This window comes from Methylosinus sp. R-45379, from assembly GCF_001644125.1.
GTDB lineage: Bacteria > Pseudomonadota > Alphaproteobacteria > Rhizobiales > Beijerinckiaceae > Methylosinus.
The window spans coordinates 1-57,671 of sequence record NZ_LUUM01000253.1; the positions used below are offsets into that span (position 1 = coordinate 1).

General features: G+C 63.3%; 34 protein-coding genes and 3 pseudogenes (1 of these 37 running past the window's edge). 20 read left to right on the plus strand and 17 right to left on the minus strand.

Annotated elements, in window-relative coordinates:
• Positions 1–62: 62 nt before the first annotated feature.
• From A1351_RS12490 to A1351_RS12520, 7 genes are all read left to right on the plus strand, one after another.
• Positions 63–9,269 carry a LamG-like jellyroll fold domain-containing protein gene (locus A1351_RS12490; RefSeq protein ID WP_210178256.1) on the plus strand — a complete coding sequence of 3,069 codons (9,207 nt, stop codon included), beginning with the start codon at positions 63–65 and terminating at the stop codon, positions 9,267–9,269.
• 117 nt (positions 9,270–9,386) lie between these two features.
• Positions 9,387–9,707 (plus strand): DUF3467 domain-containing protein, encoded by a 321-nt coding sequence (locus A1351_RS12495; RefSeq protein WP_024881766.1) that lies wholly within the window; start codon positions 9,387–9,389, stop codon positions 9,705–9,707.
• Between the two features lie 29 nt (positions 9,708–9,736).
• Complete coding sequence (locus A1351_RS12500) at positions 9,737–11,626, plus strand: efflux RND transporter periplasmic adaptor subunit (RefSeq protein WP_051592417.1); 1,890 nt, start codon at positions 9,737–9,739, stop codon at positions 11,624–11,626.
• A gap of 9 nt (positions 11,627–11,635) precedes the next feature.
• Positions 11,636–13,783 carry a PqqD family protein gene (locus tag A1351_RS12505; protein WP_024881768.1) on the plus strand — a complete coding sequence of 716 codons (2,148 nt, stop codon included), beginning with the start codon at positions 11,636–11,638 and terminating at the stop codon, positions 13,781–13,783.
• A 73-nt stretch (positions 13,784–13,856) separates the two neighbouring features.
• Positions 13,857–15,773, plus strand: coding sequence for a prepilin peptidase (locus tag A1351_RS12510; protein WP_245291648.1), 1,917 nt, complete (start codon positions 13,857–13,859; stop codon positions 15,771–15,773).
• A gap of 7 nt (positions 15,774–15,780) precedes the next feature.
• Positions 15,781–16,623 (plus strand): efflux RND transporter periplasmic adaptor subunit, encoded by an 843-nt coding sequence (locus A1351_RS12515; RefSeq protein WP_064033144.1) that lies wholly within the window; start codon positions 15,781–15,783, stop codon positions 16,621–16,623.
• Positions 16,620–18,050, plus strand: a complete 1,431-nt coding sequence (locus A1351_RS12520) for a TolC family outer membrane protein (protein WP_083967305.1) — start codon at positions 16,620–16,622, stop codon at positions 18,048–18,050. Before A1351_RS12515 ends, A1351_RS12520 begins: the two co-directional genes overlap by 4 nt.
• An 87-nt stretch (positions 18,051–18,137) precedes the next feature.
• On the opposite strand, the gene A1351_RS12525 is transcribed toward A1351_RS12520, so the two are convergent.
• The 3 genes from A1351_RS12525 to A1351_RS12535 form a co-directional block, all read right to left on the minus strand.
• A complete protein-coding gene (locus A1351_RS12525; RefSeq protein ID WP_157096294.1) occupies positions 18,138–24,851 on the minus strand; it encodes a filamentous hemagglutinin N-terminal domain-containing protein in 6,714 nt (2,237 codons plus the stop codon).
• A gap of 375 nt (positions 24,852–25,226) precedes the next feature.
• Positions 25,227–25,763, minus strand: coding sequence for an RES family NAD+ phosphorylase (locus tag A1351_RS12530; RefSeq protein ID WP_024881773.1), 537 nt, complete (start codon positions 25,761–25,763; stop codon positions 25,227–25,229).
• Positions 25,764–25,852: 89 nt separating this feature from the next.
• On the minus strand, positions 25,853–26,479 hold the full coding sequence (locus A1351_RS12535) for a helix-turn-helix domain-containing protein (RefSeq protein WP_036310054.1): 627 nt from the start codon (positions 26,477–26,479) through the stop codon (positions 25,853–25,855).
• A 254-nt stretch (positions 26,480–26,733) separates the two neighbouring features.
• On the opposite strand from A1351_RS12535, the gene A1351_RS12540 reads away from it, so the two are divergent.
• The 3 genes and pseudogenes from A1351_RS12540 to A1351_RS12550 all read left to right on the plus strand — a co-directional run.
• Positions 26,734–27,813, plus strand: coding sequence for a bifunctional nicotinamide-nucleotide adenylyltransferase/Nudix hydroxylase (locus tag A1351_RS12540; RefSeq protein WP_024881775.1), 1,080 nt, complete (start codon positions 26,734–26,736; stop codon positions 27,811–27,813).
• Positions 27,814–27,873: 60 nt separating this feature from the next.
• On the plus strand, positions 27,874–29,256 hold the full coding sequence (locus A1351_RS12545; protein WP_064033145.1) for a nicotinate phosphoribosyltransferase: 1,383 nt from the start codon (positions 27,874–27,876) through the stop codon (positions 29,254–29,256).
• 61 nt (positions 29,257–29,317) lie between these two features.
• Positions 29,318–29,552: pseudogene (locus A1351_RS12550) on the plus strand (transposase); the annotation flags it as partial.
• 260 nt (positions 29,553–29,812) lie between these two features.
• Here A1351_RS12550 and A1351_RS12555 read toward each other — a convergent pair.
• The 4 genes from A1351_RS12555 to A1351_RS12570 form a co-directional block, all read right to left on the minus strand.
• Entirely contained in the window at positions 29,813–30,028 is a 216-nt protein-coding gene (locus A1351_RS12555) for a hypothetical protein (protein ID WP_024881777.1), read from the minus strand.
• The gene (locus tag A1351_RS12560) at positions 30,015–31,988 is read right to left on the minus strand and encodes a carbohydrate porin (protein WP_371441482.1); all 1,974 of its coding nucleotides are present in this window, start codon (positions 31,986–31,988) and stop codon (positions 30,015–30,017) included. Before A1351_RS12560 ends, A1351_RS12555 begins: the two co-directional genes overlap by 14 nt.
• 341 nt (positions 31,989–32,329) lie before the next feature.
• Positions 32,330–35,575: an efflux RND transporter permease subunit gene (locus tag A1351_RS12565; protein WP_371441485.1), complete on the minus strand. Its 3,246-nt coding sequence runs from the start codon at positions 35,573–35,575 to the stop codon at positions 32,330–32,332.
• 31 nt (positions 35,576–35,606) lie between these two features.
• Positions 35,607–36,605: an efflux RND transporter periplasmic adaptor subunit gene (locus A1351_RS12570; RefSeq protein WP_245275738.1), complete on the minus strand. Its 999-nt coding sequence runs from the start codon at positions 36,603–36,605 to the stop codon at positions 35,607–35,609.
• A 509-nt stretch (positions 36,606–37,114) separates the two neighbouring features.
• On the opposite strand from A1351_RS12570, the gene A1351_RS12575 reads away from it, so the two are divergent.
• The 9 genes from A1351_RS12575 (at position 37,115) to A1351_RS26200 (ending at position 48,584) form a co-directional block, all read left to right on the plus strand.
• The gene (locus A1351_RS12575; protein ID WP_245267469.1) at positions 37,115–38,662 is read left to right on the plus strand and encodes an efflux transporter outer membrane subunit; all 1,548 of its coding nucleotides are present in this window, start codon (positions 37,115–37,117) and stop codon (positions 38,660–38,662) included.
• Positions 38,663–39,034: 372 nt separating this feature from the next.
• Positions 39,035–39,649 (plus strand): response regulator transcription factor, encoded by a 615-nt coding sequence (locus A1351_RS12580; protein WP_024881782.1) that lies wholly within the window; start codon positions 39,035–39,037, stop codon positions 39,647–39,649.
• A gap of 4 nt (positions 39,650–39,653) precedes the next feature.
• Complete coding sequence (locus A1351_RS12585; protein ID WP_024881783.1) at positions 39,654–41,207, plus strand: HAMP domain-containing histidine kinase; 1,554 nt, start codon at positions 39,654–39,656, stop codon at positions 41,205–41,207.
• Between the two features lie 247 nt (positions 41,208–41,454).
• Positions 41,455–42,438, plus strand: coding sequence for an HlyD family secretion protein (locus A1351_RS12590; protein WP_064033147.1), 984 nt, complete (start codon positions 41,455–41,457; stop codon positions 42,436–42,438).
• Complete coding sequence (gene rbbA / locus A1351_RS12595) at positions 42,435–45,194, plus strand: ribosome-associated ATPase/putative transporter RbbA (RefSeq protein ID WP_024881785.1); 2,760 nt, start codon at positions 42,435–42,437, stop codon at positions 45,192–45,194. The genes A1351_RS12590 and rbbA overlap by 4 nt, the downstream gene beginning before the upstream one ends.
• A 6-nt stretch (positions 45,195–45,200) precedes the next feature.
• The gene (locus A1351_RS12600) at positions 45,201–46,328 is read left to right on the plus strand and encodes an ABC transporter permease (protein WP_024881786.1); all 1,128 of its coding nucleotides are present in this window, start codon (positions 45,201–45,203) and stop codon (positions 46,326–46,328) included.
• Positions 46,325–47,719 (plus strand): TolC family protein, encoded by a 1,395-nt coding sequence (locus A1351_RS12605; RefSeq protein WP_064033148.1) that lies wholly within the window; start codon positions 46,325–46,327, stop codon positions 47,717–47,719. Before A1351_RS12600 ends, A1351_RS12605 begins: the two co-directional genes overlap by 4 nt.
• A 341-nt stretch (positions 47,720–48,060) precedes the next feature.
• Entirely contained in the window at positions 48,061–48,477 is a 417-nt protein-coding gene (locus tag A1351_RS12615; protein ID WP_371441483.1) for a nitroreductase family protein, read from the plus strand.
• The gene (locus A1351_RS26200) at positions 48,444–48,584 is read left to right on the plus strand and encodes a hypothetical protein (protein ID WP_371441484.1); all 141 of its coding nucleotides are present in this window, start codon (positions 48,444–48,446) and stop codon (positions 48,582–48,584) included. Before A1351_RS12615 ends, A1351_RS26200 begins: the two co-directional genes overlap by 34 nt.
• Positions 48,585–48,805: 221 nt before the next feature.
• On the opposite strand, the pseudogene A1351_RS12620 reads toward A1351_RS26200, so the two are convergent.
• From A1351_RS12620 to A1351_RS12665, 10 genes and pseudogenes are all read right to left on the minus strand, one after another.
• Positions 48,806–49,056 (minus strand): annotated as a pseudogene (locus A1351_RS12620) (transposase); the annotation flags it as partial.
• Between the two features lie 81 nt (positions 49,057–49,137).
• Positions 49,138–49,542 (minus strand): annotated as a pseudogene (locus A1351_RS25850) (transposase); the annotation flags it as partial.
• 13 nt (positions 49,543–49,555) lie between these two features.
• Positions 49,556–49,855, minus strand: coding sequence for an Lrp/AsnC ligand binding domain-containing protein (locus A1351_RS12630; RefSeq protein WP_024881790.1), 300 nt, complete (start codon positions 49,853–49,855; stop codon positions 49,556–49,558).
• A gap of 72 nt (positions 49,856–49,927) precedes the next feature.
• The gene (locus tag A1351_RS12635) at positions 49,928–50,407 is read right to left on the minus strand and encodes a hypothetical protein (protein ID WP_024881791.1); all 480 of its coding nucleotides are present in this window, start codon (positions 50,405–50,407) and stop codon (positions 49,928–49,930) included.
• Entirely contained in the window at positions 50,404–51,630 is a 1,227-nt protein-coding gene (locus tag A1351_RS12640; RefSeq protein ID WP_064033150.1) for an FAD-dependent monooxygenase, read from the minus strand. Before A1351_RS12640 ends, A1351_RS12635 begins: the two co-directional genes overlap by 4 nt.
• Positions 51,631–51,671: 41 nt before the next feature.
• The gene (locus A1351_RS12645) at positions 51,672–53,033 is read right to left on the minus strand and encodes an aldehyde dehydrogenase family protein (protein ID WP_024881793.1); all 1,362 of its coding nucleotides are present in this window, start codon (positions 53,031–53,033) and stop codon (positions 51,672–51,674) included.
• Between the two features lie 89 nt (positions 53,034–53,122).
• A complete protein-coding gene (locus tag A1351_RS12650; protein WP_024881794.1) occupies positions 53,123–53,860 on the minus strand; it encodes an SDR family oxidoreductase in 738 nt (245 codons plus the stop codon).
• Positions 53,857–55,530, minus strand: coding sequence for a class I adenylate-forming enzyme family protein (locus A1351_RS12655; protein ID WP_166671885.1), 1,674 nt, complete (start codon positions 55,528–55,530; stop codon positions 53,857–53,859). The genes A1351_RS12650 and A1351_RS12655 overlap by 4 nt, the downstream gene beginning before the upstream one ends.
• A gap of 73 nt (positions 55,531–55,603) precedes the next feature.
• Complete coding sequence (locus tag A1351_RS12660; RefSeq protein WP_024881796.1) at positions 55,604–56,038, minus strand: GNAT family N-acetyltransferase; 435 nt, start codon at positions 56,036–56,038, stop codon at positions 55,604–55,606.
• Positions 56,035–56,496, minus strand: coding sequence for a carboxymuconolactone decarboxylase family protein (locus A1351_RS12665; RefSeq protein ID WP_024881797.1), 462 nt, complete (start codon positions 56,494–56,496; stop codon positions 56,035–56,037). Before A1351_RS12665 ends, A1351_RS12660 begins: the two co-directional genes overlap by 4 nt.
• A 70-nt stretch (positions 56,497–56,566) precedes the next feature.
• Here A1351_RS12665 and A1351_RS12670 point away from each other — a divergent pair, with 70 nt between their 5' ends.
• On the plus strand, positions 56,567–57,671 hold the 5' portion of the coding sequence (locus A1351_RS12670; RefSeq protein WP_198022819.1) for a PLP-dependent aminotransferase family protein. It continues 404 nt past the right edge of the window; only the first 1,105 of its 1,509 coding nucleotides appear in the window; the start codon lies at positions 56,567–56,569; the stop codon falls past the right edge of the window.

Consider the following 57,671-nt stretch of genomic DNA (forward strand, 5'->3'; position numbering starts at 1 on the left):
GCGGCGGCGGCGGCGATGGCGGCGGCGGCGGCGGAGTCGGCGGCTACGGCGCCGCGGGCGGCATGGGCGGCGCGGGCGGCGGCGCCTTCCAGCTGGTCGCGCAAGGTCAGATCCGCGTCGGCAATAGCGACGCCTTCGCGGCGGTCGGCGGCGCGGGCGCGACCGGCGGCGTCGGCCAGAACCCCGATCCGAATTACGGACCGACGTCGAGCGGAAGCGGCGGCGGCGACGATTCCGACGCCCATCACGGCGGCAATGGCGGCTCCGGCGGCGCGGGCGGCCCGGGCGGCGACGGCGGCGATGGCGCCGGCGGCTCCGGCGGCGCGATCAAGCTCTACGCCAGCGATCTCACCTCGGGCGGCGCGACGCTGAAGACCTCCGTCACGACCTCGGGCGGCGTCGGCGGCGGAAGCGCGCCAAAGGGCGGCGAGGGACGCTTCATTCTGGGCAGCAACACCTCGCTCACATTCTCGAGCGGCGGCGCGGTGTCCGGCAATGGCGGCCAGTCGGCCTTTGCGGCGACCGATCCGAATGTCGAGCATTTCACCGGCCCGCGTCAGTCGAACTCTTATATCGCGGGCGCGCCGCAGACGCCGACCATCGTCGGCCTCGCGGGCGGCGCGGACATATATGGCGTCGTCTCTGGGCTCGACGCCGCCTCGATCGACTTCAACACTACGACGCCGCAGCTCGATCACGCGCCTGCGGACGCTCTGCTCGCGGTCATGCTGCTCGACAAGGGCGTCGGCGCGCTGAACCAGGATTACACGGGCTATGATCTGCTGATCGTCGCCAATGTGTCGACGATCAATGTCGCCAATCCGACGCTCAGCATCGACGGCGCCACGGCGCAAGCGCTGAAGACCAATGGCGTCGGCGCCGATCAGGCGCTGACGAGCCTCGCTCCGGGCCAGGTGTGGGCGACGCTGGTTCCGGAAGGCAGCGCGCATAATCATACATTCACGGCGTCGATCGGCGTGAACGCCTCCGGCGCGACGACGCTCACCGGCAATACGCTGTCGCTCGGCGGCAATGTCCAATATCTCTCCATTGCGCGCCCCTCCGCGCCGACCGTCGCGCAGCTCACCGGCTTCGACGCCATAGCGGCCGATCCGGGCGCCAATCACATCTTCGGCGTCTCGACCGCGACCAGCTCGCTCGTCGTCGTGAACGCGGACGATGGATCGCAGCGCCAATTGTTCAAGGAGGCGCAGAACAACGTCTCCGGCCTCTCGAGCGTCTCCAATGTGCTCGTCACTGGAACCGATGGTTTCGTTATCACCGAGAGCGCGACGACCGGCAGGCTCGCGACCTTCAAGCTCGCCTCGGCGACCGGCGATCTTTCCTTCGCGAAATCGCAATCGGATGGCGGCTCCTATTACGACTCGATGCGCTATGACGCCGCCACTCGAGTGCTGACGACGACGGGTTCGGCCGGCCTGCGCAGCTATTCGCTGAACACGACGACCGGCGCGCTCACCTTGATCTCGACCGAGTCCGGCGCGAGCAGCGCCGCGACGGAAACGATCGCGCAGAATGGCTTCACCTATTCGGTGAACGCTTCGACCGGCAGCCTCACTGCGGCGAATGCGACGACCGGCGCCTCTCAGACTCTCGCAGGCGCGACCAATGGACTCGTCGGCGCTTCCGATGTGGCGGTGAGCCCGGACGGCGGCTTCGTCTATGTGACGAGCCAGAGCGGCAATGCGCTCTCCGTCTTTGAGGTCACGAGCTCCACGACGCAGCCGCTCGTCTTCGTCGAGACTCTGCGCAATGGCGCCGATGGCGTGCGCGGGCTCGACGCGCCGACCGACGTCGCCGTCACCGCCGATGGCCAATATGTGCTGGTGACGGCGCGCGGAGCCAATGACATCTCCGTGTTCCAGCGCGATCAGCAGACGGGCGCGCTCGGCTTCGTCCAAGTCGTGCGCGATGCGGTCGGCGGCGTGCGTGGCCTGCTGACTCCCACCTCTCTGATCCTCGGGCCGCAGAACGGCTCCACGCTCACCGCCTATGTCGGCAGCCTCGGCTCGACGACGCAGCAGGGCGGCCTCGCCACATTCAATGTCGATCTCTCGCCCAAGGCGCCGCCGATCGCATTCACGACGGAGCACACGGATATAGAGTCGATCGGCGTCACCACGGGCGTCGGCGACGACACTGTGTCGCTCGTCTCCGCGCCGCCGGCGATCGTCGGCGCGACCAAGGTGAATACGGGCGAAGGCTCCGACCATGTCGTCGTCGCCGATTATCGCGGCGCGACCAGCGTCGATCTCGGCGCCGGCGCGGACAGTCTCGATCTGCGCGTCGTCAACGCCAAGACGGCGGCCGACACGCTCGCCATTCATGGCGGCGCGGACGCCGACGCGATCGATGTGCAGAACACGGGCGCAGGCGCGACGACGACGATCAACGGCGACGCCGGCTCCGATGTGATCACGATCGAGAAGGTGGCCGCCGCGGCGCATACGACAGTCTCCGGCGACGCCGACCCGGACATTGTGCGCGTCTCGCTTCCCAACCTGCCCTCCGACGCGGTGACGACGCTGCATGGCGACGCGCCCGGCGCGCTGCCCGGCGACACGCTGATCGTCGATCCGCAGGATCCGAACGCCTCCATACTCGTCGGCGGAGTCGCCGGCCTGCCGATCCCGCAGACCAATGGCTCGATCAGCCTCGCCGGCAAGGGCGCGGTCGCCTATGACACATTCGAGGGGCTGACGGTTCTGTCGTCGCCGATCGTGTCCTTCTCCGCGCCGAGCTATTCGACCTCGGAAGGTTCGGGCGTGACGCTGACCGCCAATGTGCAGGCGCTGGGCTCGACCAATTCGCTGTCCGGTCCGGTCGCTTTCGACATAGACGGCGACGGACAGTTCGGCGAAGTGATCGGAACGGCTCTCGGCGGCGGCGTCTATCGCGTGACGCTTCCCTGGGATCGCCTCGTCGATCTCGGCCTCGCCGACAATGGCCTCTATACGATCGCGGTGCGCGCGACCAATTCCGACGGTCTCTCCACCACGGCCGTTTCGAAAATCCAGATCGCCGACACGCCGCCGGCGGTCGCCGTTTCCGGAGCGCATTCGGCGACGGTCGGAGCGCCCTTCACCATCGGCTTCACGGCGACCGATCCTTCGCCGATCGATCGCGTTCTCGAATGGCGCGTCGATTGGGGCGATGGTTCGGCCGTCGAGACTTTCGGCGCCGACGCCACGCAGGCGAGCCATGTCTATGCCGCGCCGGGCAATGTCGCGATCCGCGCCACGGCGGTGGACAAGGATACGACTCCGACCGGAGCGACCTCCGCCGCCTATGCGGTGACAGTGGGTGTCACGGCGAATAATATCGATACGGGCGGCCCCTATCGCATCGCGGAGGGCCAGTCGCTCACGCTGACCGCGCAAGCGACCGGCGCGCCGCTCTCCTATGGTTGGGACATCAATAATGATGGGACGATCGACAAGAGCGGCGCGACGGCGAGCTTCTCCTGGAGCGAGCTGACGGCGCTCGGCGTCAATGACAGCGGCGTCTATTCCAATCCGCATGTGATCGTCGGCTATGCGACGATCGGCTCGGCGACGCCGACGACGATCTCCAAGGCGGTCGGCGTGACGGTGGACAATGCGCCGCCGAGCTTCGCCACCTTCGTCAATAGCGGCCCGGTGAGCGAAGGCGCCGCCTCCGCGACAGTGACATTCTCCGGCGTGACCGATCCGTCGCCGGTGGACGCCGCGTCGCTGACCTATCGCTACGACTTCGACAATAATGGAACTTTCGATCTCGTGCAGGGCGCGGGGCCGGCGACGGTTCCCGGCCAATATTTGCGGCAGAGCGGCGCGCTGCTCGTTCATGGCCAGATCGTCGACAAGGATGGCGGCGTCGCCGACGCCTATACGACGATCACGATCAATGAGGTCGCGCCGACGCTGACTGTCGCCGGAGCCGCGACGGCGGATGAAGGCGCCGTGTATAGCCTGTCGCTGTCCGCGACCGATCCGGGCGCCGATAAGATCAAATGGTGGGATGTGAATTGGGGCGATGGCGCGCAGGATCACATTCTGATCGACGCGGCCGCCGCCAATGGCAATGTCGTCGCGACGCATAGCTACGCGGACAATGGCGCCTATACGATCAAGACCGGCGCGACCGACAATGACGGCGCCTATGTCGCCGCCGACAAAAACGTCACCGTGCTCAATGTGGCGCCGACGCTGCAAAATGTCGCCGTCGCGCCGGCCGCGGGGCCGGGGTCGGCCGAGATCGCCGAGAACGCGTTCGCACGGCTGAGTGGCCGCATCGTCGATCCGGGAACGCTCGACAGCTTCCGGCTGAATGTCGCCTGGGGCGATGGGCAGAGCGAGATCGTCGATCTTGCCGCCGGCGCGCTCAATTTCGACGTCGCCCATCGCTATGTTCAGGACGGCGTCTATACGATCACGACCAATATCGTCGACAAGGATCAGGGCGCCAGCGCCCCGACGGTCGTCAGCCTGAAGGTCGATAATGTCGCGCCTGTCGTGGGCGTTCTGACTGTGGTTCCGAGCGCATCGCAAGAGGGCTCCTCCGTCACCGTCTCCGGCGTCTACACAGATGCGGGGCCGCTCGATCTCCATACGGTTGCGATCGATTGGGGCGATGGCTCGAGCTCCGCGAGCGCGGGCGCCGGCGCGACGATTATCGTCGATGCGGTCAATCGCGCCTTCACCGCGACCCATGTCTATCTCGACAATCCGGCCGCCGGCGCGAACTACACGATCTCCGCGATCGTGACCGACGATGCCGGGGCGCCGAGCAATGTCTCGACCGCCGCTGTCATCGTGACGAATGCGGCGCCGATCATCGCCGATCTCACGCTGAACGGCGTCGCCGCGCAAAAGCAGACGATCGGCGGCGCGCTCGCTTCCAGCCTCACCATCGACGAGAATGGGACCGTGACCTTGCTGGGTCGCTTCGCCGACGCCGGCGTCCTCGACACGCATTCGGGCGCTGTGGTCTGGGGCGACGGCGGCGCCTCTGCGCTGACGATCGACGAGGCGAGCCATACATTCACGGCGACGCATCGCTATCTCGACGACAATCCGACGGGAACCGCGGCCGATGATTATCGCATCGATCTGACGCTCTCCGACAAGGATGGCGCCTCGGCGACGATCAGCGCGGCGGTCACTGTGGCGAATGTCGCGCCGGTCTTCACGACCTTCACCAATAATGCGGCGGAGGTCGGCAATGTGCTGCCGGGCGAGCCGGTCGTGCTCACGGGCGTCTTCGCCGATCCGGGAACGCAGGACAGCTATACGCTCATCGTCGATTGGGGCGATGGGACGGCGGCCGAGACGCTCGCCTATGCCGCCGGAACGCGCGACTTCCAGCTGACGCATAATTATCGCGATCCGGGCTTCTGGACGATCTCGGCGCATCTTTCCGATGATGATCTCGGTGTCGCCACCGCGACCACCGAGGCGCGGCTCACCGGCGTCGCTTTGCTCGACGGCGTGCTGCGCATCGCCGGCACGCCACAAGATGACACGGTGATCGTGCGCAAGCCGCTCGAGCCGGTCGCTTATTGGAACTTCAACGAGACCAGCGGTACCGCCGTCGCCGACAGCGCCGGAACGCCGCAGAATGGAACGCTCTATACGGATCGCGCGCCGGACCGCGCCGATCCGGGGCCGTCCGCCGCTTTCGCGCCTTTCGGCGCGGCCAATTCGATCGAGTTCCACGACGACAAGAAGGAATATGTCGCCGTCGCCGACGATGCGGTCTTCAATCTCGCGAGCGGCGCGGTGCAGCTCTGGTTCGACGCCAGTGATCAGGATCATGGCTGGGGCGACACGCAGGTCTTGTTCTCGAAGAGCAAGAGCGGCCTCGGCGCCGGCCAGCTGACGATCGGCGTCGATCATGGGACGCTGTTCGCCGAGCTCGAGGGCGTCGATGCGACCGGGCGGCTGAGTGTCTACCGCGTCGAGGGCTGCGACGACGTCACTTGCGGCGATTGGCACAATGTCGCCTTCACCTTCGGCGAAGCCGGCATGAAGCTCTATCTCGATGGCGCGCTCGTCGGCGAGAACTCCTATACGGGCGGATTGCAGGGCAATCACGAGGCGATCGTCATCGGCGCGTCCAACGCCGACAATCGCAACACCTCCGGCAATCTCTCCAAGCTGACCATCAGCGATCCTTTCTCCGGTCACATAGACGAGGTCTCCGTCTATGGCCGCCAGCTGAGCGATCAGCAGGTGATGGATGCGATGCAGAAGGGCGCGCGCGGCGCCAATGATCCCAATGGCGCGACGATCGAGGTCTATGCGAGCTTCCTGCCGATCATCGGGCAGAATGTGATCAAGACCTTCGCTGCGGCCGATGTGAAATCCATCCTCATCGCCACAGGCGGCGGAAACGACATTGTGACTGTCGATGCGAGCGTCGATGCGCCGCTGACCGTGAAGGCCGGCGACGGCAATGATACGGTTCGCGCGGGCTCGGGTCCGTCGGCGCTGCTCGGCGGCCTCGGCGACGACACGCTGATCGGCGGCGTCGCCAGCGACGTCATTCTGGGCGGCGACGGCGCCGATTACATCGTCGGCGGCGGCGGCGACGATCTCATAGACGGCGGCGAAGGAATCGACACGGTCTCCATGCCGATCGTGCAGCCGACCGCTTATTGGTCCTTCGACAAGGTTACGAATGGCGTCGTCGCCGACTCGGTCGGAACGCCGCAGAACGGAACCTTCTACGGCGCGTCCCTGCACGGATCGGACGACGCCGGCGCCGGTGCGAGCTTCCATGGCGATGCGCGGCAATATGTGGCGGTCGCCGACGACGCCGCGCTGCATTCGGCGGATGGAACGATCGCCTTCCAGTTCGAAGCCGACGGCGCGCACGGCGATCAGGTGCTGTTCGCCAAGAACGGCTATGGCAATAATGAGGGCGATCTCACCATCGGCGTCGCCGACGGCCGCGTCTATGCGCGGCTCGAGACGGGGACGACGTCCTATACGGTGACGAGCTGCGACGATATCGGCTGCGGCTGGCGTCAGCTCGCCTTCAGCTTCGGCGCCGACGGCATGAAGCTCTACATCGACGGCGCGCTGGTCGACGCCAATTCCTACAGCGGCGGCCTCGCGAATAATCGCCAGGCGATCGTGATCGGCGCCTCGGACGAAACGAACAAGAACCAGACCGGCGATCTCTCCAAGCTGACGATCTCCAAGGCGTTCCGCGGCTCCATCGACGAGGTGGCGGTGTTCGGCCAGGCGCTGAACGGCGATCAGATCCGCCGTCTCGTCGTCTCCGGTCCGCGGCTGGCGAGCGCCGGCTCTGGTCTCAGCGGCGCGCTTTCGGATTATCAGCTGTCCTTCGTCGGCGGCGCGCTTCAAGTCGCCGACACGCGTCCGGCGCTGCCGCAAGGCGTCGCCTATTGGTCGCTCGATGAGGCGCGCGGCTCTACCACGCTGGCGGATAGCGCCGGCGCGCCGCAGAACGCCACCTTCGTGACGAAGCTCGCCTCCGATCTCGGCAACGCCGGGCCTTCCGCGAGCGTGGCGCCCTTCGGCGCGGGAACATCGGCGGCGTTCCACAAGGACCCGCGCGGCTATATCGCCGTCGCCAATTCCGACGATTTCGCGCTCGACAATGGCGCGATCCAGCTCTGGTTCGACGCGAGCGGCACGTCGGGAACGCAGACCTTGTTCTCGAAGAACGACGTGCGCGCCGAGGACGGCCTCACCATCAGCCTCGTCGGGCAGCGTCTCGAGGCGAGGCTCGACGGCCATGTCGTCGAGACGCTCAATATCGTCTCCGCCGGCTCGTGGAACCAGATCGCCTTCACTTTCGGCCAAAGCGGGATGAAGCTCTATCTCAATGGCGTGCTCGTCGGCGAGGATTCCTACACCGGCGGCCTCGCCGGCAATCATGAAGCCATTGTGATCGGCGGCTCCAACGCCAGCAATTCCGACGCCTCCGGCGATCTCGCCAAGCAGCGCGCGACCAACGCCTTCGGCGGGCTCATCGACGAGGTGGCGATATTTAGCGGCTCCGTCGATCAAGCCTTCGTTCGTCGGCTGATGAAGGAGGGCGCGCAAAAGCTGATCGCCGAAGGCGCGGCCGGGCCAACGATCGACGGCACGGATCAGCTGGAAGGCGTCGAGCGTCTCGTCTTCGGCGATGGAACGTCGGCCTATGTGCTCGGCGGCGCCAACCCCGCGACGCTGAGCGCCGCCGATGTGCAGTCTCTCGCCGGCAATGGCCAGCTGGTCGTGCTCGGCGACGGCGGCCAGCCGCTGCATCTTTCCGGCGCCTGGGGCGATATCGGCCAGCGCACGATCGGCAATGTCCTCTACGACGTCTACCACAACAGCAGCGCGCAGCTGCTCGTGCAGTCCGGCGTGCAGGTGACAGTCGATCAGCAATTGCTGACGCCGATCGCCTATTGGACTTTCGACGGCGCCGGCTCTACCGTCGCGGACAGCGCCGGCGCTGCGCACAACGGCGTGTTCTACGCCAACGGCCAGCCCGACCGTGACGACGCCGGCCCATCGACGACGATCGCGCCCTTCGGCGCGGGAATGTCGGCCGACTTCCACGACTCCAGCCGCGAATATGTGGCGGTCGCCAATGATCCGGCTTTCGCCGTCGCCAATGGCGCGATCACCTTCTGGTTCGATGCGCGCTCGACCTTCGGACAACAGACGCTATTCGCCAAGGACGGCGCCGGCCTCGGCGGCGGGCTGACGATCGGCCTCGATGGAAATCATCTGGTCGTGCAAATGGAAGGGCCGAGCGGCGTCTACTCGATCCGCTCGTCGACGACGGTGGCCGCCGGGGCGTGGCGCAATCTCGCTTTCACCTTCGGCGCCGGCGGGATGAAGCTCTATCTCGATGGCGCGCTCGTCGGCTCGAACGCCTATGCCGGCGGTCTGACCACGAACGAATCCGCGATTGTGATCGGCGGCTCAGACGAGGCCAATGTCGGGGCGGCGAGCGATCTCTCCAAGCTGAAGATCACCAAGTCCTTCGACGGCCATATCGACGAGGTCGCCTTCTTCGGGCAAGCGCTCACCGCCAATCAAATCCAGCAGGCCGCCGTCGCGGGGGCCTTCGGCGTGGCGAGCGTCGATGTTCCCATCACTTTCGTTCCCCCGCCGCCGCCCGCCCCTGCTCCCCATTGCTCGGACCTCGACGATTGGCTGTGGTTCGAAGCCGAGCACAAGCGCAATCACGCCGATCACGACGGACACGCGCTGGCGGGCGATGGCTGGCGGTTCGATTGGTAGCGGCGTGGGAGGGACGCGCAGCGATGTAATATGACCGTCATACAATGATGCGAATCGTGACCTGCGCTTTAGAAGCATGAAGTAGAGCGTGCTCGTTTTCAAAACGGAGTGGTGGTTATGGATCAGGTCGAGTCGAATGTGCAGCCCGCCGCCGATATTGCAGACGGCGTCCGCCAGTCGGCGGTGCTCTGGGACGACCGCAACATGGTCACGCATTTCGCCAATGTCGTGAACATTCAGAGCACGCTCGAGCAGGTGGATCTGTTCTTCGGCACCAATAAGACCTGGAACATCGGCAACGAACGTCAGGTGCATGTCGAATTGACCGATCGCGTCATCCTCAGCCCTCATGCGGCCAAGCGCCTCAGCGTCGCGCTGGCCGGCGTTCTCAAGGAATATGAGAGCCGTCACGGCGCGTTGAAAATCGACGGGCGCTGAGCGCGCCGCAGCGGCGGTGACGCGTGACAATGCTTGCGAGCACAGAGGGGGGCGGCGGTCTGCGGCCCCCCGAAAGAACGCGGCTCCTCGACGAGGAGCGCGTCTCCGTCCTCGAGCAGGCGCTGTGGAAGCGCCTGGACGACGCGGCCGATCTGGATGCTGTTCTCGCCGCATGGCTGGCGCTGCAATGCGGAATGATCGCCTCCGCGTTCTGCGGCGCGATCGCCCTGCGGGATCATAGCGGCAATCGCAAGATCGCCTCATGGCCGGAAGGCGTCGACGCCGTCTCGCGCCTTCATTCGACGATCGACCTCGCTGTCGCGCAACGTCGCGGCGTGGCGCACAAGCCCACCCTCGACTCCGGCGCGCCGTCGCCGGTCGCGCAAATCGCCTATCCGATCATCATCGACGATAAAGTGCTCGGCGCCGCCGCCATCGAGATCCATGGCGACGGCCCAGCGCAAGCGCGGCTCGCGGCGCGGCAGCTGCAATGGGGCGTCGCCCGGGTCCGCGAACGTCTGCGCATGGACGCCGCCGCGGAGGCGACGCATCGGCTGCGCCGCGTGACCGGAGTTCTCGACATGCTCGCCGTGGCGCTCGAGGAGGAGGGCTTCTCGCCCGCCTGTCGCGCCTGCGTCACCGAGCTCGCGTCGCTCTATGCTTGCGAACGCGTGAGCGTCGGCTTCGCGCAAGAGTCGGGCGTGCGCGTCGTCGCGATCTCCCACAGCGCTCATTTCGGAAAAGACCTCAATCTCGTTCGGCTCTTGAACGGCGCGATGAACGAGGCGGTCGATCAGCACGCAATCGTCCTCTATCCTCCGCACCCGGACGAATCGACGATTGTCCGCGCGCATGCCGAATTGGCGGAGGCGCATGGCTGCGCCGCCATTCTGACGACGCCAATGTTCGCCAAGGACCAATTCATCGGGGCCTTGAGCTTCGAGCGCGGCAAGGACCGGCCGTTTCAGCCGGACGAAATCGCTTTTCTCGAATGTCTCGCCTCCGCTCTCGGTCCCGTGCTCGACATTCGCCGCCGCGATGACCGCTGGCTGATCGTCAGGGCGTGGGAATCGCTTCGCGCGCAGGCGCATGATCTCGTCGGGCCGGGTCATGTCGGACGCAAGCTCGTCGCCCTCGCGCTGATCGCGTCCACCATGCTTTTCTATCTCGTGACGGACGTCTACCGCGTGAACGCCAACGCCGTGATCGAGGGCCGGGTGCAGCGCGCGATCGTCGCGCCCTTCAACGGGTTCATCGAGGAAGCGCATGTGCGCGCCGGCGACGTGGTTCGCGGCGGAGAGGTGCTGGCGACGCTCGACGATCGTGAATTCGCGCTCGAGCGCTTGCGCTGGGTCACGGAGAGACAGAAGAAGCAATATGAATTCGAGCGCGCCGGCGGAGCGCGCAATCGCGCCGATGCGCGCGTGCTCGGCGCCGAGATGCAGGAGTCCGAGGCGCAGATCAAGCTCGCCGACGAGCAGCTCGCGCGAACGAAATTGCGGGCGCCTTTCGACGGCCTCGTCGTCTCCGGCGACCTCAGCCAGTCTGTCGGAGCCGCGGTGCAACGCGGTCAGCTTCTGTTCGAGATCGCTCCGCTCGATGATTGGCGGGTCGTTCTGGATGTCGACGAATCGCAGGTGAACGAGATCGTGAAAGGGGCGCCCGGCGAATTGCTGATCGCGGCGCTCCCCAACGAGACGTTTCCGCTCATCGTCGAAAAAATCACCCCTGTCGCAAAGGCCGATGAAGGCGCGAATACGTTCCGCATCGAGGCCGCGCTACGGGCGAGCTCGCCGAAGCTGCGGCCCGGCATGAGAGGCGTCGGAAAAGTGGAGGCGGGCCGAAGACGCATAGGCTGGATCTGGACCCGATCGCTGGTCGATTGGCTGAAGATCTGGTCATGGCGATGGCTGGATTAGGAGCGCCGCATGGTCGCGCCGCTGCGCAGCTCCTCCTGGTATCGCGTCGCCGACCTCAAGCCGCGATTGCGCTCGCATGCGCGAATCCATCGCCAGCGCCATAGAGGCCAGCTGTGGTACGTTCTGCAGGATCGGCAGAATGGGCAGTTTCACCGGCTCTCGCCTTTGGCGCATCATATCGTCTGCCTGATGGACGGTCGCCGCACCATCGACCAGATTTGGGAGATGATGGGCGAGCGCTATGGCGACGATCAGCCGACGCAGGACGAAACCATTCGTCTTCTCGCCCAGGTCCACGCCGCGGATCTGCTGATCGGCGACGTTCCGCCGGACATGGAAGAATTGGCGCATCGGGCGGATCGGCACAGTCGCCGAAGCTTCGTGCAGAATATTCGCAATCCGCTGGCGATCCGCATTCCGCTGATCGATCCCGAGCGCTTCCTCGCCGCGACGGCGCCGCTCGGCAGACTCTTGTTCAGCTGGTGGGGCTTCGGCTTCTGGCTCGCGACGATCGCCATCGGGCTCGCGCTCGCCGGCATGCGATGGACCGCGCTCACGCATAATGTCGCCGATCGCGTCCTGTCCTCGGAGAACATCGTTCTTCTGCTGCTGGTCTATCCGCTCGTCAAAGCGCTGCATGAGATCGGTCATGGCATGGCGACGGCGCGCTGGGGCGGCGAGGTCCACGAGCTCGGCGTCATGCTGCTCGTGCTGATGCCGGTCCCCTATGTCGACGCCTCCGCCTCGGCCGCATTTCAGGAAAAGCGGCGCCGGATCATCGTCGGCGCGGCGGGAATCATGGTCGAAATGTTCCTCGCGGCCGTGGCGATGATGGTGTGGGCGCTCGTCGAGAAAGGTTTCGTGCGGGCCGCTGCGTTCGACGTCATGCTGATCGGCAGCGCCTCGACATTGCTCGTCAACGGCAATCCGCTGCTGCGGTTCGACGGCTATTATATTCTCGCCGATCTGATCGAGATTCCCAATCTCGGCGCGCGCGCCAACGCCTATGCGCTCTATCTGCTGCAGCGTTACGCTTTCGGCCTCGCGCATCTTCCATCGCCGGCGACCTCGCCGGGCGAGGCGCGCTGGCTTCTCGCCTATGCGGCGGCCTCCTTCCTCTACCGCATGACAGTGACCTTCGGCATCGCGCTCTTCATCGGCTCGCGATTCTTCATCCTCGGCATTCTGCTCGCGCTCTGGGGAATCGTGACCGGCGTCGCGCTGCCGCTCGCGAAGGGCTTCAATCGCCTCCTCACCGATCCGCAGCTGCGGAGCGTGCGCGGACGAGCGATCCTCGTCTCCGGTCTGGCGACGGCGGCGCTCGTCGTCCTCGCCACTATTGTTCCCGTCCCTTATGCGACCATGGCCCAGGGCGTCGTCGTCGCCCCGGAGAAGTCCACGCTTCGCGTGCGCGCCGACGGCGAGGTGATCGACGCGCTTCTCGCCGAGGATCTCTATGTCGAAGCCGGAACCCGCGTCGCGACGCTGGCGGACCCGACCCTCGCCGGCGAGACCGCTGTGCTGGAGGCGCAGACGGAGGCCTATCGCCTGCGGCTCGAAGCCGTCGCCAACTCCGATCTCGTGCAGGCCAATATTTTTCGCGAGGAGCTGCGTCGCCTCGAAGGAGCCTTGGCGCTGAACCGGCGACGCATGGCCGATCTTTCGATCCTTGCCGAGAATTCCGGCCGTCTCATCTTGCCGCGCGCATCGGATCTTCCCGGAAAATTTCTGAAGAAGGGCGATCTTCTCGGCTATGTCATCGCGGAAGGCGACCCGGTCGTGCGCGTCGTGGTTCCGCAATCGGACATTGATCTCGCGCGCAGCCGAACGATGAAGGTGGAGATCCGCTTCGTCGGCCGCGTCGATCGCGTGATTCCCGCCGTCGTCGCGCGCGAGGCGCCGGCGGCCCTGGACGAATTGCCGAGTCTCGCGCTCAGCAAGCGCGGCGGCGGCGACATTGCGATCGATCCGACCAAGACCGATGCGCCGCGCGCGCTCGAAACGCAGTTCCATCTCGACCTTCATGTCGCGCCGCAAGAGGAGCGGATGAACATAGGCGAGCGTGTCTATGTGCGTTTCGATCACGGCGCCGAGCCGGTCGCCTGGCGCCTCTGGCGCGCCGCGCGCCAATTGCTGTTGAGGCAGTTCGGTGTCTGACGCGCCGGCGCAGGCGCGCCCTCCCCTGCCGCGACCGCGGATCTATCCCGAGCGCCGCTGGCCCCGATCCGGTGTGCTCGAACGCATGGCGGAAGCGGCGGTGGCGCGATTTGCGCCGGCGATCGGATGGCTCGCGGGGCGCGGCGCCGGCGGCATTGTGGAACGTGTCGCCCAGCATGAGGCGGAGCTGCGCGCGCTGTCCGACGCCGAGCTGCGCCTGCGTGGCCGAGCGCTGCGCGAAACGCTGTATCGCTGTCGCGCGCGCGACCCGAAGGCGATCGCGGAAGCATTCGCGGTGATCCGCGAGGCTTCGGATCGCGTGCTGGGAATGCGACATTTCGACGTACAGCTGATCGGCGGCGATATTCTCCTCGGCGGGATGGTCGCCGAGATGGACACTGGCGAAGGCAAAACGCTCACGGCGACATTGGCGGCTGCGACCGCGGCGCTGGCCGGCGTCCCGACTCATGTCGTCACCGTGAACGACTATCTCGCGCGACGCGACGCCGATCTGATGCGGCCGCTTTACGAGTTTCTCGGACTGCGCGTCGGCGTCGTCACGCAGGAGATGGCGCCCGAGCAAAAAATGGCGGCCTACGCCTGCGACATCGCTTATTGCACGAATAAGACCCTCGCCTTCGACTATTTGCGTGATCGTTTGGCGCTCGGGCGGAGGAGCGGCGATCTTCGGCGCAAATTCGAGACTCTCGCTGCTCCGGCGACGCAGGGGCGTGATCTCTTGTTGCGAGGACTTCATTTTGCGATCGTCGATGAGGCGGACAGCATACTGATCGACGAGGCGCGCACGCCGCTCATTCTCTCGCGAGAACTGCCATCGACATCCGAGCAAGAGGATTTCGTTCGAGCGCTCGAGATCGCGGAGCGGATGAGCGAGGGGCGTGATTTTCTGCTCCGTCTCGACGAGCGTCGGGTCGAGCTGACCGCCGCAGGCCGCGCGCTGCTCGCCGAATTCGCGCAGCCGCTCGGAAGCCGTTGGCGCATGACGGCGCAGCGCGAGGAATGGGCGGTTCAGGCGATCACGGCGATGCGCCTCTTCCACCGCGACGAGCATTATATCGTGCGCGGCGGGAAAGTGGAGATCGTGGACGAGCATACCGGACGCGTCATGGCCGACCGCTTCTGGAGCGATGGGCTCCATCAGATGATCGAGGTCAAGGAAGGATGCGCAATTTCTGGCGTGCGCGCCACGATCGCCAGAATGACCTATCAGCGCTTCTTCCGACGCTATCAGCGGCTCGCTGGAATGACGGGCACGGCCGCCGAGGTCGCGGGCGAGCTCTGGAGCGTCTATCGGCTCGCCGTCGCGCGCGTGCCGAGCAACAAGCCCTCGCGACGCGAGCTGCTTCGAGATCGCATTGTCGCGACAGAGTCGGAAAAATGGCGCGCCATTGTGGAGACGATCGCGGAGCATCATCGGCGGGGCGCGCCGGTTCTGCTCGGCGCAAGGTCCGTCGCTTCGTCGCGCAGAGCGAGCGAAAGTCTCGCTGCGGCGGATTTGGCGCATGTCGTTCTCAACGCCGCGCAGGACGCCGCCGAGGCGGAGATCGTGGCCGCCGCCGGGCGGCGCGGCCGCATCACCGTCGCGACGAACATGGCTGGCCGCGGGACCGACATCAAGCTCGACGACGATGTGAGCGAATTGGGCGGATTGCACGTCATAATGTCGGAGCTCCACGACGCGCGCAGAATCGATCGACAGCTCGCTGGACGATGCGCGCGGCAAGGGCAGCCGGGTTGCTTCCAATCGTTCTTATCGCTCGAGGACGGCCTGACGGACACCAACGCTTTACCCTTCGAACGGTACCTAATGTACGTAATGATTCGAGCCGGCTGGTCATGGCCTGCGCGTTTCGCTCTTCGCGCAGCGCAGCGTCGCGCGGAGCGGCTTCATGCTCATATGCGTCGCGAATTATTGGATAGAGACGAGACTCTCGATCATGCGCTCGCCTTCACAGGAAAAGCCGAATAATCGCCGAATGTCGATCGCGCGAACCGTCATCGCCGCGGCTCTGGCGATGTGCGGCGCTTCGGCGGCCAGTGCGGCGCGAGCCGAAAATCGTCGGATCGATTGCGTCATCGATCCGACGATGACGGTCAAGCTCGGCAGCCCGACTGCGGGATTGGTGTCCGAAGTGCTCGTCGATCGCGGAGACGTCGTCGTCGCGGGCCAAGTGGTCGCCCGGCTGGAATCGAGCGTCGAAGCCGCGACGCTCGAATTGAACCGAGCGCGCGCTGCGAGCGCAGCGCGCGTCGAGGCTCAGGCCGCGCGGTTGACGCTCAGCCGAGCGCGCATGGGCCGAGCGCGAGAGCTGCTCGCGCGCAACAGCTTCACGCGGGACAAATTCGACGAGCAGAGGGCGGATACGCGCGTCGCGGAAGAAGATCTGGCGCGTGAGAAGGTCGAATTGCGGCTCGCCGAGCTCGAGGTCGAGCGCTCTCGCGCCCTGCTCGAGCAGAGGACCATTCGCAGCCCTATCGCGGGGGTGATCGGCGAGCGCAAGCTGTCGCCGGGCGAGTTCGTCCATCAGGACACTTTCATAATGAGCGTCGTGCATCTCGATCCGCTGCATGTCGAGGCGTTCCTGCCGGTGGCGATGTATCCGAAGATCAAGATCGGCGAGGCCGTCATGGTGTCGCCGGACGAGCCCGTCGGCGGGAGTCATCTCGCGACGGTCTCGGTGATCGATCGCGTATTCGATCCGGCGAGCGCGACATTCGGCGTTCGCCTTCTTTTGCCGAATCCGGACAATCGGCTGCCGGGCGGCCAACGCTGCAAGCTCGATTTCGACGAGGCGGCGCGTGAGAGGGACGCGCAATGAACGCGGCGCGCGCGCAGCGCCTTTGCGCATTCATGTCGTGCTTCCTGGCGCTCGTGGCGCAAGAGAGCCATTCTGAGACGTTGAAGAGCGCTCTGGCTTCGGCCTACGCCAATAATCCGGACCTCGAGGAACAGCGCGCGGTCGTGCGGATTCGCGATGAGGACGTGTCCAAAGCCGCGGCGGGGCATCGGCCGAAGGCTGGCGCGTCCTTCAGCGCGGGGCCGCAAAAGTCGAGCGTCCGTCAACCGGGCGGCCGCGATCAGCTGAGGAACCGCCTCTACACCGATGATGAGAATTTCGGCCATCCGCGCAGCGGCACGCTGAATCTGTCATTGACGGTGTTCGACGGCTGGCGTTCGGATAATTCCATGCGTCAGGCCGAGTCCGGCGTGCTCGCGGCGCGCGCGATTCTGTCGGCCGCGGAGCAGGAAGTGCTGCTGCATGCGGCGACCGTCTATATGGATGTGCTGCGCGACACTGCGGCGCTCGGTCTGCGCAAGCACAATCGCGCGGTTCTCATGGAGCAGCTGCGCGTGGCGCGCGATCGGGCCGAAATGGGAATGGCGACGATCGCCGATGTCGCGCAGGCGGAAGCGGCGCTGGCGCAAGCCGAGGCCGACCATGTCGGGGCGCGCGAATCCTTGCGGGCGAGCGTCGTCGAATATAGGGAGGTGATCGGCCATGCGCCCGTGCGGCTCGAGCCTGCGAAAGGCTGCGAGCGTGATCTGCCGACGACGGCCGAGCAGGCTGTCGAACGGGCCGTCGCCGCGCATCCGCAGGTGATCTCGTCTCTTCATCAAGTGGATGTCGCGACGATGGCGGTGAAGGTCGCCGAGGGCGCGCTCATGCCGTCGCTTTCCGTAGGCGGGCAGGTCTTCCAGCAATATGATTCCTATCTCGGCTATCCCGGCACACGGCAGTTTTCGGCGCAGGTGACGGGAACGCTCAATGTGCCATTATACGATGGCGGCGCCGAATATTCCGCGGTCAGGCAGGCCAAGCAGCAGCTCGGTCAGGCGCAGGTGCATGTCTCGGCTCAGCGCAGCGCTATTCGCGCCAAGCTCGCCGCGAGCTACAGCCGTCTTGCGACCGCAAATGCGGCGCTGCATTACGGCGGAACGGTGGTGAGATCCTCGGAGAGGGCTCTCCAGCAAATTCGCAACGAGGCGGAATTCGGCCAAAGAACGCTTCTCGATGTGCTGAATGCGCAGCAGGCGCTATTCGACGCTCGGGTGAAAATGGTCTCGGCGCAGCACGATCGCGTCGTCGCCTCCTGCTCCGTTCTCGCCGGGATCGGCGGCCTATCCGCCGAGAGCTTGAATCTCGACGTCGACCGATATGACCCGGCGAAAAATCTGGAGCAGATACGAGAGCTTTGGATCGGCCTGGACACGCCGGAGGCTGTCGCGTCGCCTTCGATTCCGTGAATCCAGAATGATTGTTCGAGGCGAGCTGCGTCGTCAGCGTCGCGCTGATCTTCATTTTGAGGAGCGACGCTTCTGATACGGGAAGCATTATCGCGCCTTGGGCTCCGAAGCGTTGTTCTTGCCGTCCGTGCCGAGATCGAAATGCTGGCCGTCTACCTCGATGCTGCGGATGCGCGCACGGTAGCCGGCGCCCGGCGAGGACGCATGAACCTTGTGGGCCGCTCGGCTGGACGTCGCCGCAACGTGCGACGCGCGCATGCGGGGAGCCGGTAGCGGAGTCTGCGACGCCTCGCCACCCTGCATATTATCGTCGATATCGGCCGAGGCAGCCGCGGCTACCGCCGCCCTGCCCGCGGTGGCGCGCGACGCCTCGGCGCCATTCGAAGACGACGCCCTCGCTTCTCTGGAGACCACATTGCCGGCGCTCGTCGCCGCCTGCCGCGTTTGCGCGAGTTGTGCTGCTGCGGCGGCCCGATCCGCCAACACTTTGCCGATCGTTCCATTGATGTAATAGGGGACGTCCTTGATCTGCGCATTCGTCAATCCGCCGCCCCCGGTAACGGCGCCGGCCGAGCGGCCGTCGGGCGTATTCGTCATCGCCAAGCCGGGGTTGCTTTCGGAGTCGTAAAAGCTGTTCGTGATGGAGCCGGCGGAGCTGCCGCTCGAGTAGGAAACACCAGAGATTCCTCCGGTGAGGCCCTCAGGACCTCGCACGAGACCCTGTGAATATGAATCTGCGATAGCGCCTGTGTTGCGACCGGCCAGCCCACCGGTCCAAGTGCTGGCCCCGGTCCCCGTGACCGCCCCGGAAGCCGATGAGCCAGTAATATTTCCGCTGTTGAATCCGACGAGTCCTCCGGCTTGAATGCCGCTCGTCGTGACATTCCCCGTCGCGTAGGAATTGGTGATGGCGCCGGCGCTGGTTCCGGCGAGGCCTCCTGTCGCGATGGTCCCGCCGGTCACATCGCCCGTCGCATAGGATTTGTCGATGTTGACGGCTTTCGTCGATTGAGAGCTGCCGAGCAATCCGCCTGCGTACCATCCAGCCGTCGTCGAGACATTGCCGGTCGCATAGGAATTGGCGATGGTGCTCACGCCGCCCCTTGCGCCAGTCGATATATATCCGACGAGGCCTCCGATGGATTCGCCGGTATTTTTGGCGCCTGTGCCGGTCACATCGCCGGTCGCGTAAGAATTGGTGATGAGAATACCTACGCCCGCGCCTGTCGTGCTCACCATTCCGATCAATCCGCCGGTTCCGTTGATAAGCGGCGCGTCGTCCGGAAAATTGCTCGTCACATTGCCGGTCGCATAAGTGTTGTCGATAATGACATCGCCGCCTGCAGACTGCGCGCTTCCGCTTATCTGTCCGATAAGTCCGCCGATATTATATCCGCCGCGCACATTGCCGGTCGCGAAAGAATTCGTGACCTTCAATGAATTTGTGCCGATGGTCGTGGCGTAGCCGATGAGGCCGCCATTGCCGCTGCCGGCGTCATTGCCGTTCACATTGCCGGTCGCGTAGGAATAGTCGATCGTCGTGGCGGTCGCGCCGCCGACCAGCCCTCCTCCACCCTTGTCCACGTCGCCGGTCGCATGCGAATGCGAGATTGTCGAGCCTGTATTGAAATAGCTCCCGGCGCTTCCCAACAAGCCGCCGCCGCCTCCCGACACCTTTGCATCCGAATAGGCGTAGGTCACGTTCGAGCCGGTCACTCCTCCAGCCAGACCTCCACCTGCAATGGCTATCGACCCCGTGCTGTAGACTTGAGCGAGCGTCACCAGATTGCCGGTTCCCAATAGCGCTCCCCCTCCGCTGGAGGAGGATGCGCTGCTGATGTCGACATTCACGATTCCCACATCGCGAATGGTGGAGGCGCTGCCGTCCGCTCCGGCCCGGCCGATCAGTCCCATGGGATCGGATGACGTGCTCGACGCTTTCAGAGTCAGATTGCCGATGCTGTGGCCGAGACCCGCGAAGGTCCCAGAGATCGCCGAGACGACCGAAGCCGCGCCGATTTGGGCGGCGCTCCACTGCGAAGCGTCGAGGTTTGTCGCAAGTGCGAATTTTCCGCTGGCCGTGCCGGTGGCGTCGTCCAACGCAGCGAGCTGGTCCATCGAATGGATGAGCGTGTAGCTCTGCCCGTTGATCGCGAGAGTGGCGGTGTCACCCGGAAGGCTGATCGATCCATAGACGCCGCCGCTCGTATCCTTCACGGCGATAGGACTGCCGTTGGCGTCGAGCGTCGCGCCTGCGTAGCTGGCCTTGCTGCGGATGTGATAGTCGCCGCCATAGCTCATCGCCAGCGCGCCATGGGCGCCAGACAGCGACACGGCGTCATTGATGTAGATGTCCGCGCCCGCATTCAGCGTCAGCGCGCCGCGATCCGCAGTGGTGGCGACCGGCGCATTGACGTTGATATTATTGGTCGCCGAGAGCGTCAGCGAATTGTTCGACGACCAGCTCACGGCGTCGTTCAGAGTGACGCTGCCGCCGATCGCATTGAGGGCGAAATTGCGCGTCGCGAGATTTCCATTGACGAACTGACCGCTGAAAGTCCCGCCGGCGCCGACGATGATGTCCGGCTGGCTCCACGACCAGGAGCCATTGACCCCTGTGTTCAGCGCGAAACTGTTTCCCGTGACGACGCTGCCGCCGGCCGTCTCGAGCAGTCCGCCATTGCCGCTCGCCGCTGCAACATTGACGGCGCCATTGACATTGGTCTTGCCCGCCAGATTGCCGACGATATAGCTGCTCAATCCGCTGGCGGCGGTGCTCAGCGTCAGGCTCAGCGTGTTCGCCGACGCCAGCAGGACCTTACCGCCGCGCGCCGTCAGCGTTCCCGATTGATCGACGCCATTATTGCTCGCCAGCGCCGCAAAGCCGCCGTCGACGATGACGATGTCGCCGGCCGCCACCACCGAGCCGGAGCCGCTCGAGGCGACGAAGAGATAATTGCCCGCATTGAAATTGGCGTCGCTGATGCTCAGCGTGCTGGCGACGAGCGCGCCGACATTGACGCTGGACCCCGCCGTGAACAGCACGCCGGCGGAATTGAGAATGAAGACGCGGCCATTGGCGTTGAGAGCGCCGGCGATCACGCTCTTCTCATTGCCGGTCACGCGATTGAGGACGACGGAGGTCACAGAAGGCTGGACGAAATTGACGGTCTCGCCCGCCGCGATCGAGAAGCGGAACCAGTCGATGATCGCCGAATTCGTCGTTTGCGTGATCGTCGTCGTATTGCCGGAGGTCGCAATTGTGGCGGCGCCGCTCGCCACATGATCGAGAGCGAGACTCTGATTACCGACGACGACCGAACCAACGCTGCCGACCACAGTGTAATTGGGGTTGTTGACGGTCAGCGCGGTCACGTCGGTGATCGACTGAACGCCCGCGGCGGAGCCGGCTATTTTGGCGGAGCCGCCGAGGCTCACCGAATCGCCCGCCACCACATTCATCGCAGCGAGATTGCCGGCGCCGATGCTGACGCTCCCATCCGCCGACTTGGTCCCGTAGAGGCTGAGCGCCAAAGGCGTGATATTGGCGGTGGTCGTAAGAGACGCGTTTTGCAAAATATAATTGCCGCTGTCGGTCCCTGTCAGCGCCAGCCCGGAGACGGCGACCGTCTTGCCCTGGCCAACATTTTTGTCGGCAAATTGCGCCGTCGAATAAGAGAGGGACAGATTGTCGCCCGCGACCTTGCCGGGCAGCTGATAAGATATGGCGTCGACTGTCGCGCCGTCATAGACCTTGTCCACGCCAGTGGCGGCGGCGCTGATCGGCTTCGGCCCGATTGTCGCCGTGGTCGTGTTGGCGATCGTGTAATTGCTCGCTTTGCCGCCATTGGCGCCGTCCGCCGCGGCATAGGCGAGGTTCACCGTCTTGCCGACGGCGGCGTTCTTGTCGGCGAAAGCCGCCGACGTATAGGCGACATTCAGCGTCTGATCGCCGATGAGACCGATGAGCCCGCTGTTCGCTACGCCGCTGTTCAGCGTGGCCGAGGTGGTTCCGTCATAGACCTTGTCGGCGACGACGCCAGAGATCGTCAGCGCTTTCGGATTGACCGTGACCGTGCCCTTGACGTTCTTATAGACCGATGACAACACGCTCGAGGCGGCCTGCATGCCTGCGTCGACATAGCCATTGCTGGTCGCGACGGTGAAGGGATTGAGGGTCGTCGAGGACACGTCATCCTTCGAAAAGCCTGACCCTCCGCCTCCCTGCAAGCCCAGCACCGACAGCGACAGCGTGCTTATCGTCGAAGTGGCGACGCCATAGGTGGGGATGGTGCTTGTGCTGACGTAGATCAGAAGATTTGCGAGAATGGGATAGCCGGATTTCGAAGCCGCCCAAATGGCGGCGTCGAAACCCGCGTAGCTCGCGAAGCTGGGCGCCTCAGCGGCGGTCAGACTCTTTGCTGCGGAACTGTCGGTTACCGGGGAACCGCTCGAATACCAATAGGCGTTGGTGATCGCGCCGCCGGTGTTGTCCGCGACGAAACCATATTGCGGCTGCGCGCCACCGACCGAATAGGAGGTCGCATAGGCGTTGCTGATCGTCCCGGAGTTCTGATAGGCGAAGGCGGCGCTCCAATTGGACGATGCGTTGGTTCCATTGAGCGACGTCGTATAGGCGTTGGTGATCGTCCCGGTGTTTTGCCCGACGAAGCCCGCGAGACGAGGCCCCGCGCTGTAGAAGTTTCCCGTAGCGGCATATTCCATATAGGAATAGGACTGATCGATCGTTCCCGTGTTCTTGCCGACGAATCCGCCCGCGATCGACGTCGTATCGGCGCTGGATAGCCTTATCTGATTGCCTGCATAGGATCGATCGATCTTTCCGGCGTTCACCCCGACGAGACCGCCGACATAAGAAAGGTTGGAGACGCCGAAAGCGGTATTGGTGAGCAGCTGCGTGTTGGTCGAGAGATTCAACGCCCGCGCCGAGCTGTCGATGATCCGGCCGCTGGCCTCGTTCGTCCCGACCAAGCCGCCGCCGACGCTCGTTATCGCCACATTGGCCAGCGAATAGCTCTGAGCGATGAGGCCCGAGTTGACGCCGACGAGACCGCCGACGCTGTCGATCGTCACTGTCGGATTGGCCGCGGCCCGTGGAACCACGTTTCCGCTGGAGAAACTGTTGACGATGGAGCCCTGGTTGACATTGGCGAGCAGGCCGGCCGCGGCGCTGCTCGTCGTTCCCGCGCTGAGCGACGCCGATGCGACGGCGAAATTGCTGACCAGACCTCCGGCGCCGATCGTTCCGAACAAGCCCGAGCCGGTCAGCTGGGCCGAGATGACCGAGTGGCCGAGACCGTTGAAATTGCCGGTGAAGGCGGTCGTGGCGCCGATCGGGCCGCTCCAATTGCGCGCTCTCAAGCCGCTGAGATCGGCGCCGAGCACATAATTGCCGGCCAAGTCGTTTTTGACGGCGTCCAATCCGGCGACAGTGGTGATGACCGTGTAATTGGCGCCATTGAGCGTGAACGTCCCGGCGCTGGAAAAATCGAGCCTTCCGGCGAAGACGCCATTGGTCGCGCCCTGATAGGCATAGAGCCCTTTGGGCGTGCCGTCGGCATTGGTTCCGACGCCATAATTGGCGGCGAAGGAAGCTGTCCCCGTCGCCGTCATCACAGCGTCGATGAAGACATTATTCGTCGCGGTTAGCGTCAGTCTGTTGCCCGACCAGCTGACGGCGTCATTGACATAGATATTGCCGTCGGCGCCGTGTCCGCTCGTCGACTGGATCGTGACATTGTTCGAAGCGAGCTGGCTCGTCAGCGCCGCGCCGGTGATGTCGCCGCCTATGCCGATCGTGAAGCCGTCCGGATCGATGATCCAGCTTCCTGTCGCCCCGCTCGTCGAGGCGGTCGTCACGACGGCGCTATCGGCAACCGTCACCTTATTGCCGGAGGTCTCGATCGTTCCGCCGTCGCCGCCCTTGCACGCCGAGGCGTCGAGCTTGCCGGACACATTCACCGTTCCGCCCGAAGCGAGCAGCTTGATCCTTCCGACCTTCACCGAACCGCCGCTCGACGACGAGCCGCCGGTCAGATCGGCGAGCGTTCGCGCCTTGATGATCCCGCTATTGTTGACCTGCGCCGAGAGCAAATCGTCGGCCGCTTTCGCGGTCAGCACGACCTGGCCGCCATTGGCTTTTATCAGCCCCTTGTTCTGGACGAGAGCGTCATAGGTCCCTTTGTCGATCGTCACATCGACGAGAGAATCGCCACCGAAATTCAGCGTGATCTGCTCGCCGGAAGCGAGCGCGATCGTCCCGAGCTTCGCGGTGATCGTCCCCTCGTTCGAGACGGTCTTGCCGAGCAATGCGACATAGCCGCCTTCGCTCGCTTTGATCTTGCCCTGATTGACGACGGCGGCGTTCGATGAGCCGGAAAAGACGTAGTTCCCGGCCATGAAGTTCGAGTTGGAGATATCGAGCGTCGAGGCGACGAGGCCGCCGACATTCACCTGGGCGTCCTTGCCGAAAAGGATGCCGGCGGAATTGACGAGGAACACGCGCCCATTGGCGTTCAGCGCGCCGGAGATGACGCTCTGTTCATTGCCGACGACACGGTTGAGCGTCACCGACGTGGCCGTCGGCTGAAGGAAATTGACCGTTTCCCCGGCGCCGATGGAGAAGCCCTGCCAGTTGATGATAGCGCGATTGGTCGCCTGCGTGATATTGGTGACGCTGCCGGCCGAAGCGATGGTCGCCGCGCCGTCTACGACGACGCCGCCCGTCGGGTTGGCCAGGGCGAAACGCGGCAGGGCGAGAACGGCGGCGATGGCCGTCATGGTGGAAAAAGCGCCGCGCAGAGCGAGCAGATCGGCGCGAGACCGCTGCGATGATATCGACGTCGAGACAGCCGCCCATGATTCCGTCTTCCGTCCCACATTGCGGCTGAAACGCATCGATCTGCCCTTTTTGCGGACGGAGCCCATGAATCGGTCGTCGCGGTAAGGTGGCGCCGACGCTCCGTGCCATGCTTATGTTATGTAAACGAAATACATTATGATTCCGGATAAGTAGTGCTCGAAAACGGGGCGTTGTGGGCAAATTAAGGGCTGCCCTGGGGGCGACAGTCCGGCAATCAGATGGATGCCACGCCGGTCGGTTCGCAAGAGGCGTCGCAAGCTTGGCAAAGACGGTCTGGCTTTGCCCATTCTTTGTCAGAGCGGCGTCGGCGCGAGCGATTTTCCGTATGCGCCGATTATATTGGCGACCTCTGGAAGCTGGTCGACGAGCCGCACGGCTGGTTCGACCTCGAAGGAGGCCCCTGCCCTCTCGAAAATCGCTAGGCATAGCTGGTCGGGATCGTGTCGGGAACGGAAGGCGAGGCCATCCGGTGCGTCCGGATGCGCCCACAGCGCGTCGGCCCAGGCGCCGCAAGGCTCATAAGGTCCGGTCGAGATGGAATTGTCGAGGCCGAGAATCTGTAGCCCGGCGCTATGCAATTGTACTATACGGAGTGCGCGCCGACAGCGCACGACGCTCGAAGCACGCGCTTCGATGTCGACCTGAGCGACCATTTTCCTGCGTGGATTGCGCAGCAAGGTCTCGACCAGCGCGCCAGCGAAGCGAAAGGCGACATAAAGCACGCCGAATGAGCCGGAAGCGCTATCGAAACGATAGGTCGGCGGCGCTCCCGGGCCCGGACCGAAGAATATCGGATGATGCTCCGCTCGATGCACGCGGTGGAGCTCCATCCGAGCTGGCAGAACCTCGATCGGTAGCGCCACAGTGGCGAGAGCGGCTGGCGGGAAAGTTGCGACGCCCGAAGGGCCTCGGACCGGGCTCACGCGAAGCCGTCGCCTTGTTCGATCCGGGCGAGACGTTCCAGCTCCGGGGTCAGTCCCTCGCGCCGCAGCCTTTGCATCGGGGTCTCGCCTCCGAGAGCATCGTCTGGCGCCAACAGAAAATCCATTGCGACCCAAGGACCGGCTTCGGCGAAGACGTCGAGAAGCTTCGGCAGCCCGGCGACGACCGTCCCCTTGGCCTCGTCGAACTGGCAACGCGGATAGCGCCAATCGCCGCCCATGCGCACGGCCAGCAGCGTATTGGCGCGACGGCGCTTTTCGATCGCCTGCCGGCTGACGCCGAGCTGTTGCGCGACCTCGGTCGAGGAAAGCGTGCCTCCCGCTGCGTCGAGGATCTGGACGCGATGTTCCGCATTCCGCGCCACGAGCGGGGCGAGCGGGTCCAGGTCGACAAGCGAGGCTTCGGTGGTCGCGGTATCCGCCAGCACGCGCGCGAGAGTGCCGAAACCGGTCGAGGCGGCGAGCGCTTCGGAGAGTATTTTCAGATCGGCATGCGCGGCGATCCGGGTGATGGTGTCCATGGAGCGACGGAGAAACGCCTCGCGCAAAGGGTCGGCGCTCGTGGCGTCGCGGAAGGCGGTCTCGCGCGAAGATGGGGCTTTCATCGGCGCCTCGGTTGTCTTCAGGAGAATATAGCGTAGCGCATACGTGGTCAACCACGGCTCGGCCAACACCGACCGAACCAACGATGCGCCCACGATGAAATTCGTTCTCCAGAGCGGCGCCGTCGCTTTGCCGCGCGACGATCGAACCGAGAAGGTGGTCGCGACAAGGCCATTGACCGTCGCCCTAGCCTTCGCTAAGTTCTGTATGTCTCGGGGAGTCCGAAACATCGAAATCTTTCAGGGGAGACCTGAATATGAGCGCATCGGCGCAAAAGCACGATTATCTCGTGTTCATCGGGCGTTTTCAGCCCCTTCACAATGGCCATCTCCATGTCATGCGCCAGGCGCTCGCCGCCGGGCGCAAGCTTATCGTGCTGGTCGGCTCGTCGAATGCGGCGCGGTCGCCGCGCAACCCTTTCACCTATGAGGAGCGGCGCGACACGATCCTGGCCGCCCGCGGCGCGATCGAGGCTGCGCCCGATCGCATTCTCGTGCGGCCGCTGCCAGATTTTCTCTACAATGATCGCGCCTGGATCGCCCATGTCCAGCGCAGCGTCGACGAGGCCATCGCCGCGGACGGTGGCTCGGAACGCGCTTCGGTTGGCCTCATCGGCCACAGCAAGGACAAGTCCTCCTATTATCTGCGCATGTTCCCCAATTGGGACGCGGTCGATGTGCGGACGCAGCATGGCACGCTCAATTCGACCGATCTGCGCGAGGATTATCTGCGCCGCGCGCCGCGCATTCCCGACGCGCCGCTCTGTCCCGCGGAGACCAGCGAGTTTCTCACCCGCTTCATGCTGACCGACGCCTTCAAATGGCTGGTCGGGGAGACGGAGTTCTATCGCGATTACAAGGCCGCCTGGGGCAAGACGCCCTACCCTGTCTTCATCAATTGCGTCGATGCGGTCGTCGTTCAGTCGGGCCATATTCTCCTGGTGGAGCGCGCTCGCCGTCCCGGCGCCGGGCTGCTCGCCCTGCCCGGCGGCCATGTCGATCCCAATGAGAGCTTTCGCGACGCGGCTGTACGGGAATTGAAGGAGGAGACCAAAATCTCCGACCAGAAGGGAGAAATCCCTCCGGCCATGCTCGCCTCCTTCATCGACGAGACCAAGACGCGGCTATTCGACCATCCCGACCGCTCCGAGCGCGGCCGCGTCGTGACCCAGGCCTTTCTCTTCGACCTTCCGGCGCGCAAGCCGATGTTCTCGGTGCGCGGTGACGACGATGCGGCGAGCGCATGCTGGCATGAGCTCGGCCGTCTGAGCGCCGACCAGTTTTTCGAGGACCACGCCGCCATCATCCGCGAGATGACGGGCGCGTTGATCGACTGATTTTTACTTTGGCGTCCGGGGAGTCCGGGCGCCGGTTTCGCGCTGGAGGAGATTCCAGACATGACTCGCATCAGCAGAATTCTCGACGCCGACAGCTACAAGGCCAGCCATTTTCTTCAATATCCACCCGGGACGGAATTCGTCTCGAGCTATATCGAGTCGCGCGGCGGCGCCTTTGCGCAGAGCCTGTTCTTCGGCTTGCAGATCTATCTGAAGGATGTGCTGACGCAGCCGATCACGCGCGCCGACATAGACGAGGCGGAGGAGATGCTGCTCGCGCATGGCGAGCCTTTCAATCGCGCCGGCTGGGACCATGTGCTGAACGCCCATGGCGGCCATATGCCCGTGCGTATCGAGGCGGTTCGCGAGGGCAGCGTGCTGTCGACCGGAAATGCGCTCGTGCAGATCGTCAACACGGACCCGCGCGTTCCGTGGATCGTCTCCTATCTCGAGACCGCGCTTTTGCGGGCCGTCTGGTATCCGACGACGGTGGCGACGCGCTCCTGGCATTTGAAGAAGATCATCGACGCCGCCTGGCGTGAGACTTCGGACGCGCCGCAGGAGCGGTTGGTTTTCGCTTTGCATGATTTCGGGGCGCGCGGGGCCTCGAGCAGCGAGAGCGCTTCGATCGGCGGGCTCGCCCATCTCGTCAATTTTCGCGGCACCGACACGCTCGCGGCGCTCGCCCTGGCGCGGCGTGTCTATCACGAGCCCATGGCCGGCTTCTCGATTCCGGCGGCGGAACATTCGACGATCACCTCATGGGGCCGCGAGCGCGAGACCGACGCCTACGCCAATATGCTGCGCAATTTCGGCGGGCCGGGAAAGGTCGTCGCGGTCGTCTCCGACAGCTATGACGTCTATCGCGCGACGGCGGAGATTTGGGGCGGCAGCCTCGCCTCGCAGGTTCGCGAAACGGGCGGAACGCTGGTCGTGCGGCCCGACTCCGGCGATCCGACGACGACGCCGGTGGAGATCGTCGAAATCCTCGCCGAGAAATTCGGCGCCAGAACCAATAGCAAAGGGTTCCGCCTTTTGCCGGATTGTGTCCGCGTGATTCAGGGCGACGGCGTCGATGAAAGCTCGATCATGGCGATCCTCGCCAATCTGCGCGCGAAAGGTTTCGCTGCGGACAATATCGCGTTCGGCATGGGCGGCGCGCTGCTGCAGAAGCTCGATCGGGACACGCTCAAATTCGCGATGAAGACGAGCGCCATCCGCATCGGCGGTGAGTGGATCGACGTGTTCAAGCAGCCGATCGGCGATCCAGGCAAAACCTCGAAAAAAGGCCGCCTCGCGCTGGTTCACAGGGACGGCGCGCCGCGCACCATTCGCGCGGAGCAGCGTCGGGACGGCGAGGAGAATCTGCTCGAGGAGGTTTTCGTCGACGGCTATTTGATTCGTGACGAACGCCTCGAGGATATTCGTCGTCGCTCCTGGTGACGTGCCCCTGAAAAATCCCACCAGCATCGATTAGAGTCCGGCCGATTGCAAGACGGATACGATGAAGAAGAAACGGTTCACGGAAGAGCAGATCATCGGGATTTTGCGGGAGCAGGAAGCCGGCGCGAAGGCGGCGGACCTCGCGTGCAAATACGCGGTTTCGGAGACGACGCTCTACAATTGGAAGGCCAAGTTCGGCGGGATGGACATTTCCGAGGCCAAGCGGCTGAAGGCGCTGGGAGGAGAACGCGCGTCTGAAGAAACTCTTGGCCGATCAGATGCTCGATGCGGCGGCGAACTCCTGGCAAAATTATGTATGGTCCGCCCCGGCATTGCAAGGGTCGTCTGGACTGCGGTCGGACGCAGTTAGCGTAAATGAATCCGGCCTCTCGCGAGTGGGCCGCTGTTGCGGCCAGGTCATGATGAGATTCGCGCGCATCGTTCCCACTAAATGGTACGGGCTCGGGAGCCCGTTTTTTTGATCGAGCTTACGATGCGTGGATCGCCTGCTCCGACATCATTCCTTCTCCCCCGGCAACTGCTGCCGAGCGCCCGATCAGACGTGCGCCGGATCGACCCGCTCGTAGAGATTGCCCGTCCGCGTGAGCACTGCCCAAGCCATTCGGGCGATCTTATTGGCCAAGGCGACGATCACCTTGTTTCGATGCATCCGTGTATCGAGCTGATCGAGCCAAACCGCGAGCTTGTCTTTTTGCCTGTCGAGGCGCGCGACGCACGATCGGGTCAGCGTCGCCGCCTCAGAACTCTCCATGAAGGCGCACAGCGAAGATTGAAACGGATCCACGATCGCGGTTATAAGCGGGATTATGCACGAACTGATAGTTGGCGGTGAGATGAACCCCGTCCTGGATATTGAATTTGTAGTATGTTTCCAAAATGTGTTCGCCGTCATAAGTGAGCGCGCCATCGCCGAGCAGAATGCCCGATCCTCCGTTCGCCAGATAGCGGATGTGGCTACCTGATATTCCGTTTACGACGCCGGCGACGCCGATCGCATCCTTGGAACGACCCCATCCGCCTCCCGTGAGCACCGCGCCCGCGGAGAGCGATCGTTCGATCTCGGTGAACTCCATCGACTCATATCGGCCGTTCGCCATGCTCGCGCGAAGGAACAAGCCCAGATCATCCGCGAGAGGCTGTTCAATGTTCAAGCCGGCGCCCGCCTTGAAGCGCTTTTTTCGATCGGCCGTAATGTCCGGCGTATTTCCGGAGAGCAAGCCGAGAGCCACAGCCTCGTCATATTTTCCGAGATACGCCAAGTCGCCGTAACCTAAGAATTTGATCTTGGCTTCCTGACCAAGGAGCAGCGAATGGCGCGCCTCGAATTCGACGACGGGCATGAATTGACGAAAAAGCGCGGGCTCGATCGCCTCGCCATTGGGAATGAGGGATGTCTGAAAAACACCGGCGCGCGCCGTCCACCAGTCCTGCTTCCACTCCGCCGTCGCCCCATGCGTATAGCCCCAGGAGTCGGCGGCGTAGTCGAAGGCGCCCATGTCGAGGACAGACCAGTTCAGAAATCCACTTCGGCCATCGTGAGCGTATTTGTTGTCGTCGAAGATATCCACAACGGAATATTTGCCGATTGTGAGTGTGAGACGGTTCGTGTCGACCGAGTTGGCTAGCTGATTTTGGCCCGCCTCGATTTTCTCACTCTCTCCACCAAGGCCGATTGTCTGGCGCAGAAAATATTTCTGGAAACGCAAATACGGTCGCGCATGGCCGACCTTATAGGCTTCGGCGCTGGGAAAGCCGGCGATACCGAGCGTGCTGCTGAGGCCATAGCCCTCGTCTATCTCCGGATCGACGTAGACTTCGCCTCCTTGCCACAAACGCAAGCCGAGGAAAGCGGTCGCAGATACGGTGGCGCGCGCCTGACCGCCGGACGGGGCCAAGCTATTGGTTCCCGAATAAAGGGCGCGGAATTTCGGATAGCCTTGCACGACGCCGGTAATTTGGCCATGCACGCTATATTGCTCGGGAGTATCCGCCGGTTTTTCATCCTTCTCACGTTCCGAGCCAGCTGATTTCTTCTTCGACTTTTTGTTCGCTTTCGGATCATCCCGTTCGTCGGCGGAAATCGAATGCTCGTCCGGCTCTGCGGTGAGGTTCATATCTCCGAATCGATAGCTCATGCCAAAGCGTAGGATGTGGCTTTCCGCCCACCTTTGGGAGGCGTAATCGAAAGCACTCCCATTGTCGAAGACCTCGCTGTTGTGCGATTGATTCAGGAACAAATATTCGGCGCGGGCTGACCAGTTCGAGGCGAGGGCGTACTCGACGCCAGCGCCAAAGAGATATTTCGTTCGCGACGAGGCCGAGAGACCGCTCGTGAACACATTGCCCGGCGCGCCGCCATTGAGTGTCAGTGTGGAAGCCCCACGCCAGCCGCCGCTCGCCACGCCTCCAGTGGCGTAGAAAAGCATTCGGTCGACCGCAAAACCGAGCCTTCCACGTAAACTCCCAAAATAGGCGCCGCTCGGATCTGCGGTCAGCGTGTAGGAGCCGACTCCCCGGAGCCAATAGACCGGGGGCGCAGGAAAAGCTCCGATCGGACCACGTCGGCCATCGAGAAAGCTCAGTTCAGTTTCGATCCCATAGACCCAATTTCCATATTGCCAATTGTAGCCGGCCTGCGCGCCGAAAGTTGGACCGGGGCGCTCACGGCCCTGTGGGTAGAGGTCGAAGAGAATGCTGTCGAAAGCGCTCACAGATCGAAATCTTTCGGTCCGATGCAACGGAACTCCTGCCCCGAGGCTGACGCCGAAATAGAAGCCTGCCCAGCAGAAGGCCGGAGGAACGGAAGTCCGCGCATCGGCGGCGCCAGCGGGTCCGACCGCGCTCAGCATCGCAGTGATAACGATTCCAGCCGTCGAATAGCGCATTGTCGTTCTCATCGAAGAAGACTCATTTTTCACGACACAGCTGCGATGCTCTCTCTCGAGTCCAAGAGTGAAATCATACGAAGCGTCGCATCAAACTGGATCGATCGTCTTCGGCCCAAGATTTTTCGACGTGAGCCAGAGAGACGATCGCCGCGGAATTTCGCCTGCTAAGCGTCGAGACGCGTTTCGTCGATGTTTCGAGACTCCTTCGCTGGACGATAAGCCCTCGAGAACTTCTGACGAAGCGCCGGCGCGACGACGAGCAGCATGATCGGTCCGAGCAGCATGCCGCCGACGACGACAGTCGCCAATGGCCGCTGTACCTGTGAGCCGATGCCATTCGAAACGGCGGCGGGAAAGAGGCCGACGCCCGCCGATAACGCGGTCATCAGCAGCGGCCTCATGCGTTGCTCCGCGCCATGGAAAATCGCTTCTCGGAATTCCATCCCCTGGATCGTCAGCTCTCGGAAATAAGTGATGTTCAATATTCCGTCCATCACGGCGACGCCGAACAGGGAAATGAAGCCGATCGCCGCCGAGACGCTGAAGTTCTCACCGGAGACATAGAGGGCGATCACGCCGCCAACGATCGCGAAGGGAATGCCCGCGAGCGCCAGCAGGCTGTCGCGAAGTGAATTGAACAGACTGTAGAGAAGCGAGAAGATGAGCAGGAAGGACAAAGGCACGACGATGGCGAGGCGCGTCTTGGCCTGTTGCAGATTGCCGAATTCGCCGGCCCAGAGAATTTGATAGCCTGGCGGAAGCGCGACTGCGTTCGCGACCTTCGCCTGGGCCTCCGCCACAGTCGAGGCGAGATCGCGGCCACGGATGTTGAATTTCAGTGGGACGTAGCGGCGGCTCCGTTCACGATAGATGAAAGATGCGCCGGTATCGAGGGAAATGGCCGCGAGCTCGCGCAGCGGAACATAGGCGTTCGTCATGCTTCCCGGAGGCGTATAGCCGACCTTGATGTCTCCGATCGCAGCGAGCGTCGTCCGATATTGCGGGGCGAGGCGCACAACGACCGCGAACTGCCTATCGCCCTCGAGCACGGTCGTTGCGTTCGTTCCGCCCATCGCGGCTTGCACGATCGTATTGACGTCACCCGAGTTGAGTCCGTAGCGCGCCGCGCGCTGACGGTCGACTTTGATATTGAGATTGGGCTGCCCGAGCGTGTGGAGAAGCTCGAGATCCTCGACGCCAGCGACGGTTCGGATCTGCTCGCGCACCTTCTCGGCCAGCTTTTCGAGAGTCACGAGATCCGAGCCGACGACTTTCACCGAATTGGCGCCCTTCACGCCAGACAGGGCTTCGTCGACATTATCCTGAATATACTGCGAAAAGCCGAAGACGACGCCCGGCAGCTCTTCTTCGAACTCCTTCTGGAGCTCCGCCGTGAGCTTTTCTTTCGTGAAACCGCGCGGCCATTCATCGAACGGTTTCAACGGTGCAAAGATCTGCACGTCCGAGAAGGCCGACGCGTCGCTGCCATTGTCGGGACGCCCATGTTGCGTCACGACCGTGATGATCTCGGGATGGCGCATAAGAATCTCGCGCATTTTGCGGGTCGATTCGACGCCGGATTCGAGCGACATGGTTGAAGGGAGAGAGGCGCGAATCCAGTAATTGCCCTCCTCGAGCGCGGGCAGGAATTCACTACCGAGACGTGTCGCCAGAAACAGACCGAGCGCGAGGAGCAGCGCGCCGGCGCCGATTGCGAGCCCGACATTGTCGAGCGCCCATCGCAGCATCGGAGTATAAGCTCCACGCATCCGGCGAACAATGATTGTCTCTGTCTCCGCGACGCGTGTGGGAAGGACGATCGACGCGAGCACGGGAGTCACGGTGAAGGTCGCGAGCAGAGCGCCTGCAAGCGCATAGGCGTAGGTTCTCGCCATCGGTCCGAAGATCTGCCCTTCGACGCCCGTCATGGTGAATAAGGGTAGAAAAGCGGTGACCGTGATCGCCGCCGTGAAGAAGACCGCACTGTCGACCTGTAGCGCGCTGACGAAGATGAGCCGGAGCCGATTGGTCCAGAGGCGCACGCTGCCGTGGCTACCGGTCGCCGCGGTAGGATCGGGACCCCAAAAGCCTTCCGTGAGATGTTGCAGGAGACGATTTCGCGCCGGGCGATCCGCCTGGAAATTACGAAAGATGTTCTCGACGAGGATGACGGCGGAATCGACGATGATTCCGAAATCGACCGCCCCGAGCGACAGGAGGTTGGCGTCCTCTCCCTGCGCCACGAGCAGAATGATCGCGAAGAACAGGGCGAAGGGAATATTCACGCCGACGATAATCGCGCTACGCAGATCACCGAGAAAAATCCACTGGATGAAGAACACGAGCAGGCAACCGAACACGAGATTGTGAAGGACAGTATGCGTGGTGACGGCGACGAGCGAGCCGCGATCGTAGAAAGGGACGAGCTTCACGCCGGGCGGAAGAGACCCGTCGGAGTTGATTTTTTCGACCTCGGCCGCGACCTTCGGCAGAATCTCGTTGGTGTGCTGCGTGCGGCCCATGACGACGATCGCCGCAGCAACGTCGTCGTCGTGGTCGCGTCCGAGTATGCCGAGACGCGGAACATGTCCGACAGTGACCCTCGCGACATCCTTGATTTGAACCGGCACGCCGTTCGATTGCGTGAGAACGACATTCTCGATGTCGTCCGTTCGGTAGCCTTTCGTCAGATCGTCATTGCCGCCGTCGTCGATGAGGCCAACGCCGCGAATATTCACCGATTGCTGGCCAAGCTCGATCTCCCGGCCGCCGACATTGACATTTGCGTTGCCGAGAGCTGCGATGACCTGTGGAATGGTGACATTATAGGCCTCGAGCTTGCCGAGATCGACCTCGACGCCGAACTGCTTCGTCGTACCGCCCCAGGAATTGATCTGAACGACGCCAGGGATGGTGAGCAGCCGCCGCGTGGCGATCCAGTCCTGAACAGTCCGAAGATCGGTCAAGGTGAAATGCGGCGGCCCGACCAGCTGATAGCGGAAAATCTCGCCGACGAGGCTCGACTGCTGGATGACGGGCGAGACATTGTTCGGAAGCGATGCGCCTTGCTGCAGCGCGATCGCCGCCTGCGCATAGGCGAAATGATAATCCGTCCCATATTCGAAAGTGACGCGAACGAAGCTCAGGCCGTAGAAGGAGGTCGAACGAATGTTCGTCACGCGCGGCGTCGGGTAGAGCGCGATCTCCATCGGCATAGTATAATATTTTTCCATCTCCTCGGCGGAGAGGCCCGGCGCCTGCGCGGTGATCTCGAGGATGACGGGCGCCGGATTCGGGTAGGCTTCTATATTGAGCCGCGTAAAAGCTGTCACGCCGGCGACAATGAACACGCCGACCGCGAGAACGACGACCGCGCGACGCGTCAGCCCGAATTCGAGAATGGATTTCAGCACGGGGCAACCTCGTTCGATCAGCGGCGCGCTATTCAGCCGCGCCGATCGCGGCGAGGTTGTCGAGAAAGACAGCGCCTTTCGAGACGATGAGCTCGCCGACGGAAAGGCCTTGCTCAATTTGGTCGAAACCGTTCTGGCGCAAGCCGATCTTGACTGTCCTCTGCTTGAAGCGTCGGCGATCCTGCGTGATCCAAGCGGTCATGGTTCCGTCGCTTTTGCGGACGATTGCGCTTTCGGGAGCCGCCGGCGCGCGAAACGACGCCCCGACGCGAATGACGAAGTCGGCGAACATTCCGGCGCGAAGCAGATGATCGGGGTCCTTGATCTCCGAGCGCACGAACATGCGTCGGGTGGTCGGATCGACAGAGGGTCCGAGCACGGTGATCGCTCCATGAAATTCTCGATCCGGATAAGCGGCGACGCTGACATGAACGTCCTGTCCGACACGCAGCAGCGGGGCGTCGCTCTCCACGACATTCGCCAGCATCCACATGGTCGACGTATCGGCGACTGCATAAGGCGCCGGGGCGACGCCGGGCTGGACGAAGAGGCCCGGCGACGCGGCCCGAGCCGTGACATAGCCAGCGAGCGGGCTCTTCACGATGAGGCGCGGATCCGCGCGCCGCTCTGCGACGATCTTGTCGATCTCTTCCTCGGTCTTGCCGAAGATGCGAACCGCGTCCCGCGCCGACTTCAGAGTACCTTCGGCCGTCTGCTGATCGGAGATCGTCTGGTCGACCGCTTGTTGCGAAACGCCACCGATCTTGACCAGCGACTTGACACGGTTGAGCGAGCGCGTCTGGAGCGTGAGCACGCCAGACGCGGCGATCAGATTGGACCCCGCCTGCAATAGGTCCGGGCTATCGATGGTGAAGAGGACCTGATCCTTTTCGACACGGTCTCCGATATTGAAATAGGCGTCGATGATCCGTCCCTGATAGGGCGTGAAGACCTGAACGAGGCGGTTCTGGTTGAAATCGATGCTCCCGACGGCTCGTCGTTCTTCGCCGAAAATGCGCTCGTCCACCTTTTCGATCTCGAGCGCGCCGGCCTGTTTATCGTTCAGTCCGATTTCCGTTTCGGCTGAAGCTCTCACCTTCGGACGTGGATATCCGTCGTCTTGTTGACGGAACGCCCAATTCGAGAGGGCGAGGGCGACGAGGACCGCCGCAGCGAAGGCGCTCCCCTCGATGAGTTTTTTGCCCAGACGCATTTGACGGCCTTGTGAAACGGTCTCTCGGGACCGAGAGCGCATGTCTCGATTCCAATCATCCCAGTCTTTCTATGGGGCGCGGCAGTCGATCGGTCTACTGTGATTTATAACAGTAGACCCTGGACGGCAGGAGAACTACCTAACTATGAAGTCACGCGGTCCGAGCGCTCCTGTCTTCCCATTATCACGGAGCGACAGAAGCGAACGAAGACGTTCGATTAGAGCATGCTCGCGGAAGAGAAACTCGGATAGAGATGCAAGTCTTCGGCTCGTCCACTTCGAAAACGCACTGCGGGCGCCGGATTTTCCTCACGCTCTTGCCGATGTTTTCCGCGCTGGCGGGTTGCGCGGTCGGGCCGGACTTCGTATCGCCTTCCCCGCCGCCGACAGAAAAATCAACGTCGAATAAGGCTCCGGTTCTCGCCGGAGGACCAAGATTCGTCCCGGGCGCAGAAATCCCGAAGCGCTGGTGGCAGGTTTTCCACAACCGAGGCCTCGATCGGCTGATCGAAGCCTCGATCGAAAGCAATCCGACCTTGCAGTCGGCCGAAGCCGCGATAAGGGTCGCCTATCACAACGCCGAGGCGCAAAAGGGCGCGTTTCTCCCGACCGCCATTTTCAACTCCACGGACAGTCTCAATCTCCAGTCCAATAATCGATCGCTCGAAACGATCAATCAAAGCCTCTTCAACCAGGCCATGACTTCGCCGACCACCAACATCGGTCCTCCGAATTCGCCCTATGGCTTGCTGTTGAAGCAGCTCACCGTCGCCTACACGCTCGACATCTGGGGGCAGAATCTCAGAAGCGTCGAGGCGGCTGAGGCGCAGACGGATCAGCAGCGCTACCAGCTGGAGGCCGCCTATCTGGCTTTGACTGGCAATGTGGTGACGGCGGCGATCCAAGAAGCCGCGCTACGGGGACAGATCGAGGCAGTCCGCAGATCGATCGCGATGGAAAGGGAGATGCTGGGACTGCTGCGCAAGCAGTTCGAGGCCGGCTACGCCGCGCAGGCCGACGTGCTCACCCAGGAAGCGGCTCTCGCGCAGGCACTGCAGCTCTTGCCGCCGCTCGAAAAGCAATTGTCGCAGCAACGCGATCTGCTGACGGCGCTCGCCGGCCGATATGCGCCGAACGAGATCGCCGAGACCTTTCATCTCGGTTCACTTTCGTCGCCGCACGAACTGCCGATCAGCCTGCCATCGAAACTCGTCCGGCAGCGGCCCGACATTCGGGCGGCCGAAGCCAATGTGCACGAAGCTACCGCGCAAATCGGCGTAGCCATCGCGGCGCGGCTTCCGAATGTCACGTTGAGCGCGAATGGCGGGTACAGCGCCTATCGGCTCGCACAACTCTTCACGCCCGGCACTGAGCTCTATACGGCGTCGGCGGCTGTCACACATACGATCTTCGACGGCTTTTCGCTTCTCAACAAGCAGAGGGCGGCGGAGGCGAGCGTCCTCCAGGCGGACGCGCAATATCGCTCGACCGTCATTGTCGCATTCCAGAATGTCGCCGATGCGTTGCGCGCGCTCGAGGCGGACGCCAAAGCGGTGAAAGCCGCAGCCTACGGCGAAGCGACGGCAAAGAAGAGCCTCGACATCGTGCGCGCCGAGCTGCGTCTCGGGGCCGTCAATGTGCTCTCCGTATTGAACGCCGAGAACACCTATCTGGTGGCCTCAGTGGCGCGCGTCGTCGCGGAAGGGAACCGTCTATCGGACACAGCCGGGCTGTTCATCGCTCTGGGCGGCGGTTGGAAAGACGAAAATCTGCGGGACCTCCCGCCGAACGGACCAGACGGCCCGACCAAGGAGCAGATCGAGAAGTTGAGCACGCCGGCAAACGCCGGCCTGATGCCAGCGTTCGATTGAGCAATGACTAATGTTCGAGCAGCGACACGGAGCGCGTTTCGATGTCGTGTCATTCGTCCGCTCTCAAAGCGTCAGCGCTCGCCATCGGAGCCCCACCGATTGGACGCCGCCCAGAGGAACTCTGGGGATTGCATTGGTGGGGCTCGGCCAACGAAAAAGCGATCTTACGATCCTGGCCGAGGCCGTGACGGACTTTGACAGCGTTGTGGGCTTCGAGGAGGCCGAAACAGAGATCGGCTACAGCGGCGTCCATGTTTATGCCGTATTTACATCTCGTTGTGCGCACGCCCATTGTCAGACTGTGGTGGAACGGCGATGTGTTCCAGCCTATAATACGGACTCTCAGAGAGAGCGAGAATTCGGAGACCAAAAATGTCTGCGACCGACGGCCGGGCGACGATCCTCTGCATCGACGACGATTTCGAGACCTCTTCGTTGATCGCTGAAGAGCTCGAGGACCGCGGCTTCAACGTCGTTCTCGCGAGCAGCGGACAACAGGCATTGTCACTTCTGCCGGACATTCGGCCAGATCTCGTTCTTTCGGATATCAGCATGCCGTCGATGTCCGGATTCGAAGTGCTGGAAAATTTCGCGCGATCTGCCCCCCATATCGCGAGAACGCCTTTCGTGTTCTTGACCGCCATGAGCGACCGCGAGACCGAACTCAAAGGAAGAAGACTCGGCGCCGATGATTATGTTTCCAAACCGATCGACTTCGATCTGCTGCATGCGATCATCGACGTCAGACTGAGAGGCGGCGTGCGATTTTTCGTATCAGAAGCTCCACTGCACGAGCTCAATGAAAGAGAAGTCGAGACTTTGCTGTGGGCTGCGCGCGGCAAGACATCCGACGAGATCGCATCGATCATGAGCATCACGAAGCGAACTGTCGATTATCATCTAGACAACGCACGCAACAAGCTCGGCGTCGCGACTCGAATCGAGGCGGCGGTCAAAGCCACGCTCGTCGGATTGATCGAGCCTTAGAACGATGAAACTGACGCAATCGATAAAATTCCGGATGGTCGCATCCTTGTGGCTCTTGTTCGCTACGATCGCGAGCATCAGCATCTTCGGGTTGGGTCGTCTCGAACGAGTCAATCACGAATGGTCCGACATCCGTGATCGTTGGTTGAAGAGCACACGATATATCGGCGACCTCGACAATTTCACATCGGATTTCCGCGCAGCGGAGGGCGCTTTTCTCATAGCGGCGAGAGACGTCGACGCCATCGCCATAGAACGAGAGATGGAGTCCCTCGACGAGACGATTTCGAAAGCGCAGAGAGGATATGAGAGCATCCTTCACGACGAGATCGAATTGGCGGATTACCGGCTCTTCGAGAAGAATTGGAAATTATATCATGGTGAAGCGAAACACACGCTCGAGGTCATGACGAAGGGAGACAAGGCGGCGGCGGGATATCTCTTCATGTCGGCCTCCAGGGACGCATTTGCTTCGACGAGTGAGGCCCTCGGGAGGATATCTGACCGAACCAACACGCAAGCTCGCCTGGCGAGCGAGCGCTCCGACCACGCCATTCGAGAAGCTCGCGCGTTGATTATCGCCGCCGCCTTTCTCGGCGCGTCTATGGCCCTCGGGATCATGCTTTACGTAACTCGACAGATAACCGACCCTCTATTGGAACTCGCCGCCAGCATGCGGCGTCTGTCGAGGAACGAAACCGATATTCAAATCCGGAGCACCGAGCGACCTGATGAGCTTGGAGAAATGGCGCGCTCCGTCGTGGTTTTTCGTGACAATGCGATCGAGCTTCAGGTCAATCAGCAGGCCCTTGCGACCGAAGCCTCCATGCTCGAGGAGAAATTGGAGCATGAGCGGCGTCTGAGCGAAAATCAGCGCAATTTCATCTCGATGGTGTCGCATGAGTTTCGAACGCCGATGACGATCATCGATGGGCATGCTCAGCGTTTGTTGAACGCTCGTCCTGCGCCTCGGGACGAGGTGGTTATCGAGCGAGCCAACAAGATCCGCGCCGCCGTGAGGCGGATGAGCGTCATGATCGAAGGACTGTTGCAAACCAGTCGTGTGATCGAGAGTCCGAGTCTCTACTTCCATCCGACCGACCTCGACATGTCCGCGGTGCTGAAGGAAGTTTGCGATCTGCATCGCGAAATTTCGTCCACCGTCTCAGTGCTCGAAAAATACAGCGCTGAAAAACTGCCCTTTTATGGGGACAGGAATCTTATTTGTCAGGTATTCAGCAACTTAATCGGAAATGCGATCAAATACTCCTCTCCTGGAGGCACGGTGCGAGTTGAGGTCCGCGGCAGGCGGACTGCCTTGCAAGTTTTTGTCACGGATAGCGGAATAGGGATCCCGCGCCGTGATGTCGATAGTATCTTTTCGAGATACTATCGGGCAAGCAATGTTTCCAGTATCACGGGTACCGGCGTCGGCCTCTACCTGGCAAAGATAGTCGTGGAATTACACGGTGGCGTCATTAAAGTGAGAAGCCGTGAGGGAAGAGGCTCGATCTTTTTTGTTTCACTTCCTTTGGAAGCAACTGGGCGAGCTCGATGAACCGTCAGAGAAAGCGTTTCAGCGATTGCTGAAACACCTTCTGAGGCAGAGCCCTCCGGCTTCCACAGGAATTTCGGCCAACGTCCGTCAGACGCCTTCCCTCCAGCCTCCCGCTATGCTCGAAATCATTGTGTGGACATGAGTATACCGATGCGTGGCGCAGAGCCGGGCCGCAGGTTTCATCGAGAGGCGCCGGGCTCTACCATGACGCCGCCCGGCCACCGGAGGAACGGTTGAGATACTCTCGATGAACCGCAAGATCGCCCGAATTGTTTTGGCTCTGCTAATCATCGGCGCGGCCTCGGCGGGCTATTGGTGGTGGCGCAGCCGTACGCCCGCTCTGCCAGCCTATGTCTCGCGAGCGAACGGGCGGTTGGAGATGACGCGCATCGACATTGCCGTCAAATATGCGGGGCGCATCATCGATCTGCCGATCCGTGAGGGCGATGTCGTGCGTCCGGGGTCAGTGTTGGCTCGGCAGGATACGGCAGAGATCAAAGCGCAGATCGCCGGCGCCGAAGCGCAGCGTCAGCGCGCCATCAGCGCCATAGGACGCGCCGAGGCGGAGCTCGACGTCCGCCGCAACAATCTGCGGCTCGCCGGCCTCGAGATGACCGAGACCGCGACAATGCGCGGCAAGGCGCTCGTCTCGCAGGTCGAACTCGACCGGCGCCGTATCGCGAACGATGCGGAAGCCGCCGGCGCCGCCGCCGCCGAGGCCGGCGTGAAGGAGGCGCGCAACGCGCTCTCGGAGGCGGAGGCGCAAATCGCCCGATTGAAGGTCATTCTCGACGAGACGACGATACGCGCCCCGGTGAACGGGCGCATCGAATATCGAATCGTGGAGAAGGATGCGGTTCTTCCTTCCGGCGGGCGAATCGCCTCGCTGCTCGAGACGGACGACGTCTATATGACCGTCTTCTTCCCCATGGCGGTGGCGGGCCGGCTGACGATCGGCGACGAGGCGCGCGTCGCCCTGGACGCGTTCGACGGGCCGCCTTTGCCGGCGATCATCTCCTTCGTCGCGGCCGAAGCGCAATTCACGCCGAAATATGTGGAGACCGCCAGCGAGCGCGAGAAGCTCGTCTATCGCGTGAAGCTCAGAATTCCGGTCGAGGCCGCCCGCCGTCTCGACGGCAGGCTGAAAGCCGGCATGACCGGCAATGGCTATGTGCGCGTCGACCCGACAGGCCGCTGGCCGTCCTCGCTCGCTCTCGGACACGCCAAATGACGGGCGCGGAGAAGACGAAGACGCAGCCCGCGATCCAGATCTCGGGTCTCTACCATGACTATGGGAGCGTCCGCGGGCTCGAGAATGTCTCACTGTCCTTGCCGGCGCGCGCGACGATCGGGATGATCGGCCCGGACGGCGTCGGCAAGTCTACGCTGCTCGGCGTCATCGCCGGGGTAAAGAAGATTCAGGAAGGAGCGGTCCTCGTCTTGGGGGCCGATCTGCGCGAACGACGGGAGAGAGAGGCCTTTCTCCCGCATGTCGCCTTCATGCCGCAGGGGCTCGGCCGCAATCTCTATCCGACGCTGTCCGTCTACGAGAACATCGACTTCTTCGGCCGCCTCTTCGGCCTCGGCGCAGGGCGGCGCGACGCGCGCATTCGCCGGCTGCTTCGGGCGACGGGCCTCGATCCATTTCCCGATCGGCCCGCGGGAAAACTCTCGGGCGGCATGAAGCAGAAGCTCGCGCTCTGCTGCGCGCTCGTGCATGACCCGCAGCTCCTGATCCTGGACGAGCCGACGACGGGCGTCGATCCTCTGTCGCGCCGTCAATTCTGGGAGCTCGTCGACGAGCTGCGCAGCGAAAGCGACCAGATGACGGTGATCGTCGCCACCGCCTATATGGAGGAGGCGGAGCGCTTCGAATATCTCGTGGCGATGGATCACGGGCGCGTTCTCATCGCGGACGCCAAGACGGATGTGCTCGCCCGCACAGGCGCGGCGACGCTCGAGAAAGCCTATGTCTCGCTGCTGCCGGAGAGCCGACGCGCGCAGGCCTCGGGCGTGGAGATCCCGCCCTATCGCGACCCCGGCGGCGCGCCAGCGATAGAGGCGGAGGCGCTGACCCGTCGTTTCGGCGATTTCGTCGCCGTCGACAATGTGAGCTTCCGCATCGGTCGCGGCGAGATATTCGGCTTTCTGGGCTCCAACGGCTGCGGCAAATCGACGACGATGAAAATGCTGACCGGCCTGCTGGACGCAACGAGCGGGACGGCGAAGCTGCTCGGCCGAACGATCGACGCCGGCGACATGCAGACGCGGCTGCGCGTCGGCTACATGTCGCAATCCTTCTCCCTCTACGAAGAATTGACGGTGCGGCAGAATTTGACCCTGCACGCGCGGCTCTATCGCGTCGGAGGCGATCGCGCGCAGGCGCTCGTCGACGCCGCGCTGGTCGATTTCGCGCTCGCGGAACATGCGGACTATTCGCCCGCTTCTCTGCCGCTCGGCATTCGCCAGCGCCTTCAGCTCGCCGCCGCCTGCCTGCATTCGCCGGAGGTGCTGATCCTCGACGAGCCGACGTCCGGCGTCGATCCCGGCGCGCGCGATATGTTCTGGCGTCATCTCATCCGCCTCTCGCGCGAGAAGCAGGTGACGATCTTCCTTTCGACGCATTTCATGAACGAGGCGGAGCGCTGCGATCGCATATCGCTCATGCATCGCGGAAAGGTTCTGGCCGTCGGCGCGCCGGACGAGCTGCGGCGGGAGAAGGACGCGGCGACATTGGAGGATGCATTCATCCTCTATCTCGAGCAGGCGGAGGCGAGCGCGTCGGCCGCAGCTCCGCGCCTTTCGCCATCACCGGGCGAAGCATCGCCGCCCGAGCCGGCGCCGACCGAGATATTCGACGATCGCGCGACCGGCTGGGCGGGACGCATCCTCGCCTTTGCGCGCCGCGAGACGATGGAGCTCGCGCGTGATCCGGCTCGTCTCGCCTTCGCGCTGCTCGGCCCGATCGTTCTTCTGCTGGTCTCAGCCTACAGCATCTCTTTCGACGTCGAGAATATTCGCTTCACGAATTTCGACAGCGATCAGACCTTCGCCAGCCGGGAATTCCTGCGCAGCTTCGCCGGCTCGCGCTATTTCGTCGAGATGGCGCCCTCGCGCAGTCATGCGGATATGGAGGCGCGTCTGCGCAGCCACGAAGCCCAGCTCGCCATAGAGATTCCGCCCTCCTTCGGCCGCGACCTCGAAGCCGGCCGGCAGCCCGAGGTCGGCTTTTTCATCGATGGAGCCGCGCCTTTCACCGCCTCGAACATTCGCGCCTATGCGACGGGCGTCGTCCTCGAATATGTCACGAATCTCGATCGCGCGAGAGCCGCGAGCTCGCTGCCGATCTCCGTCGAGCCTCGCTTCATCTACAATCAGGAGTTCCGCAGCATTTATGCGATCACGCCCGGCGTCGTCATGCTGGCGTTGATCCTGATCCCGACGATGCTGACGGCGCTCGGCGTCGTCCGCGAGAAGGAGATCGGCTCCATCGTCAATCTCTACGCCTCTCCCGCCACGATCGGCGAGTTTCTCGTCGGCAAGCAATTGCCCTATGTCGGCGTGGCGATGGTCTCCTATGTGAGCCTGACGCTCATCACCGTATTCATCCTCCGCGTGCCGCTGCACGGCTCTTTTCTGGCGCTCTCGCTCGGCGCGCTGCTGTTCATTCTCGCGGTGACGGCGCTCGGCCTCTTGATATCGGCCTTTGTGCGCTCGCAGGTCGCGGCGATCTTCGGCACGGCAATCATCTGCCTCATCCCCTCGGTGAATTTCTCCGGGCTGCTCTATCCGATCTCGACGCTCACCGGCGGCGCTTACGCCGTCGGCGTCGGCTTTCCCTCCTCCTGGTTCCAGATCGTGAGCCTCGGCTGCTTCACAAAGGGGCTCGGCCTGTCGAGCTTTGCTCCGAACTATCTCGCGCTCGGCGGCTTCGCGGCGCTGTATCTCATCGGCGCGCGGCTTCTGCTCCGCAAGCAGGAGGCGTAGCGATCCATGGGACGCTGGCTCGTCAATGTCGCTCTGCTCAGCGGGAAGGAGCTCCGCAGCCTGCTGCAGGATGTGACGCTGATGGCGCTCATCGTCTTCGCCTTCACCGCCGCCGTTCATCTGATGTCCGAAGGCGTGAAGGCGGAGGTCTCGCACGCCTCCGTCGCCATCATGGACGGCGATCATTCGGAATTGTCGCGGCGGCTGCGCGATGCGATCCTTCCTCCCTATTTCATCGCGCCCGAAGAAATTGCGAGGGAGGATGTCGTCGCCGCGATGAACCAGAGTCGCTATATTTTCGTGATCGAGATTCCCCCGCGTTTCGAGGCCGACGTGCTCGCGGGACGCAGGCCCGCCGTGCAGGTTCTGGTCGACGCCACGGCGATGACGCAGGCGGGCCTCGGCGCCGGCTATCTGAACGAGATCTTCGTCGTCGAGACGCAGAAGTTCCTTGGCGCGAAGAGCATAGAGTCGAGCCTGCCGATCCGCGTCATCAGCCGCATAGAATTCAACCCCAACACCGATTCCTTCTGGTTCACCTCCGTGATGCAGATCGTCGTCAATCTGACGGTCCTGTCGATCATCCTGGTCGGCGCCGCCGTGATCCGTGAGCGCGAGCATGGGACGATCGAGCATCTGCTGGTGATGCCGGTGCGGGCGAGCGAGATCGCCATTGCGAAGATCATGACCAATGGCCTCGTCATTCTCGCGGCGACGATGCTCTCGCTCTGGCTCGTCGTGCAGAAATGGCTGGGCGTGCCGATCGCGGGCTCGGTCGGCCTCTTCGCCTTCGGCGCCCTGCTCTATCTCTTCTCCGTCACCTCGCTCGGCATGTGGCTGGCGACGCTCGCTCCGACGATGCCGCAATTCGGCCTGCTCTCTGTCCCGGTCTACGCTATAGCCTATCTCCTCTCGGGCGCCGCGACCCCGGTCGAGAGCATGCCGGAGGCAGTGCAGGCGATCGTGAGATTCGCGCCGACCACGCAATTCGTCTCGATGACCCAGGCGGTCCTCTATCGCAGCGCCGGGCTCGATACGGTCTGGCCGCAGATCGCGGTGGTGATCGCCTCGGGGGCGATGTTTCTGTCGCTGGCCCTGTCGCGCTTCCGCTCCATGCTGGCGAGGCAGGGATGAAGCGCGCCGCCATCGTCATGTCCCTTCTCGTCGTCGGCTGTCGCGAGCTCGACGTCACGCCGCCGTCGCCGACCGTCGTGGCGCCGTCGTCATTCGACGAGACGTCGTCGATCGGCGCGCCCTCCGCTTCCCCTGACCTCGCCCATTGGTGGACAGTCTGGCGCGATCCGCTGCTCGACCGCCTGATCGACGAGGCGCTCGCCGGCAACCCAGATCTGCGCATTGCGAAGGCGCGAGTCGAGGAGGCGCGCGCACTGGTCACAGTCGCGGAATCGACTCTCTATCCGACGCTCGGCGCCGACGCCGGTCTGTGGGAAGCGGATGTGAAATGGCGCAATCCGGTCGTCGATTTCATCCCCGGCAAAGCGCGCCGCGTCGACGCCCATATCGGCGGCCTCGCGGCGAGCTGGGAGCCGGATATTTTCGGCGGCCGCAGCTATGACGCCGAAGCCGCCCGCGCCAACGCCGCCGGAGTCGAGGAGCAATCGAACGGCGCGCGAATGATCGTCGTCTCAGAGGCGGCCCAAAACTATCAGGACGCCAAAGGGCTGCAGCGACGGCTTCTCGTTCTCGACCATTCCGTCGAGACTCTCGGCAAGCTTCTCCGCTATGTGGAGGCTCGCTATCAGGCGGGACAGGCGCTCGCCTTTGATGTGACGCTCGTTCGCGAGCGATTGGAGACCCAGCGAAGCAAGCGGCCGGATCTCCTTTCCGCGCTCGAGACGCGACAACGCCGGCTCGCGGTTTTGACCGGCCGCCCGCCGGAGCCGCCCATCCCGCTGCCGGCGCCCGGGCCTTTCTTCATCCCGCTGCCTCCGCGAGGACAGCTCCCGAGCGAGGTGCTGGAGCGTCGCCCCGACGTGCGCGCCCGCATCGACGCCGTGCGCGCACGCGTCGCCAGCCTGACCAGCGCGAAGACGGATCTGCTGCCGCGCTTCCAGATCGAATTCCTCGGCCAGGACGGCCGGCTGCATTTTCAGGGAATCCCTGGACTTCAAGGCACGGGCGGCCTAGTCGGCCTCACCGCGCATTTGCCGATTTTCACCGCCGGGCGCATCGAAGCCAATATAGCGGCGAGTGACGCGCGCCTCGAAGCGGCGGTCGCCGATTACGACAAATCCGTCCTGCATGCGCTCGAGGATGTCGAGAACGCCTATGGCAGACGCCGCGGATTGGATCGCCGCAGCGAACATCTTTACGTCGCGCTCGTCGGCGCGCGACGCAATCATCAAATATCGAGAGGGCTATACGAAGGCGGACGTAAGACTTTCGGAGACGTGCTGAATGCAGAGCTCGACGTCTTCGAGCGCGAGAACGATTTGCTGGAAACCCAGATGGCGCAATCCGCCATGACGATCCAACTCTATCGCTCGCTGGGCGGCGGCTGGTGAGTGTCGTGATCGGCGCCGGCGCCTCGCACTTCCTCCCGTCCGTGACGAAGCTGACGCGGCTGCTCCTACCGCGACAGACGCGCGCAATATCGGCGCTCGAGACATCGAGAGTTTCGATTGGACGGCGCCTCGGCTCGGACGCGAGCGGATCGCATAATTCGGCTTGCCGGAGCGACGTCATAGAGCCTAGCGTGCGCGAATGAAACGAGGAGGCCGTCGCAATGAGCACGCTTACCAAGCTCGCGCTCGGCATGATGGGGCGGTTGCGTCCGAAACCAGCGCGAGACGCCGCAGCGGCGCAGATTGCGCTTCCCCCTCCACACAAGGACGGCGGCATGCCATTGTTGGAGGCGCTCGCCGAACGGCGTTCGTCCCGGGAATTCGCGCCTGACGAACTGCCGTTGCAGCTCTTGTCCGACCTGCTGTGGGCCGCCGACGGCGTGAATAGAGCCGAAGGCGGACGGACTGCGCCCTCCGCTTTGGACGCTCAGGAAATCGACGTCTATGTCGCGCTGCCCTCTGGGGCTTATCTTTATGTCGCCGCCACGCACGCCCTCGAGCTAGTCGCAGCGAGCGACATGAGGCGCGTGACCGGCTATCAGGATTTCGTCGACGAAGCGCCGCTCGATCTGGTGTTCGTCGCCGACCATGCGAGAATGGCGCTCGTGCCGGTCGCGAGAGCTTCGCCTCGGTCGCGGCCGGCGCGATCTCGCAGAATGTGTATTTGTTCGCGGCGAGCGCGGGCCTCGCCACTGTGATCCGCGCCTGGATCGATCGCGAGGCGATCGCGCAGGCGCTGGGGCTCAGCCACGACCATCAGGTGCTTTTGTCGCAGACGATCGGCTATCCGAAGAAGATGGAGTGAACTCCCGATGCGCATCGACCCGGCCTTCCATTCGACCTCGACGGCAATCAGGCTCCCATCGGGCGGCGCGTGAGCTGTCGCGCAGCATCGAGGTGGCGCGCGGACTCCAATTCGATCTTCGAGCGATCAAGCATCGTTTGGGTTCCATCCTCGGGTTCGAGCGATTTCGACATGTGGCTATCGCCATAGCCGGCGTCGACCTCATGCATCGCTGCGATTCCGAAACGCAACGCGGCTTTGCGATCCCTCTTGGCGGTCAACAGAAAATCGACTGTCGCGCCTGCGTTGTCGACGGCCCGATACAGATATTTCCAGCAGCCTTTGACTTTCACGTAGGTCTCATCGAGACGCCAGCTGGATCCAATCGTGCGCTTGCGAGCACGGAACTGTTTCTCCAGCAAAGGCGCAACTTGACGACCCAGCGGTTGAGCGTGGAGTGGTCGACTTCGACGCCTCGCTCTTCCATCATTTCCCCTCTATTCCACCTGCCCCAGCCCCGCGATCATAGCCCCAACCGGCCCGCGAGAAAAAAATTCGGGACAGAGCCCATAACGCCATGCTCGGATAGATGGACCCGTAGGGCGTTGATCAGCTGCGTGCGTTGACGCACGAACAGGTCGCGCGTTCGAGAGACCATCGCTCCGGCCTGCTGCCGGATGGTCTTGGCGGAGACGAACCGCATGGTCGGCCGCACCGCCGCCTCCGCGATCGCCTCCACATCGGCGGCGGCGTTCTTCTAGCGCTCGACGAGCGGCTTGACGTAGATCGGAGGAATCAGCCGAACCGAGGACCCCAGCGCATCGATCTCCCGCGCCCAATAGTGCGCCGTCGCGCAGGCTTCCATCGCCACGATGCAACGCGGCACAATGCCCAGGAATGCCAGAAGCTGGCCTCGCGTCACCTTTCTCCAAAAGCCTATACTGCCGTCGGCGGGGGCATCCACTCCATCAGTTCTCAATGGAAATCCTGGGTCAAATCTCGACGGAAATCGACAAGGCGCCCATCGCGTTGTAGTTTGCGCCGGGCGAAAGCCGGAACAGTCGAAAAGCGACGAATGTATAAGTGTCCAAAACGCCGTCGATCTTCTGAAGCTTGTTCACGACGAAAGACCCTTCGTCGTCGTCGTCGCGCAGGTAGAATTTCGCCAACAGATCGAATTGACCAGAAATCGAATATATCTCTGAGGTTTCCTCCAGATGGTCGACGATCTTCTCCGAAACGTCGAACGTCTGCCCTTTCGAACATTTTATTTGTACAAAAAGCGGCTTCATGGGCTCAATCCTCATGATAATATTACCCTTGAGAACATAAGCATTGACGAAATCCAGACTTCATCCCGAGCGTCACGGCGCTCGCTGTTCGAGCGCCGATCGAGCCTCGTCCGCCGCATGCTCGTGCGGCGCGCGCGCTCGGCCGGCCGCTTCGGCCTTCTCGATCGCATAGAGCAGGAAGGCGCAGGCGGCCGCGCTGAACACGCTGTAATTGAGCGGCAATTTGAGCCCCGTGAAGAGGGCCATCGCCGCTCCGAAAATCGTCAGCAGAACGCCGCTCGCGAGATAGACCGGCAGCAGCCAGACGCCGACGATCAGAAAGATTCCGAGAGCGAGCTCGACGAGCGTCGCCGCCCAGGCCAACGCAGGCACGAGATGTGCCGGCAGCCAGGGATTGAGCGCGGCGACCGCCGGATAGAAGCCTCCCATGCTGCCCCAGTCGACGCCTGGACTGCCGATGATCGACCAGAGGCCCCATCTGTCGGCCACAGCCGAAAGGAAAGCCGCCGCGAGCGCCAGTCGCGCCGCCAATGTGAAATTCGCCGAAATCATATCTCGACCTCCACCGATACGGCGCGCGTCCGTCCGGGCGCCGGCTCCATTTCGCGAGCGATGAGCTGCGTCTCGACGCCGCCTTCGAACTCGGCGAACCATTCCGGATCGAGACGACGCAGCTCCGCCGCACCGATCCGCCCGGAGCGCGTGAGAAGGCCGTAGGCGAAGCGATCGGGGCCGCGAGCGATCAGCTCGGTCGGGAGCGTCTCGAACCAGCGCATGGACCTGTTCGCGGCGTCGTGGAGATGCGCGGCCGCCGCCTTGCGATTCGCCTCATAGGCGGCAAGCGCCTCCGGGACCGGAAGCGTGTCCAGCGTGAGCGCGCGCGACAGCTCGGCGGCGTCGTCCAGAGCGAGGCGCGTTCCGGACCCGATCGAATAATGCGCGCTATGGGCCGCATTGCCGAGCAGAACCATATTCCCCGCGCTCCATCTCGCGCAGTCGATTTTCTTGAAATTCGTCCAGGACGAGGTGTTGCGCCGCCCGTCGCCGGCGAGAATCGTCGCGCCCTCGAGCTGCCGCGAGAAGATGCGCCTACAGGCTTCGACGCTCTCTTCGAGCCCGCAGCGGTCGAAGCCGAGCGCGCGCCAGACGGTCTCGGCGCATTCGACGACGAAGGTCGAATAGCCGTCCTCGAATTGATAACAATGCGCCCAGATATATCCGCCCGGCGTCTCCTCGAAGATGAAGCGAAATTGATCGCCCATGCTCTTGGCGACCCCGAGCCAGATATATTTGTTGGGCCGCTCCTCGGCGGTGACGCCGAAATCGGCGGCGCGCGCATCTCGAACCTTGCTCCGCGAGCCTTCCGAGACGACCACGAGATCGGCCTCCGGCAGCGGCTCCCGTTCGGCGTCGAAGGCATGATCGTAGACGAGCTCGACGCCGAGCTCCTCGGCGCGCTCTTGCAGAACGGAGATGAGCCCGACACGGCTCAGACTGAGAAACGAATGGCCGCGCGACCGGATCGAGCGGCCGGGCAGCTCGATGCTGATGCCCGTCCACGGCAACATCTGTCGGCGGATCGCCTCGCCGCTGGCCCGGTCCTGGCGCACGAGCCTATCGAGGAGCCCTTCGCTCAGGATCAGCCCCCACCCGATGGTCTGGCGCGGCGCTCCTCTCTCGATGACGACGACGTCGACGTCGGGCCGCGCCCGCTTCGACAATATGCTGAAATAAAGACCGGCGGGGCCGCCGCCGATGCACACGATCTTCTTCATTGAGCGCGTCCTTGATGGTCGAAGGGCGTCAGTGGGGATGCTCAGCCGCGGCCGAAAGCCAGCCGCTTGATGTTGACGAGATGACGCCACGTGATCGGATCGGTCGTTCCATTGCCGCCCCAGCTTCCCGAACCCTGCATGAAGGACACGGGGAGGTCCGAGGTCTCCCCCAGCATTCCGTGCGTCGCCGAGGTGTTGACGAGGATGCGGCCCGCCGGCATCGCCGTCGCGAATGCGTCGATCTCCACGGGGTCCGAGCTATGAATGACGGCCGTGTGTCCGGCTCCCTCGGACCATAACAGCGCCGCCGCGTCATCGACGCCCCTCCCTTGCTCCGCTGTGAAGAGGGTGAGCAGGGGAGCCATCTTCTCCTGCGCGATGAATGGATACTCGCCTCTCTCCACGGCGAGGACCAGGCAGGCGACTCGACGCGTCGCCTCGAGGCCGGCGGCGGCGGCCAGAGCGTCTCCGTCGACGCCGAGCAGCTCGCGACGCAGCCGGCGTGTTTCCGGATCGAACAGCGCCTCGATCACCGGACTGCGCGCATCGCCCTCGACGACGACGGCCCCGGCCGCAGTCAGCGCCTCGAGGAATGGCGCGCGAACGCGCTCGTCGACGACGATATTGCTTTCCGAGCCGCAGACGATGCCATTGTCATAGGCCTTGCCCTTGACGATGTCGCGGGCGGCGCGGCCGACGTCGGCCGAGGATGCGACGAGAACGGGGACATTGCCGGGGCCGACGCCGATCGTCGGCGTTCCGGAGCTGTAGGCGGCGCCGACCAATTGGCTGCCGCCGGTGGCGAGAACCAGAGCGACGCCCGAATGGCTCATGAGAAGCTTCGTGCGGGAATGCGACGGCTCGGCGCAGCGCTGGACGAGATCCGCCGGAAGCCCCTCCTCGGCGAGCACGCCGCGGATCAGATCGAACGCCTGCGCGCCGACGGAATCGGCTTTCTGAGGAAAGCTCGCGATCAGCGCGTTTCGCGTCTTGATGCAGAGGAGCGCCTTGAACAGCGAATTGGGAACCGGATTGGTGAGCGGGACCACGGCGAAGATCACGCCGATGGGGCTCGCATACTCGATGAGCGATTGATCGTAGCCGATCCGGCCTCTGGTCCTCACGCCGTGGAGGCTGTGAAAGACGCGGGTCAGGACGAGACCGAGCTTGTGAGTCTTGTCTTTTCGGTTGCCGATTCGGGTGACGGCGAGCTCGCGTTCGGCCCAGCCCTCGACATCCTTGGAAAAGGCTCCGACGATCGCGCGGACGACCTTGTCCAGTCGCGCGTCGTCGAGCGCGTCGATGGCGTTCTGAGCGTCTCGAGCCCGCTCGACCAGCTCGTCCGCGACATTCTGGTCCAGGGAAGCCGAATCCGGCGCTCTAGCGGGTGCGACATTGAGCATGGACAATTTCCTTCTCTGAAATCGAACTCGATTCACTTTCGTCCGCGCCTGCGATCACCGATCGCTTTTTCCGCCCTCGATACGGCGGCCTACCACGCGATCTCCCGCCGCTTCGCGAAAAACCTTCCGTGCTGCGCCGATCGCTCGACGTCAAGCGCCAGCCACACCGCCGTGTCTGCGCCTTCCTCGGCGCTGTAGGGCGCCTTGGACGAGTCGATGAGGGAATCGAGGCCCGTGCGGCACCAGCCGGGGCTGCACACGCTGACGGAGACATTAGTGTCGCGCAGGCGCTTCGCCCATGTCAGCGCGAGCATGTTCAGGGCCGCCTTGGATACTCGATAGCTCGGCGCGAGGACGGCGTCGAACGGAGAGTCCGAGTTCGAGGCTTGGCCGAGCGCGGCCAAGTCGGTGGAGATGTTCACGATCCTGGCGTCGTCGGAGCGCAAGAGCAGCGGCGCGAACGCCTTCGTCACGAGAAACGGCCCGACGAGATTCGTGTCGATCGTTCGCCGGAACTCGTCGAGCGAGATATCGTCCGGACGCTTCGTCGAATCGATCAATATGCCGGCGTTGTTGATCAGAATATCGAGGCGCCCCTCTCTGCGCTCGATCTCGCGCGATGCCTCGCTCACCGATTCGGGCTCAGTGACGTCGAGCCTGATCGCCTCGATGTCGAGGCCGAGCTTCCTCAGCGCCTCCGCGGCCTGCGCGCCGTCCGACTGCCGCCGCGCGCCGATCAGCACGCGATGGCCGCGCGAAGCCAGCGAGCGAGCGATCTCGAAGCCGATTCCGCGATTGGCCCCCGTGACGAGGCACAGCCGGCTCATAGCGCGCGCTCCTCGACCGAAAGCCGGCTCTCGTCGCATGTCCGGCGCGCCTCCGGCGCCCGGCCGGCCGGAATGGACCGCAACACTCTCTTCAGCTTCTTTCCGGTCGCGCCGACATGCTCATGCGCGGATTGAATTTCGAGCTCGTCGATCGAAGGCCAGCCGCGCTGCGCGAAGAGTCGGTTCATCTCGACGAGCAGCGTGCTCGCATCCGCCGAAGCTGCGTCTTCCGACAATTCGACGAGGGCCGTGACGCGCTCCGATCCGGCCTCCGATCGCAGGATGAGGCTGACGTCGAACAGCTCTGGAAGGTGCTTGAGAAGCAGTTCCTCGGCCTGGCAGCTGTACAGGACCCCCGATTTCGTGACGATGACGTCGCTCGTGCGATCGACGTGATAGAACAGGCCCTCCTCGTCGGTGAAGACGAGATCGCCGGTGAGCCAATAGCCGGCGATCTTGTTGAGCTCCGTGAGCGTGTGATTGTTCCAATACCCCTTGGTCACGGATTTCGATTTGACGCCGAGGCGGCCGACGCGGCCGGCGGGCAGGCGACGGTCATGTTCGTCGAACACCGCGGTCTCCACCCAGGGAAAAGGCCGGCCGACGCAGCGATCGTAACGATCGTTCTCCTGTCCGTGAACATTGCGGAACGCCGCAAAGGCGAACTCCGAAGAGCCGACATTGTCTACGAAGAACGATCCGGCTTTGCGCCTGCCTTCGGAGTCGATGTGATGCCCCTGCGCCACGAGCTTGCGTATGTGCCGCTCATGATTGGCGTCGCCAGTGGCGATCCAATATTGCACGGAGCCGAGATCTCGGCCCTCGAAGCTCTCGCGGCAAAGATCGACGAATATCTTGGGAAAGGCGATGACGACATCGGGCCCGATCCGCTCGATCGCCTCGAGCATCGACGCGGGCTCCTTGCGCCCGAGGATGGAGACGCGCGCCCCGCGCGTCAGCGACAGCATGAGAAGCGAAATCGCCGCGCCATGTGAATGCGGCAGAGCGGAGAGGACATGGCTGCCGAGTTGACGCTCGACCTGCTGCCTCACGCCGTGGAACATCGATTCGTGAGTAAAGATCACCGCTTTCGGCAGACCCGTCGTTCCAGACGTGTGGCCGAGCATGATGACGTCGTCGTCCTCATGCTCATAGAGCGGCGGCCGCTCGCGAGCGGGATCCGCGACGAGAGCGTCGACGGAGATCGCCCGCGATTCCCCGGCGATGACGTCGAAGGCGTCGCGGTTGGTCGCATGACGTCGGGACTCGACCACCAGCAGGCGAGGCCGGACGATTCCGATGAATCCCCGCACCGTGTCGAGATCGAGCCCGCTGTTGACGAGCGACGCCGTGGCGCCGATGCTCGTCAGCGCGACGAAATGGAGAAAATAGTCGAAACTGTCGTCCAGCAGGAGGCTGACGACCTCCCTCGGCCGTATCCCCTCCTGCGCATAGGCCGCCGCGAGACGATCGGTGGCGTCGACGATATCGCCGATCGTCAGCTCGACATCCCGCCCCGCCTCCCCGCCGAGCAGCGCCACCGCGCTCCGCTGCGCTTCTCTCGGAACGGCGGCGTTCAATCGATAGATGAAATTGCCGCCGCCGGCGGTCGGATCGTTCAAGACATAGCGCAGCAGAGTGTCCCTGAGGGATGGAGCGGAAGCCGTCATTTTCATAACTCCCGAGGTCGAACGATCGACAGAGAAAAAAGAGCGGCGATGGACATCATCGGCGAAGCGAGCGTCATTGCTCGCCGACGCGTCTCGTCAGATGAAAGGCGACCGTGGCGAAACCGCACCGAGCGTAGAAATCCTGCGCCGCGCGGTTGGCGCTGCCCGTCTCGAGAACGAGACTGGAGCAGAGGCCGCGCGCGGCGACGCCGCCGACGGAGTCGATCAGCGCCCTCCCGATTCCCCTGCCGCGATCGGCCTCCGCGATCACCAGATCCTCGATATGCGCATGGCGGCCGTAGACGAAATTCTCCCGCAAGTGATACCCCGCCAGACCGACCAGCGCGTCGCCTCGAAAGGCTCCGCACAGGCGGTAGCCACCGCTCTGCTGGCGCGCCATCTGGGCTTGGAAGGCGGCCCATTCCCCGAGATGCGGCCGCAATTCCCGCATCAGCCGGAGGCATGCCTCGTCGCCGACGGCGACGTCGTGGAACTCGAGGGCCGTCACGTCCTCGTCTCCGGCTCGGGCGCAACGACATACCGCATCCCGATCGCGAGACGATTCCAGAGATTGATGAGCCCGATGAGGAAGGTCAGGTCGACGATCTCTTTCTCGTTGAACGCCGCGACCAATGGTTCATAGTGTCGATCATCGGCATGGGTTGTCGCGACCAGCGTCAGCGCATCCGTCCATCCGAGGGCCGCTCGCTCGCGAGGCGAAAAGAGATCGCACTCCTCCCATGCGGCGAGCACGTACAATTTCTGCTCGCTCACGCCGCTCTTGCGTGCGTCGCGGGTATGAATGTCGAGACAGAAAGCACAGCCGTTGATCTGGGACGCCCGAACCTTGACGAGCTCGATCAAATCGCTTTCAAATCCAGATTTGCGGATCAGCGCGTCTATATTTGCGACAGAACGATAAATTTCCTGTGACACTTCCGATGGGATGAGACGTTTTGCGGACATGATTTGTCTTTCTAATGTCACTGCTGCTCGATGAGCCGACGTAGACTTTAAATGCGTCGGCGCATTTGTCTTGAGCCAAGACATCTCGATCGAGGTAGTCCAAGCTATGAACGATATGGGGCCGATTTTCGAATTCGTCGTCGATCGCTCGGATCGCGAGAGCGTCTACCGGCAGATCTACGAACGCATAAGATTAGCGATTTTGTCCGGAAGCCTCGCGGTCGGCGCCAAGCTTCCCTCCTCGCGAGCGCTCGCTGGACAATTGAACATTGCTCGCGGAACCGTGGACACCGCCTATCGCCTCCTTTCAGGAGAAGGATATGTCGTTTGCCGAGGCGCCGGAGGAACGATCGTTTCGCCCTTGGCCACGGTCGCCAACGCCTCATCCAATCGGGCCGACGCCGGCAAGACCGAATGGACGGACGCTTTCGACGGCGCCGCCAGTTCCCCACTCCCTTTCCAGATGGGGCTTCCCGCGGTCGACGTCTTTCCGCGGGCGCTCTGGTCTCGCCTGTGCGCCCGCCGCGCGCGACGCATCCACGCCGCGTCGATGGTCTATCCCGACATCGCCGGCCTGCCGGCGCTGCGGTATGCGATCAGCGCCTATCTGGGCATCTCACGCGGGATTGCCTGCTCGCCGGGCCAGGTGATTATCACGGGCGGCTATCAGGCCGCGCTCCATCTGATCGCCGAGATGATGATGCGGCCGGGCGACAAGATCTGGTTCGAGGATCCGGGATATCACAAGGCGAGACAGCTTTTGGAGGGGATGGGAGCCTCGATCGTCCCCGTTCCCGTCGACAACGACGGTATGAGAGTGGAAGACGCCATAAAGATAGCGCCTAATGCGCGCTTCGCTTTGGTGACTCCGGCACATCAGAGCCCGCTGAGCGTCTCACTGTCCTTCGCGCGGCGCGGCGCTTTGCTCGCCTGGGCCGCCCGCCAGCGCGCCTGGATCATCGAGGACGATTATGACAGCGAGTTCCGCTATGTCGGACAGCCGCTGCCGGCGCTCAAGAGCGCAGACCGCGAGGATCGCGTGATCTATACCGGCACTTTCAGCAAGGTCCTGTTTCCCTCGCTCCGCCTCGGATATCTGGTCGCGCCCGACGAGCTCGTCGGGCCGTTCCTCCGGTCGATCAGCCTGAACGACGCAGGTCGCTCGCCGCTCGAGC

Coding starts and splice junctions, on each gene's coding strand:
- A1351_RS12585 (WP_024881783.1), top strand. CDS start 39,654: ATGAAACTGACGCAATCGATAAAATTCCGGATGGTCGCATCCTTGTGG.
- A1351_RS12505 (WP_024881768.1), top strand. CDS start 11,636: ATGGTCGCGCCGCTGCGCAGCTCCTCCTGGTATCGCGTCGCCGACCTC.
- A1351_RS12540 (WP_024881775.1), top strand. CDS start 26,734: ATGAGCGCATCGGCGCAAAAGCACGATTATCTCGTGTTCATCGGGCGT.
- A1351_RS12495 (WP_024881766.1), top strand. CDS start 9,387: ATGGATCAGGTCGAGTCGAATGTGCAGCCCGCCGCCGATATTGCAGAC.
- A1351_RS12640 (WP_064033150.1), bottom strand. CDS start 51,630: ATGAAGAAGATCGTGTGCATCGGCGGCGGCCCCGCCGGTCTTTATTTC.
- A1351_RS12605 (WP_064033148.1), top strand. CDS start 46,325: ATGAAGCGCGCCGCCATCGTCATGTCCCTTCTCGTCGTCGGCTGTCGC.
- A1351_RS12575 (WP_245267469.1), top strand. CDS start 37,115: ATGTTTTCCGCGCTGGCGGGTTGCGCGGTCGGGCCGGACTTCGTATCG.
- A1351_RS12645 (WP_024881793.1), bottom strand. CDS start 53,033: ATGCTCAATGTCGCACCCGCTAGAGCGCCGGATTCGGCTTCCCTGGAC.
- A1351_RS12655 (WP_166671885.1), bottom strand. CDS start 55,530: ATGACGGCTTCCGCTCCATCCCTCAGGGACACTCTGCTGCGCTATGTC.
- A1351_RS12525 (WP_157096294.1), bottom strand. CDS start 24,851: ATGACGGCCATCGCCGCCGTTCTCGCCCTGCCGCGTTTCGCCCTGGCC.
- A1351_RS12665 (WP_024881797.1), bottom strand. CDS start 56,496: ATGTCCGCAAAACGTCTCATCCCATCGGAAGTGTCACAGGAAATTTAT.
- A1351_RS12635 (WP_024881791.1), bottom strand. CDS start 50,407: ATGATTTCGGCGAATTTCACATTGGCGGCGCGACTGGCGCTCGCGGCG.
- A1351_RS12630 (WP_024881790.1), bottom strand. CDS start 49,855: ATGAAGCCGCTTTTTGTACAAATAAAATGTTCGAAAGGGCAGACGTTC.
- A1351_RS12535 (WP_036310054.1), bottom strand. CDS start 26,479: ATGAAAGCCCCATCTTCGCGCGAGACCGCCTTCCGCGACGCCACGAGC.
- A1351_RS12500 (WP_051592417.1), top strand. CDS start 9,737: ATGCTTGCGAGCACAGAGGGGGGCGGCGGTCTGCGGCCCCCCGAAAGA.
- A1351_RS12545 (WP_064033145.1), top strand. CDS start 27,874: ATGACTCGCATCAGCAGAATTCTCGACGCCGACAGCTACAAGGCCAGC.
- A1351_RS12490 (WP_210178256.1), top strand. CDS start 63: ATGGGCGGCGCGGGCGGCGGCGCCTTCCAGCTGGTCGCGCAAGGTCAG.
- A1351_RS12520 (WP_083967305.1), top strand. CDS start 16,620: ATGAACGCGGCGCGCGCGCAGCGCCTTTGCGCATTCATGTCGTGCTTC.
- A1351_RS12515 (WP_064033144.1), top strand. CDS start 15,781: ATGTCGATCGCGCGAACCGTCATCGCCGCGGCTCTGGCGATGTGCGGC.
- rbbA (WP_024881785.1), top strand. CDS start 42,435: ATGACGGGCGCGGAGAAGACGAAGACGCAGCCCGCGATCCAGATCTCG.
- A1351_RS12650 (WP_024881794.1), bottom strand. CDS start 53,860: ATGAGCCGGCTGTGCCTCGTCACGGGGGCCAATCGCGGAATCGGCTTC.
- A1351_RS12590 (WP_064033147.1), top strand. CDS start 41,455: ATGAACCGCAAGATCGCCCGAATTGTTTTGGCTCTGCTAATCATCGGC.
- A1351_RS12600 (WP_024881786.1), top strand. CDS start 45,201: ATGGGACGCTGGCTCGTCAATGTCGCTCTGCTCAGCGGGAAGGAGCTC.
- A1351_RS12530 (WP_024881773.1), bottom strand. CDS start 25,763: ATGGAGCTCCACCGCGTGCATCGAGCGGAGCATCATCCGATATTCTTC.
- A1351_RS12555 (WP_024881777.1), bottom strand. CDS start 30,028: ATGGAGAGTTCTGAGGCGGCGACGCTGACCCGATCGTGCGTCGCGCGC.
- A1351_RS12580 (WP_024881782.1), top strand. CDS start 39,035: ATGTCTGCGACCGACGGCCGGGCGACGATCCTCTGCATCGACGACGAT.